At 73.4% G+C, this 55054-nt stretch carries 62 protein-coding genes (1 of these 62 cut by a window edge); 40 read left to right on the forward strand and 22 right to left on the reverse strand.

Features of this window, described 5'->3' with window-relative positions:
* The 5 genes from BLS43_RS19235 to BLS43_RS19255 all read right to left on the reverse strand — a co-directional run.
* Positions 1 to 257 (reverse strand): transposase (locus BLS43_RS19235; protein ID WP_143030133.1); only part of this gene is annotated, 257 nt, incomplete at its 3' end.
* A gap of 75 nt (positions 258 to 332) precedes the next feature.
* The gene (locus BLS43_RS19240) at positions 333 to 986 is read right to left on the reverse strand and encodes a response regulator (RefSeq protein WP_093086918.1); all 654 of its coding nucleotides are present in this window, start codon (positions 984 to 986) and stop codon (positions 333 to 335) included.
* On the reverse strand, positions 953 to 2050 hold the full coding sequence (locus BLS43_RS19245) for a sensor histidine kinase (RefSeq protein WP_176921427.1): 1098 nt from the start codon (positions 2048 to 2050) through the stop codon (positions 953 to 955). Before BLS43_RS19245 ends, BLS43_RS19240 begins: the two co-directional genes overlap by 34 nt.
* Positions 2047 to 2514 (reverse strand): DUF1453 family protein, encoded by a 468-nt coding sequence (locus BLS43_RS19250; protein ID WP_093086925.1) that lies wholly within the window; start codon positions 2512 to 2514, stop codon positions 2047 to 2049. Before BLS43_RS19250 ends, BLS43_RS19245 begins: the two co-directional genes overlap by 4 nt.
* 96 nt (positions 2515 to 2610) lie before the next feature.
* Positions 2611 to 4329 (reverse strand): hydrogenase maturation protein, encoded by a 1719-nt coding sequence (locus tag BLS43_RS19255; RefSeq protein WP_093086928.1) that lies wholly within the window; start codon positions 4327 to 4329, stop codon positions 2611 to 2613.
* A gap of 762 nt (positions 4330 to 5091) precedes the next feature.
* On the opposite strand from BLS43_RS19255, the gene BLS43_RS19260 reads away from it, so the two are divergent.
* From BLS43_RS19260 to BLS43_RS19275, 4 genes are read left to right on the forward strand one after another with little or no spacing between them, the layout of a single operon-like run.
* Entirely contained in the window at positions 5092 to 7476 is a 2385-nt protein-coding gene (locus tag BLS43_RS19260; protein ID WP_093086931.1) for an ATP-binding protein, read from the forward strand.
* Positions 7473 to 7874 (forward strand): roadblock/LC7 domain-containing protein, encoded by a 402-nt coding sequence (locus tag BLS43_RS19265; RefSeq protein ID WP_093086934.1) that lies wholly within the window; start codon positions 7473 to 7475, stop codon positions 7872 to 7874. Before BLS43_RS19260 ends, BLS43_RS19265 begins: the two co-directional genes overlap by 4 nt.
* A 3-nt stretch (positions 7875 to 7877) precedes the next feature.
* Positions 7878 to 8267 carry a DUF742 domain-containing protein gene (locus tag BLS43_RS19270; protein ID WP_093086936.1) on the forward strand — a complete coding sequence of 130 codons (390 nt, stop codon included), beginning with the start codon at positions 7878 to 7880 and terminating at the stop codon, positions 8265 to 8267.
* Positions 8251 to 8817, forward strand: a complete 567-nt coding sequence (locus BLS43_RS19275; protein ID WP_093086939.1) for a GTP-binding protein — start codon at positions 8251 to 8253, stop codon at positions 8815 to 8817. Before BLS43_RS19270 ends, BLS43_RS19275 begins: the two co-directional genes overlap by 17 nt.
* A gap of 118 nt (positions 8818 to 8935) precedes the next feature.
* Here the strand turns inward: BLS43_RS19275 and BLS43_RS19280 are convergent, their stop codons facing one another.
* Together BLS43_RS19280 and BLS43_RS19285 are read right to left on the reverse strand one after the other, a co-directional pair.
* Positions 8936 to 9166 carry an acyl-CoA carboxylase subunit epsilon gene (locus BLS43_RS19280; protein ID WP_093086942.1) on the reverse strand — a complete coding sequence of 77 codons (231 nt, stop codon included), beginning with the start codon at positions 9164 to 9166 and terminating at the stop codon, positions 8936 to 8938.
* Positions 9167 to 9221: 55 nt separating this feature from the next.
* Complete coding sequence (locus BLS43_RS19285) at positions 9222 to 10859, reverse strand: acyl-CoA carboxylase subunit beta (RefSeq protein ID WP_093086945.1); 1638 nt, start codon at positions 10857 to 10859, stop codon at positions 9222 to 9224.
* Between the two features lie 184 nt (positions 10860 to 11043).
* Here BLS43_RS19285 and BLS43_RS19290 point away from each other — a divergent pair, with 184 nt between their 5' ends.
* From BLS43_RS19290 to BLS43_RS19300, 3 genes are all read left to right on the forward strand, one after another.
* On the forward strand, positions 11044 to 11868 hold the full coding sequence (locus tag BLS43_RS19290; protein ID WP_245707602.1) for a biotin--[acetyl-CoA-carboxylase] ligase: 825 nt from the start codon (positions 11044 to 11046) through the stop codon (positions 11866 to 11868).
* 70 nt (positions 11869 to 11938) lie between these two features.
* Positions 11939 to 12424: a PH domain-containing protein gene (locus BLS43_RS19295; protein ID WP_093086951.1), complete on the forward strand. Its 486-nt coding sequence runs from the start codon at positions 11939 to 11941 to the stop codon at positions 12422 to 12424.
* Positions 12417 to 13352, forward strand: coding sequence for a hydroxymethylglutaryl-CoA lyase (locus BLS43_RS19300; protein WP_093086953.1), 936 nt, complete (start codon positions 12417 to 12419; stop codon positions 13350 to 13352). The genes BLS43_RS19295 and BLS43_RS19300 overlap by 8 nt, the downstream gene beginning before the upstream one ends.
* On the opposite strand, the gene BLS43_RS19305 is transcribed toward BLS43_RS19300, so the two are convergent.
* Both BLS43_RS19305 and hisN read right to left on the reverse strand, forming a co-directional pair.
* Positions 13349 to 13810, reverse strand: coding sequence for a MaoC family dehydratase (locus BLS43_RS19305; RefSeq protein ID WP_093086955.1), 462 nt, complete (start codon positions 13808 to 13810; stop codon positions 13349 to 13351). The genes BLS43_RS19300 and BLS43_RS19305 overlap by 4 nt on opposite strands.
* Positions 13807 to 14613, reverse strand: coding sequence for a histidinol-phosphatase (hisN, locus tag BLS43_RS19310; protein WP_093086958.1), 807 nt, complete (start codon positions 14611 to 14613; stop codon positions 13807 to 13809). The genes BLS43_RS19305 and hisN overlap by 4 nt, the downstream gene beginning before the upstream one ends.
* 42 nt (positions 14614 to 14655) lie before the next feature.
* On the opposite strand from hisN, the gene BLS43_RS19315 reads away from it, so the two are divergent.
* Both BLS43_RS19315 and BLS43_RS19320 read left to right on the forward strand, forming a co-directional pair.
* A complete protein-coding gene (locus BLS43_RS19315) occupies positions 14656 to 15312 on the forward strand; it encodes a response regulator transcription factor (protein ID WP_093086961.1) in 657 nt (218 codons plus the stop codon).
* A complete protein-coding gene (locus BLS43_RS19320; protein WP_093086964.1) occupies positions 15309 to 16580 on the forward strand; it encodes an ATP-binding protein in 1272 nt (423 codons plus the stop codon). Before BLS43_RS19315 ends, BLS43_RS19320 begins: the two co-directional genes overlap by 4 nt.
* Before the next feature lie 971 nt (positions 16581 to 17551).
* Here the strand turns inward: BLS43_RS19320 and BLS43_RS19325 are convergent.
* Positions 17552 to 19087, reverse strand: coding sequence for a 4-hydroxyphenylacetate 3-hydroxylase N-terminal domain-containing protein (locus BLS43_RS19325; protein ID WP_093086967.1), 1536 nt, complete (start codon positions 19085 to 19087; stop codon positions 17552 to 17554).
* Between the two features lie 28 nt (positions 19088 to 19115).
* Positions 19116 to 19610 carry a flavin reductase family protein gene (locus BLS43_RS19330; protein ID WP_176921428.1) on the reverse strand — a complete coding sequence of 165 codons (495 nt, stop codon included), beginning with the start codon at positions 19608 to 19610 and terminating at the stop codon, positions 19116 to 19118.
* A gap of 139 nt (positions 19611 to 19749) precedes the next feature.
* Between BLS43_RS19330 and BLS43_RS19335 the strand changes: the two genes are divergently transcribed.
* Positions 19750 to 20664, forward strand: a complete 915-nt coding sequence (locus BLS43_RS19335) for a LysR family transcriptional regulator (protein ID WP_176921429.1) — start codon at positions 19750 to 19752, stop codon at positions 20662 to 20664.
* Between the two features lie 32 nt (positions 20665 to 20696).
* A complete protein-coding gene (locus BLS43_RS19340) occupies positions 20697 to 21632 on the forward strand; it encodes an alpha/beta fold hydrolase (RefSeq protein WP_093086973.1) in 936 nt (311 codons plus the stop codon).
* Here the strand turns inward: BLS43_RS19340 and BLS43_RS19345 are convergent.
* Positions 21629 to 22141: a GtrA family protein gene (locus BLS43_RS19345; protein ID WP_093086976.1), complete on the reverse strand. Its 513-nt coding sequence runs from the start codon at positions 22139 to 22141 to the stop codon at positions 21629 to 21631. The two genes, BLS43_RS19340 and BLS43_RS19345, sit on opposite strands and share 4 nt — an antisense overlap.
* Positions 22142 to 22225: 84 nt before the next feature.
* Here BLS43_RS19345 and BLS43_RS19350 point away from each other — a divergent pair, with 84 nt between their 5' ends.
* Both BLS43_RS19350 and purE read left to right on the forward strand, forming a co-directional pair.
* The gene (locus BLS43_RS19350) at positions 22226 to 23434 is read left to right on the forward strand and encodes a 5-(carboxyamino)imidazole ribonucleotide synthase (RefSeq protein ID WP_093086978.1); all 1209 of its coding nucleotides are present in this window, start codon (positions 22226 to 22228) and stop codon (positions 23432 to 23434) included.
* The gene (gene purE, locus BLS43_RS19355) at positions 23431 to 23973 is read left to right on the forward strand and encodes a 5-(carboxyamino)imidazole ribonucleotide mutase (protein ID WP_093086981.1); all 543 of its coding nucleotides are present in this window, start codon (positions 23431 to 23433) and stop codon (positions 23971 to 23973) included. Before BLS43_RS19350 ends, purE begins: the two co-directional genes overlap by 4 nt.
* Positions 23974 to 24268: 295 nt before the next feature.
* On the opposite strand, the gene BLS43_RS19360 is transcribed toward purE, so the two are convergent.
* The gene (locus BLS43_RS19360; RefSeq protein ID WP_093086984.1) at positions 24269 to 24985 is read right to left on the reverse strand and encodes a TetR family transcriptional regulator; all 717 of its coding nucleotides are present in this window, start codon (positions 24983 to 24985) and stop codon (positions 24269 to 24271) included.
* A gap of 87 nt (positions 24986 to 25072) precedes the next feature.
* On the opposite strand from BLS43_RS19360, the gene BLS43_RS19365 reads away from it, so the two are divergent.
* Positions 25073 to 26230 carry an acyl-CoA dehydrogenase gene (locus BLS43_RS19365; protein WP_093086987.1) on the forward strand — a complete coding sequence of 386 codons (1158 nt, stop codon included), beginning with the start codon at positions 25073 to 25075 and terminating at the stop codon, positions 26228 to 26230.
* Positions 26231 to 26283: 53 nt separating this feature from the next.
* Here BLS43_RS19365 and ilvA read toward each other — a convergent pair whose 3' ends face one another.
* The 3 genes from ilvA to BLS43_RS19380 all read right to left on the reverse strand — a co-directional run bounded on the left by ilvA (position 26284) and on the right by BLS43_RS19380 (position 30071).
* Positions 26284 to 27519, reverse strand: a complete 1236-nt coding sequence (gene ilvA / locus BLS43_RS19370; protein WP_093087360.1) for a threonine ammonia-lyase IlvA — start codon at positions 27517 to 27519, stop codon at positions 26284 to 26286.
* A gap of 77 nt (positions 27520 to 27596) precedes the next feature.
* A complete protein-coding gene (locus tag BLS43_RS19375; protein ID WP_218129902.1) occupies positions 27597 to 28313 on the reverse strand; it encodes a TIGR03089 family protein in 717 nt (238 codons plus the stop codon).
* A gap of 24 nt (positions 28314 to 28337) precedes the next feature.
* Positions 28338 to 30071: an LCP family protein gene (locus BLS43_RS19380; protein WP_093086991.1), complete on the reverse strand. Its 1734-nt coding sequence runs from the start codon at positions 30069 to 30071 to the stop codon at positions 28338 to 28340.
* A 221-nt stretch (positions 30072 to 30292) separates the two neighbouring features.
* Here BLS43_RS19380 and BLS43_RS19385 point away from each other — a divergent pair, with 221 nt between their 5' ends.
* The 8 genes from BLS43_RS19385 to BLS43_RS19420 all read left to right on the forward strand — a co-directional run bounded on the left by BLS43_RS19385 (position 30293) and on the right by BLS43_RS19420 (position 37659).
* Complete coding sequence (locus BLS43_RS19385; RefSeq protein WP_093086993.1) at positions 30293 to 31279, forward strand: tetratricopeptide repeat protein; 987 nt, start codon at positions 30293 to 30295, stop codon at positions 31277 to 31279.
* An 81-nt stretch (positions 31280 to 31360) separates the two neighbouring features.
* Positions 31361 to 32248 (forward strand): glycosyltransferase family 2 protein, encoded by an 888-nt coding sequence (locus BLS43_RS19390; RefSeq protein ID WP_093086996.1) that lies wholly within the window; start codon positions 31361 to 31363, stop codon positions 32246 to 32248.
* Positions 32249 to 32266: 18 nt separating this feature from the next.
* Positions 32267 to 33337, forward strand: coding sequence for a mannose-1-phosphate guanylyltransferase (manB, locus tag BLS43_RS19395; protein ID WP_093087362.1), 1071 nt, complete (start codon positions 32267 to 32269; stop codon positions 33335 to 33337).
* Positions 33338 to 33399: 62 nt separating this feature from the next.
* On the forward strand, positions 33400 to 34302 hold the full coding sequence (locus BLS43_RS19400; protein ID WP_093086998.1) for a DNA-3-methyladenine glycosylase family protein: 903 nt from the start codon (positions 33400 to 33402) through the stop codon (positions 34300 to 34302).
* A gap of 10 nt (positions 34303 to 34312) precedes the next feature.
* Positions 34313 to 34792, forward strand: a complete 480-nt coding sequence (locus tag BLS43_RS19405) for a glutathione peroxidase (RefSeq protein ID WP_093087001.1) — start codon at positions 34313 to 34315, stop codon at positions 34790 to 34792.
* A 4-nt stretch (positions 34793 to 34796) separates the two neighbouring features.
* Positions 34797 to 35780, forward strand: coding sequence for a 2-phospho-L-lactate transferase (gene cofD, locus BLS43_RS19410; RefSeq protein WP_093087004.1), 984 nt, complete (start codon positions 34797 to 34799; stop codon positions 35778 to 35780).
* Positions 35777 to 37123: a coenzyme F420-0:L-glutamate ligase gene (locus BLS43_RS19415; protein ID WP_093087007.1), complete on the forward strand. Its 1347-nt coding sequence runs from the start codon at positions 35777 to 35779 to the stop codon at positions 37121 to 37123. The genes cofD and BLS43_RS19415 overlap by 4 nt, the downstream gene beginning before the upstream one ends.
* Positions 37117 to 37659, forward strand: a complete 543-nt coding sequence (locus tag BLS43_RS19420; protein WP_093087010.1) for an NUDIX hydrolase — start codon at positions 37117 to 37119, stop codon at positions 37657 to 37659. Before BLS43_RS19415 ends, BLS43_RS19420 begins: the two co-directional genes overlap by 7 nt.
* A 43-nt stretch (positions 37660 to 37702) precedes the next feature.
* Here BLS43_RS19420 and BLS43_RS19425 read toward each other — a convergent pair whose 3' ends face one another.
* Entirely contained in the window at positions 37703 to 38482 is a 780-nt protein-coding gene (locus BLS43_RS19425; RefSeq protein WP_093087013.1) for a site-2 protease family protein, read from the reverse strand.
* A 246-nt stretch (positions 38483 to 38728) separates the two neighbouring features.
* On the opposite strand from BLS43_RS19425, the gene BLS43_RS19430 reads away from it, so the two are divergent.
* Positions 38729 to 39001 carry a WhiB family transcriptional regulator gene (locus tag BLS43_RS19430; RefSeq protein WP_374205014.1) on the forward strand — a complete coding sequence of 91 codons (273 nt, stop codon included), beginning with the start codon at positions 38729 to 38731 and terminating at the stop codon, positions 38999 to 39001.
* Between the two features lie 68 nt (positions 39002 to 39069).
* Here the strand turns inward: BLS43_RS19430 and BLS43_RS19435 are convergent, their stop codons facing one another.
* Positions 39070 to 39561 (reverse strand): metallopeptidase family protein, encoded by a 492-nt coding sequence (locus BLS43_RS19435; protein ID WP_237196916.1) that lies wholly within the window; start codon positions 39559 to 39561, stop codon positions 39070 to 39072.
* Positions 39562 to 39651: 90 nt separating this feature from the next.
* On the opposite strand from BLS43_RS19435, the gene BLS43_RS19440 reads away from it, so the two are divergent.
* From BLS43_RS19440 to BLS43_RS19465, 6 genes are all read left to right on the forward strand, one after another.
* Positions 39652 to 40029 (forward strand): DUF3499 domain-containing protein, encoded by a 378-nt coding sequence (locus BLS43_RS19440; RefSeq protein ID WP_093087018.1) that lies wholly within the window; start codon positions 39652 to 39654, stop codon positions 40027 to 40029.
* Positions 40030 to 40068: 39 nt separating this feature from the next.
* A complete protein-coding gene (locus tag BLS43_RS19445; RefSeq protein ID WP_245707605.1) occupies positions 40069 to 41430 on the forward strand; it encodes a phosphomannomutase/phosphoglucomutase in 1362 nt (453 codons plus the stop codon).
* Positions 41431 to 41522: 92 nt separating this feature from the next.
* On the forward strand, positions 41523 to 41714 hold the full coding sequence (locus BLS43_RS19450; protein WP_093087021.1) for a Trm112 family protein: 192 nt from the start codon (positions 41523 to 41525) through the stop codon (positions 41712 to 41714).
* A 5-nt stretch (positions 41715 to 41719) separates the two neighbouring features.
* Complete coding sequence (locus tag BLS43_RS19455; protein WP_093087368.1) at positions 41720 to 42805, forward strand: SIS domain-containing protein; 1086 nt, start codon at positions 41720 to 41722, stop codon at positions 42803 to 42805.
* 11 nt (positions 42806 to 42816) lie between these two features.
* Positions 42817 to 44025, forward strand: coding sequence for a mannose-6-phosphate isomerase, class I (manA, locus tag BLS43_RS19460; RefSeq protein WP_093087023.1), 1209 nt, complete (start codon positions 42817 to 42819; stop codon positions 44023 to 44025).
* 270 nt (positions 44026 to 44295) lie between these two features.
* On the forward strand, positions 44296 to 45219 hold the full coding sequence (locus BLS43_RS19465; RefSeq protein ID WP_093087026.1) for a cation diffusion facilitator family transporter: 924 nt from the start codon (positions 44296 to 44298) through the stop codon (positions 45217 to 45219).
* Here the strand turns inward: BLS43_RS19465 and BLS43_RS19470 are convergent.
* Entirely contained in the window at positions 45173 to 45700 is a 528-nt protein-coding gene (locus BLS43_RS19470) for an Lrp/AsnC family transcriptional regulator (protein ID WP_093087029.1), read from the reverse strand. The genes BLS43_RS19465 and BLS43_RS19470 overlap by 47 nt on opposite strands.
* Before the next feature lie 98 nt (positions 45701 to 45798).
* Here BLS43_RS19470 and ald point away from each other — a divergent pair, with 98 nt between their 5' ends.
* Complete coding sequence (ald, locus tag BLS43_RS19475; protein WP_093087031.1) at positions 45799 to 46917, forward strand: alanine dehydrogenase; 1119 nt, start codon at positions 45799 to 45801, stop codon at positions 46915 to 46917.
* 51 nt (positions 46918 to 46968) lie between these two features.
* On the opposite strand, the gene BLS43_RS19480 is transcribed toward ald, so the two are convergent.
* Both BLS43_RS19480 and BLS43_RS19485 read right to left on the reverse strand, forming a co-directional pair.
* Positions 46969 to 47520, reverse strand: a complete 552-nt coding sequence (locus tag BLS43_RS19480) for an isochorismatase family protein (RefSeq protein WP_093087370.1) — start codon at positions 47518 to 47520, stop codon at positions 46969 to 46971.
* Entirely contained in the window at positions 47517 to 48806 is a 1290-nt protein-coding gene (locus BLS43_RS19485; protein ID WP_093087034.1) for a nicotinate phosphoribosyltransferase, read from the reverse strand. The genes BLS43_RS19480 and BLS43_RS19485 overlap by 4 nt, the downstream gene beginning before the upstream one ends.
* A gap of 55 nt (positions 48807 to 48861) precedes the next feature.
* On the opposite strand from BLS43_RS19485, the gene clpS reads away from it, so the two are divergent.
* From clpS to BLS43_RS19535, 10 genes are all read left to right on the forward strand, one after another.
* Complete coding sequence (gene clpS / locus BLS43_RS19490) at positions 48862 to 49158, forward strand: ATP-dependent Clp protease adapter ClpS (protein WP_093087037.1); 297 nt, start codon at positions 48862 to 48864, stop codon at positions 49156 to 49158.
* Positions 49155 to 49706, forward strand: a complete 552-nt coding sequence (locus BLS43_RS19495; RefSeq protein ID WP_093087040.1) for a DUF2017 domain-containing protein — start codon at positions 49155 to 49157, stop codon at positions 49704 to 49706. Before clpS ends, BLS43_RS19495 begins: the two co-directional genes overlap by 4 nt.
* Before the next feature lie 67 nt (positions 49707 to 49773).
* The gene (locus BLS43_RS19500; protein ID WP_143030125.1) at positions 49774 to 50136 is read left to right on the forward strand and encodes a hypothetical protein; all 363 of its coding nucleotides are present in this window, start codon (positions 49774 to 49776) and stop codon (positions 50134 to 50136) included.
* Complete coding sequence (locus BLS43_RS19505; RefSeq protein WP_093087045.1) at positions 50133 to 50693, forward strand: DUF3558 family protein; 561 nt, start codon at positions 50133 to 50135, stop codon at positions 50691 to 50693. The genes BLS43_RS19500 and BLS43_RS19505 overlap by 4 nt, the downstream gene beginning before the upstream one ends.
* Before the next feature lie 159 nt (positions 50694 to 50852).
* Positions 50853 to 51215 carry a PE domain-containing protein gene (locus BLS43_RS19510; protein WP_143030126.1) on the forward strand — a complete coding sequence of 121 codons (363 nt, stop codon included), beginning with the start codon at positions 50853 to 50855 and terminating at the stop codon, positions 51213 to 51215.
* Between the two features lie 29 nt (positions 51216 to 51244).
* Entirely contained in the window at positions 51245 to 51751 is a 507-nt protein-coding gene (locus tag BLS43_RS19515) for a DUF3558 family protein (protein WP_176921431.1), read from the forward strand.
* A gap of 56 nt (positions 51752 to 51807) precedes the next feature.
* Entirely contained in the window at positions 51808 to 53112 is a 1305-nt protein-coding gene (locus BLS43_RS19520) for a hypothetical protein (RefSeq protein ID WP_143030127.1), read from the forward strand.
* 51 nt (positions 53113 to 53163) lie between these two features.
* Positions 53164 to 53634, forward strand: coding sequence for a M67 family metallopeptidase (locus tag BLS43_RS19525; protein ID WP_093087056.1), 471 nt, complete (start codon positions 53164 to 53166; stop codon positions 53632 to 53634).
* 50 nt (positions 53635 to 53684) lie between these two features.
* Positions 53685 to 53963: a MoaD/ThiS family protein gene (locus BLS43_RS19530; protein WP_093087059.1), complete on the forward strand. Its 279-nt coding sequence runs from the start codon at positions 53685 to 53687 to the stop codon at positions 53961 to 53963.
* Positions 53964 to 54018: 55 nt separating this feature from the next.
* Positions 54019 to 54969 carry a PLP-dependent cysteine synthase family protein gene (locus BLS43_RS19535; protein WP_093087062.1) on the forward strand — a complete coding sequence of 317 codons (951 nt, stop codon included), beginning with the start codon at positions 54019 to 54021 and terminating at the stop codon, positions 54967 to 54969.
* Positions 54970 to 54999: 30 nt separating this feature from the next.
* On the opposite strand, the gene BLS43_RS19540 is transcribed toward BLS43_RS19535, so the two are convergent.
* Positions 55000 to 55054, reverse strand: partial view of an MFS transporter gene (locus tag BLS43_RS19540; RefSeq protein WP_218129903.1) — the end only. 1397 nt of this gene lie beyond the right edge of the window; 55 of the gene's 1452 nt are visible here — the last part of the coding sequence; its start codon lies beyond the right edge, outside the window; it ends in the stop codon at positions 55000 to 55002.

Below are 55054 nucleotides of genomic sequence, written 5' to 3' on the forward strand. Positions count from 1 at the left end.
TCGAACGTGAGTGCCTCGACCGCCTCACGGTCCGAAAGACCGTGCAGGGTCTGCAACACCAGCACCGAGGCCACCACCTCGACCGGCACCGACGGCCGACCCCGACCCGCGGCGAACAGGTCGGCGAACAACTCGTCCGCAAACAACTCCCGGCGGTGCGCGGCCAGGAACGCGAACATCCCACCCGAAGGGAGCAGATGCCCAGCCACGGACTCGACATCGAGCAACTCACGCTGCGGATCAGACCGTCCCTGCACCCCGACAGCCTCCCAGCCGGGCGAGATCAACACCCGATCCCACGCCAGCGGATTTTCAGCAGTCTCCTAGGGGGCTCAGGCCAGCCCGTGGCGGTAGGCGTAGCGCACGGCCTGGGCCCGGTCGCGCAGGCCCGCCTTGGCGAAGAGGTGGTTGACGTGGGTCTTGACCGTGGCCTCGCCGACCACGAGCCGGCGCGCGATCTGCCGGTTCGACAGGCCCTCCGCGATCAGGGCGAGCACCTCGACCTCGCGCGGGGTCAACCCGTCCGGCGGGGTCTCCGGCGCGCTCTCCGCTGGGGCGGGGGTCATCAGCCGCGACAGCGCGGCCGGGTCCAGGGTGGTCTGCCCGTCGGCCGCCGAGCGGAGGGCGCGGCCGATCGCCTCGGCGTCGGCGTCCTTGGACAGCCAGCCCGCGGCCCCCGCCCGCAACGCCGGGACGACGGCCTCGTCGTCGACGTAGGTCGTCAGCACGACGACGGCGGTGCCGGGGTGCTCCGCCCGCACCCGCCGGGTGGCCTCGACGCCGTCCGTGCCGGGCATCCGCAGATCGGTGAGCAGCACGTCCGGGGCGTGCTCGGCGACCAGCGCGAGCGCCGCCGCCCCGTCCGCGGCGGCGCCGACGACCGTGATCCCCGGCAGCAGCCCGAGCAGCGTGACCAGCCCGTCCCGCACGATCCGCTGGTCGTCCGCGAGCACTACCGTGAGGGGAGCGTCAGGCTGACCCGCCATCCGTCCTCCGTCGGTCCCGCGTCGAGGCGCGCGCCGATCAGCGCCGCGCGTTCGGCCATGCCGCGCAGACCGTATCCCCCGGATCCGCCCGGGCCCCCCGCGCCGGGCTCCGGGCGGCTCCCGGTCACGTCCGTCACCTCCAGCCCGGTGCGGCTCAGCCGCACGACGACCGGGGCGCCCGGGGCGTGTTTGCGCACGTTGGACAGTGCCTCCTGGGCGATCCGGGCCACCGTCTCCGCGGCCTCGGGCCCCGGCGTCCCGTCGACGACCAGGGTGGCGCCGGGGTGGTCGTCGACCAGGGCCTGCAGTGCCTCGCGCAGGTCCGTCGGCCCGCTGCGCAGCGCGTGCACCGCCCGTCGGGCCTCGGCCAGCCCCTCCACGGCGAGCCGGTGGGCTCGCTCCACCTGGGCGATCGTGTCGGGCGGCGCGCCGTCTCGCTGCAGCATCAGGCGGGCGCCCTGCAGCTGCACGGCCAGCGCGGACAACGAGTGGGCGAGGACGTCGTGGACGTCTCGGGCGAGGCGGGCCCGCTCGGCCAGCGCCGCCGCGCGGGCGTGCTCCTCGGTGGCCCGGGTGGCGGCGGCCAGCGCCAGCTCGCGCTCCTCGGCGCGGCGGTAGCGCTCGCGGCGGGAGAACCCGAGCAGCAGCACGGAGGCCATGCCCAGGACCAGCAGCAACGCGTCGGTGAGCCCACCCGTCGCGACCACCGGGGCGAGCGCGGCGACCGTCAGGACGAGCAGCCCCACCGCGTAGGGCCTGCGCAGCCGGGTGCCCGCCGCGGCGACCGCGACGAAACAGAACGCGACGGGGGTGGCCCAGCCGCCCGCCCCCGCCGTCATGAGGACACCGCCCGCCGCGAGCACCACCAGACCGGCCGGGAGCAGCCGCTCCGGGCGCCACGCCAGCGCCACCCAGCCCGCCGACGCGAGCACCGCGCCCCCGATCACCAGGGGGGTGATCGGGAGGCGCGGCTGGGAGAGGAAGGACCCGGCGAGGATGACCGGCAGCCAGGCCAGCGTCGCCGCCGCCCGGGTCGGGCTCGGCGGCCCGGGGTCGACGATCACCCGTCGATCCTGGCCCATCCGGCCACCCGCTGCTGCACCACCAGGGCCTGCACGGCCAGGCTGATCCCGAGGGAGAGCAGCAGCGTCGCCTCGGTGAGGGCGCCCGCACCGAGGGCCGCCGCCAGCACGCCCAGCCCGATCCGGACGCCGACGGTGAGCACCCAGAGCGCCACCGTCCGTGCGCTCCCGCGCTGGTAGGGCACGCCGTCCTTCACGAACAGCTGCACCGAGCGGCCGCGCAGCACGCCGAACCCGGCGACCACGGCGAGCTCGACCGCCGCCAGCCCGACGCCGAGCGCCGTGACCGGCGGGTGCGCCTGCACGAGCGTGAGGAACCCGAGCGCCGACAGCACGAGCGGCAGCGTGAAGCCGCGGCCTGCGACCGGGCGCTCCCGCAGCTGGCGGGTGAGGACGAGGGCGAGGACTGCGACCGCCACGAGGGCGGCGACCAGGGGGTTCTCCATGTCGAGAAGCCTGGTCCGGGCGGGGCCCCGGCGCGTCGGCTCGCGGGTCGATCCGGGGTGGAGACGGGATCTCCACCCCGGGGTGGAGGTGGGCCCTCAGCCCACCAGCTCCTCGACCTGCCCCGCCTCCCGCACGCTGCGCGCGATCGTCGGGTCGTCGAAGGAGGTGTCCTTGGCCTTGGCCACGAAGTCGTGGCGCAGCGCGGCGTAGCGGTACCGGTCGTCGAACATGTCCCGGCTCATCTCGGCCAGCTCCTGGACCCGGTAGGTCTCGAGCGGGCGGCGCAGCTCGTCCGCCTCCCGCGCGGCCTGCTTCGCCGCCAGCGCCGCGGCATAGGAGTCCGCGGTGGCCAGCTCCACCGCCCGTTCCAGGACGGCGGCGTCGAACGCGGCCCGGTCGCCCGCGACGACCGCGTCGACCAGCCCGATGCGCAGCGCCTCCGCGTGCCCGACCGGCAGGCAGTCGCCGGTCAGCCGCAGGGACTCGGCGAGGCCGACCCGGCGGGGCAGGGCGTAGGTCCAGTACTCCGACCCGGTCAGGCCCATGTTGCGGTAGTGCGGGTTCAGCACCGCGCCCTCGCGCAGCAGCACGGTGTCCGCACCGAGCGCCAGCATCACCCCGCCCGCGCCCGCGGGTCCGCCGACGGCGGTGACGACCAGCTGCGAGGTGCAGGTGAGCAGCTCGCGGCAGACGTCGTTGATCGCGTTGATGTTCCGCCAGCTCTCGACGGTCGGGTCCGGGCGGCCCTCGGCGACGTTGAGGTGGATGCCGTTGGAGAACACCTCCCCGGCCTCGAGCACGACGACCCGGGTGTCCTGCGCCGCGGCGTGGCGCAGGGCGGCGGCGACCCGGTGGCCCTGGCTCGCCGACATCGCGCCGTTGTAGAGGTCCATCCGCACGACGCCGACGCACCCGTCCGGCCCGACGCGGCGGTAGCTGATCTCCCGGTAGCCGTCCGACGGGCCGGTGGGCCGCTCCAGGGACTCCGGCACGTCGTCCAGGTGCCCGGCCAGCACGGTGGCGGCCGGCAGCTTGATCCCCTTCGGGACCCGCGCGTGGCCGATCCAGACCGCTCCGTCTCCGGTGCGGACCAGGACCGCCCCGTGCCTGCGCAGCGCGATCGAGCCCGGCGCGCCCGGCGTGGCCGAGCCGCGGTGGGCGTCGAACACCGACAGCTCCACCCCGGCGATCTGCGTGCGCACCCCCGGCGAGCCGTCCGCCGCGCGGATCCGGCGCAGGACGTGGTCGGTGGGGTCCTCCCAGGTGAAGACCCGGTCGGACTGCTTCATGGTGGGCCGCAGGCGCCCGATGACCGCGTCGCCGAAGCTCTCGACGGGCGCGGGCTCGAACGCCGGGTCCTGTGCCTTCGCGACCACCTCGCGCGCCAGCTCGATGGCGGCGTCCGCGACCGGTCCGTTGTAGACGGCGGACTTGCGCGGCGGCTCGCTCGGCATCGGGAAGGTGCGGTGCCCCCAGATCGGGCCGGCGTCCATCTCCTCGACGGCCTGCAGCGCCGTGACCCCCCAGACCGGCTCCGCGTCGGTGATCGCCCAGTCGATCGACGACGGTCCGCGGTCCCCCAGCGGACCCGGATGCAGCACGACGACCCGGTGCGCCTGCCAGACGTCCGCCGGCACGCGGTCCTTGAGGAACGGGCACAACACCAGTTCCGGACGGGTGTCGGCCACCGCGCGGCGGATGGCGTCCTCATCGTGGGAGAGGCGCACCTCGACGTGGTGACCGTCCTCGCGAAGCTCCGTCCAGGCGCGCTGGGTCAGTCCGTTGTACGACGAACAGAGCAACAGGATTCTCAACTACGTCTCCGGGTATCGATCAGTGGGGGAGCACTGCCGGGCGGGCACGCCATCGAGCCCAGACGTCCACGACCGCGCGCGGGTCGCCGCCCGGTGCCGCACGTGGAACGGCAGGGACGTTACCTCTCCCGTGCACGCTCTCCACTGAGCCGATCAGAGCAGTGATCCACTGCCGAGTGGAGGTGTCGGCCGGCGGTTCGTCGCTGTCGGTGCAGCTCAGGGCCGTGTCAGTGATCGGGCTCGAGGTTGCTTCCGATCCAGAACTGAGGACGCTGAGTCGCCGAACGGTGACGACATGTGGCCCAATGGCTGGTCCGGAGGGGGGAGTGCGGGGTTCGTCCGCCCCTGTCGATCACTGTGGGTCGCGCAGCCGAAGGGCGCAACGGACGCGTCCGAGGTCTCTCAGAGAGGGGTCCAACGACCCTGGCGAACGTTTCACTCGGCCGGCGAGTGTTTTAGGCGGTGAATGGTCGGAAGTCTGAGCCCGGCGGTCGCAACATCCGCCGGATGCGCATCGTCATCGGCCGGACGGGCGTGTCGCCTCCGGCGCTCGACTGGTCGAGTGGTCAGAGACTCGCGCCGATCGGCCTTCACGGAGGCCCTGTGGAGGCGTGGGTCACCCGATCGAGTCACCCCTGACGCACCCTCCGTGTACCTTCCGCCGTCGATGCATTCCGAACCCGAACGGTCACCTTCCGTTCGGATGATCACCTGTCGAGGGTGCGTCACGGAACGCATGACGAGGATTCGACCGAGGGGTGGGTGGCCGAGGAGATGACGAGGCTGCTGGAGTGGTTGCCGCGGGGCAACACGCTCGACGACGCGGCGTGGCACCGACGGCACCGGCTGCTGCAGGTGGTGCTGGCGATTCACATCCCGGTGCTGCTGGCGCTGGGGCTGTTCCTGGGCAACCCGCCGGGGCTGCTGCTGGGAGCCGGGATCGCGCCCGTGGTGGCGGCGCTGCTGGCGGGGCACTTCGTCACGCACAAGCGCACCGCCGCCTCGCTGATCACGGCGGGCCTGGTGTGGTGCTCGATCACCCTGGTGGCGATCACCGGGGGCACGATCGAGGCGCACTTCCACTTCTTCATCATCATCGGGTTCATCGCGCTCTACCAGGACTGGGTCCCGTTCCTGTGGAACGTCCTGTTCACCGGTGTCTCGCACGCCGTCGGCACGATCTTCTTCCCGACGCTGATCTTCAACCACCCCGCCGCGCAGCAGAACCCGGTGCTGTGGTCCTGCATCCACGCGTTCGGCGTGCTCCTCGCCTGCGTGGGCCTGGTGATCTTCTGGCGGATCACGGAGGACGAGCAGAGCGAGAAGCAGGAGCTGGGTCGCGAGCTCGTCCGGGCGGACGCGGAGATCGGCCGCAAGCAGTTCACCTCGGACATGCTGGTGAACCTCGCGCGCCGCAACCAGTCGATGCTCTACCGCCAGCTGGACATCATCAACCAGCTGGAGGAGAAGGAGCAGGACCCCGACCAGCTGGCCGAGCTGTTCAAGCTCGACCACCTCGCCACCCGCGTCCGGCGCAACGCGGAGAGCCTGCTGGTGCTCTCCGGTGAGCAGCCGCCGCGCGTCTGGTCGGCCCCGGTCTCGATGCGGGACGTCGTGCGGGCCGCCATCGCCGAGACCGAGGACCTCGACCGAGTCGAGTTCTCCGTGGACGACCGCGTCGCGGTCGCCGGGCACAGCGTCGCCGACCTCACCCACCTGCTGGCCGAGCTGACCGAGAACGCCGTGCGCTTCTCCCCGCCGGACACCTCGGTGACCATCCGGTCCCGCCCGCACCGCGCGGACGTCGGCGGACAGGTCCTGACGGTCGAGGACTGGGGCGTCGGCATGCCCGCGGACGAGCTCGCCGCCGCCAACGAGATGCTGCTCCGGCCCCGTGAGGTCGACCTGTCGGTGTCGCAGCGGCTCGGCTTCCACGTCGTCGCGCGGCTCGCGGCGCGGCACCGCATCGAGGTGTCGCTGTCCACCACCCCCGGCTCCGGGCTCACCGCCGTCGTGATCCTGCCCGCCGAGCTGTTCGTCTCCGACCCGCAGGCGGGTCCGCACGCGGGCATCGGCAGCGGTCCGGAGCAGACCCGGCGGGCCACCGCGGTGCACGAGATGGCCCCGGCCGAGCACGGTGTCGTGCCGGGGGCCGCCACGGCCACCGCCGTCGTCGACCGGCCGTCGCTGCCGGGGATCGCCGCGGCCCCGGCGTGGACCCCGCCCCCGTCGCCCGCGCGCCCGCAGGGGGCGCCCGGCGGGCAGGGCCCGGCCCCGCGCCCCGCCGCCGACTTCCCGTCGGTCCCGTCGCTGTCCGCCGCGCCGCCCGTGCCGTCCCTGCCGCCCCTGCACTCGGGGCCCTCCGGGCCGCTGCAGCAGGGCGGGAACTGGTCGGGATGGTGGGACCCGGCACCCGCCGACCGGGCGGGCGGCAACTTCGGCGTGTGGACCGGTCCCGGTCCCGACGGCGCCGAGCAGGCGAAGCGGGCGAGCGGGTCCGGCCCGAACGGCCACGGCGACAACGGCGCCAACGGCGCCAACGGCCACGAGAACGGCCACGCCGACAACGGCTTCGGCCACCGGAACGGTGCCGGGGTGAACGGTGCCGGGGTGAACGGCGCCGGCGCGAACGGCGCCGGACGCACCGGCGCGAACGGGCTCGCCCCGAACGGTCGGACAGGCGCCCCGCAGCCCGGGTCTCGCCCCGGCCGGAACGGACACGACGGGAACGGACACGTGACCCCGGGTCGGGATCCGCGCGCCGACGCCCCCTCCTCGAGCCGCACGGAGGACCGTGCCCTCGACGGGGCCGCGGAGCCCGCCACCGACCAGTCCGCCCCCACCAACGGTGTCGCCGCGGAGCAGCACGAGGCCCGGGAACGCCTGCCGATCCCCAGCCCGCGCAGCTCGCCCGCGGAGCCGAGCACGGGTGCGAGCGGTCTGCGCCGCCGCGTGCCGCAGGCCTCCCTGGCCCCCGAGCTCAAGGCCGCCGCCGCGTCCGCGCCGGCCCCGAGCCCGGCCCGCTCCGCGAGCCCGAACGCGGTCGCCGCCTCTGCCCTGTCGCGCTACCAGGCGAGCAGGCAGGCCGCCCAGGTGGTCGCCGACCAGCAGGACCACCACCACACCGACGAGAGGACCCACCCGTGAGCGCGACGACCGGCCGGCTTGACTGGCTGCTGGTGGAGTTCACCCGGGAGGTCCCGGGGGTCGTCAACGCCGTCGTCGTCTCCGGTGACGGGCTTCGGCTCGCCGCGTCCCCCGGCGTCGGGGAGGCCCTGGGCGACCAGCTGTCCGCCGCGGCGTCCGGGCTGGTCAGCCTGGCCAACGGCACCGCGCAGCTGCTCGGGTCGGGCGCCGTCAGCCAGACCATCCTGGAGATGGAGGGCGGCTACCTGTTCGTCACCGCGGTCAGCCGCGGCGCGACGCTGGCGGTGCACGCCGAGCGGGCCTGCGACATCGGCATGATCGGCTACGAGATGACGCTGCTGGCGTCGCGGGTCGGCCATGCGCTGACCCCGGCGCCGCGCACACCGGCCGGGCGGTAGTCGATGGCACCCACGACGTCGGACGGGGACATCCCCGCACCGAGACGGGCCGGCCGGGTCGTACCCGTCTACGCCGTGACCGGCGGACGGACCCGGTCGGCGGGCAAGGAGCTGCCGGTCGAGGCGCTCGTGACCGTCACCCACTCGGGGCGGCACGCCGCGGACCTGCAGCTGGAGTACCGCACCATCCTCGGGCTGGCCGCCGCGCCGGTGTCGCTGGTCGAGATCGGCGCGCACCTGTCGGTGCCGGTCGGTGTCGCACGGGTGCTGGTGGGAGACCTGGCGGACGCCGGCTACGTGGCGGTGCACCTGCCCCAGGTCGGGGGGGACGGCACTCCCGGCCCCGAGATCCTGGAACGACTGTTGGAGGGACTCCGTGCGCGATCGGCGTGAGCTCTACCCGCTCAAGATCCTCGTCGCGGGCGGCTTCGGGGTCGGCAAGACCACCTTCGTCCGCTCGCTGTCGGAGATCCCGCCCCTGCTCACCGAGCAGGCGATGACGTCGGCGTCGATCGGCGTCGACGAGACGTCGGCGGTGCCGGACAAGGTCACCACCACGGTGGCCATGGACTTCGGCCGGATCACCGTGGACGACTCGCTGATCCTGTACCTGTTCGGCACGCCCGGGCAGTCTCGGTTCTGGTTCATGTGGGACGAGCTGGCGCGCGGCTGCGTCGGCGCCGTCGTCCTGGTGGACCTGCGCCGGGTGGACGAGTGCTTCCCGGCGATCGACTACTTCGAGAACCGGCGGATCCCGTACGTCATCGGGCTCAACCGGTTCCCGGGCTCCGAGGGGCACACGGAGGACGACGTCCGGGACGCCCTCGCCGTCGCCGCGGAGACCCCGGTGCTGTGGATGGACGCCCGCGAGGCCGACTCGAGCCTGAAGTCGCTGGTGGCGCTGGTCGAGCACGCGCTGTCGCGCACGGCCGTCGCGGGCTGACGCGGCGGGATCACCGCCGCGGATCTGTGGTGTCGTCCGCTCCCGACTGAGCGACGCTTGGGCCGCCCAAGCGTCGCTCAGTGGCGCTTGGGCCGCCCAAGCGCCACGAGGGGTCGACTCAGCGGGGCAGGACCGAGGCGCGCCAGGCGCCCGGCCCGACCTCCAAGGGCCTGCGGACGCCCGCGCTCGGGTGGCCCCACAGGCTGCGCGGCTTCGGCGCGGGCTCGCCGCCGCCGCTCGCCGCCGCGGCCAGCACGACGGTGAGCGCGGCCAGCTCCTCGGGGGTCGGGTCGCCGGAGACGACCCGGAAGAGCGCCCGGCGCTCCTCCGGGGTCTGCTCCTCGCTCATGCCCCCACCTCCCCACCTCGTGCGTGGCGATAGTCGCCAGGGCGACGATCGCCGCTCACAGCGGGATGTTCCCGTGCTTGCGGGCCGGGCCCTGCTCCCGCTTGGTCGCGAGCATGCGCAGCGACCGGCCGACGTAGCCCCGGGTGTGCGAGGGCGGCACGACCGCGTCGATGTACCCGCGGTCCGCGGCGATGTAGGGGTTGCAGAGGGTGTCCTCGTAGTCCTGCTGGAGCTCGGCGCGCTTGGCGGCGAGCTCGTCGCCCTCCAGGCCCTTGAGCTCCTTGCGGTAGAGGATGTTCACCGCGCCCTGCGCGCCGGTGACGGCGATCTGGGCGGTCGGCCAGGCGATGTTGACGTCCGCGCCGAGGTGCTTGGAGCCCATGACGTCGTACGCGCCGCCGTAGGCCTTGCGGGTGATCACGGTGACCTTCGGGACGGTCGCCTCGGCGTAGGCGTAGATCAGCTTGGCGCCGCGGCGGATGATGCCGTTCCACTCCTGGTCGGTGCCCGGCAGGAAGCCCGGGACGTCGACGAAGGTGAGGATCGGGATGTTGAACGCGTCGCAGGTGCGCACGAAGCGTGCGGCCTTCTCGGAGGCGTCGATGTCCAGGCAGCCCGCGAGCTGCGTCGGCTGGTTCGCGACGATCCCGACCGAGCGGCCCTCCACGCGGGCGTAGCCGGTGACCATGTTGGCCGCCCACAGCTCCTGGACCTCGAGGAACTCACCCTCGTCGACCACGCGGGTGATGACCTCGCGGATGTCGTACGGGGTGTTCACCGAGTCCGGGATGAGCGTGTCGAGCTCGCGGTCGGTGTCGGTGATCCCGTCCTCGATGGACCCCGCGACGGGCTCCGGCGCCGGGTAGGTCGGCGGCTCGGACAGGTTGTTCGACGGGAGGAAGGAGAGCAGCTCCTTCACGTAGTCGATCGCGTCCTGCTCGTCGGAGCCGAGGTAGTGCGCCACCCCGGACTTGGAGTTGTGGGCGCGGCCGCCGCCGAGCTCCTCCATGCCGACGTCCTCACCGGTGACCGTCTTGATGACGTCCGGCCCGGTGATGAACATGTGCGAGGTCTCGTCGACCATGACGGTGAAGTCGGTGAGCGCGGGGGAGTACACCGCGCCGCCCGCCGAGGGGCCCATGATGAGCGAGATCTGCGGGACCACGCCGGAGGCCCGGACGTTCCGCACGAAGATCTCGCCGTAGAGCCCCAGCGCGACGACGCCCTCCTGGATGCGCGCGCCGCCGCCGTCGTTGATCCCGACCACGGGGCAGCCGATCTTGGCCGCGACGTCCATGACCTTGACGATCTTCTCGCCGTAGACCTCGCCGAGCGAGCCGCCGAAGACCGTCGCGTCCTGGGAGAACACGGCGACCGGGCGGCCGTCGATCGTGCCGGTGCCGGTGACCACGCCGTCGCCGAAGGGCCGCTTGGCCTCCATGCCGAAGTTCGTGGAGCGGTGTCGCACCAGCGCGTCCAGCTCGACGAACGAGCCCGGGTCCAGCAGCATGTCGATCCGCTCGCGGGCGGTCTTGCGGCCCTTGGCGTGCTGGCGCTCGGCGGCCGCCTCCGAGGGCAGCGCCTCGGCGAACCGCTGGTACAGGTCGGCGAGCTTGCCCGCCGTGGTGTGCACGTCCGGCTCGACGTCCGGGGCGTTCGACGGGTCCCCCATCGGCTCCGTTGCAGCGCTCATGACCACGGACCTTAACCTGAGACAGTCACCCGTGACCGGTTCGTCGGAGCGGTCTGCATCACGTACCGTCCGTCGCTCGTTCGGCGCAACGCAGGGTGCACCGGTCGCGTGCGCCGCACCGTCGGGCGCCTTCACCGTCGGAAACGTCCGAACAGCTGGACCGGCGGGGGATAGGTTGCCGGCCGTGAGCTCCACCGACCCGGTCGACGCGGTCCCGTTCGACGTCCATGACCTGCGGCACCGCCTGCTCGGCCCGGCGGGTCGCTGGACGCGCGTCGACGTCGTCGACGAGACCGGCTCCACGAACGCGGACCTGGTCGCCGCCGCGACCGCGGGTGCGCCGGACGGGTCCGTGCTGGTCACCGAGCACCAGGTCCGTGGCCGCGGCAGGCTGGACCGGACCTGGGAGGCGCCGCGCGGGTCCGGGATCGCGGTCAGCGTGCTGTGGCGGCCCGAGGGCATCCCCGCCGAGCGGCTGGGCTGGATCCCGATGCTGGCGGGCGTCGCCCTGCTGGACGCGGTCCGCGCGCTGGCCCCCGGCGTGCCCGCGGGCCTGAAGTGGCCGAACGACCTGCTCCTCGACGGGCGCAAGGGCGCGGGCATCCTCGCCGAGATGACCGCGGTGTCCGGCGGCGGGCCCGGCGTGGTGCTCGGCATGGGGGTCAACGTGGCCTCGGCCCCGGAGACGGGGACCTCGCTGGCGGACCAGGGCGCCGTCGTCGACCGCACCGAGCTGCTGGTCACCCTGCTGCGCAACCTGGGTGAGCGCGAGGCCGCCTGGCGCGCCGCGGGCGGGGACGCCGACGAGTCCGGCCTGCGCGGCGACTACCGCGCGGGCTGCCTGTCCCTCGGCTCCGAGGTGCGGGTGGAGATGCCCGGCGGCTCCGCGATCGTCGGGATAGCCGAGGACGTGGACACCAGCGGCCACCTGCTGGTCCTGGAACCGGACGGCACCAGACGCCCCATCGCGGCCGGCGACATCGTCCACCTGCGCCCGGCCCAGCCGTAAGGGCGCAGTGCCCCTGTCGTGTCGGGCGTCGAAACGACGGTGGTGGCTCCACACTGCTTAGGCTCGTGGCGTGGCCTATCCCGATGAGTTGCTGGTTGCCGGGGAGCGGGTCGTGCTCCACACCCACCCGCACTGGAAGATGCTGATCGGGCCGGTGCTGGTGTTCCTGGTGACCGTGGGGGCGGCGGCGTTCCTCGCCGCGCTGGTGAGCGCGCAGAGCTGGGCCCTCGTCGCGTGGATCGCGCTCGCCGTGGTGGCCGTGGGGCTCGTCGGCCGGTTCACGGTGCTGCCGTTCGTGCGGTGGCGCACCACCCACTTCGTGGTGACGACCCGACGGGTGCTGGTGCGCGAGGGCGTCTTCTCCCGCAGCGGCATGGACATCCCGATGTCGCGGATCAACACGGTGCAGTTCCGTCACACCGTGCTCGAACGGGTGCTCGGCTGCGGCACACTCGTCGTGGAGTCCGCGTCGGACGATCCGTTGGAGTTCACGGACATCCCGGCCGTCGAGCGGGTCCACGCGCTGCTCTACCAGGAGGTCGCCGACGATGCCTGACTTGCCCATGACGCTGCCGAGCGAGGGGCTCCCCGCCCACGTCACGATCTACGAGGTCGGTGCGCGGGACGGGCTGCAGAACGAGAAGGCGGTCGTGCCGGTCGAGGTGAAGGCCGAGTTCCTGAACCGCCTCGCGGACGCGGGACTGACCACCCTCGAAGCCACCAGCTTCGTGCACCCGAAATGGGTGCCCCAGCTCGCCGACGCCGCGGACCTGCTGGCGATGCTCGAGCGGCGGCCGGGCGTCGACTACCCCGTGCTGGTGCCGAACGAGCGCGGGCTCGACCGGGCCGTCGAGGCGGGCGTGGACCACATCGCGGTCTTCGCGAGCGCCACGGAGACCTTCGCGGAGAAGAACCTCAACCGCGCGCTGGACTCGCAGTTCGCGATGTTCGAGCCCACGGTGAAGCGCGCCCTCGCGGAGGGGCTGCGGGTCCGGGCGTACGTCTCCATGGCGTTCGGGGACCCGTGGGAGGGGGCCGTCGACCCGGCGCAGGTCGCCGCCGTCGGACGTCGGCTGGTCGAGATGGGCTGCCGGCAGCTGTCCCTGGGGGACACCATCGGCACCGGCACCCCCGGGCACGCCGAGGCCGTGATCGACGCCTGCGTGGCGGGCGGGGTCCCCATCGACCAGATCGCCGTGCACTTCCACGACACCTACGGGCAGGCCCTCGCCAACACCCTCGCCGCGCTGCGCCGCGGGGTCACCACGGTGGACGCGTCCACGGGCGGCCTCGGCGGCTGCCCCTACGCCAAGTCCGCGACGGGCAACCTCGCCACCGAGGACCTCGTCTGGATGCTCGACGGGCTGGGCGTCAGCCACGGCGCCCGGCTCGCCGACCTCGTCGAGACGAGTGTGTGGATGGCGGACAAGCTCGGCCGCCCGTCACCCTCCCGCGTGGTCAAGGCGCTGGCCGGGGCCGATTAGGGCCGGGGGTGCTCCCGGGAGCCGAACATGCCGGTGAAGCGGGCGCGGTAGACCACGTCGTCGGAGTCCGCGGCGCCGCGGCGCATCCAGGCCCGCAGCGTGACCAGCCCCATCCACGGCTTGGACGACGAGCGCCGCGCCGCGACGATCTCCATGGACGCGAAGAGGTGGTCGCCCGCGAAGACCGGGGCGGGCCAGGCGATCTCGTCCCCGCCCGGCGAGCCCAGCCCGTCGGCCTTCGAGACCAGCTCGTCGATGTAGAGCCGCATCCACAGCCCCGCCGTGAACCAGCCCGAGGCCGCCAGCCCCCCGAACACCGACGCCTGGCCCGCCTCCTCGTCCAGGTGGAAGGGCTGCGGGTCGAACCGGCGGGCGAACGCGATCATCTCGTCGCGGTCCACGGTGACGGACCCCAGCTCGAACACCCGTCCGGGCGTCAGGTCCTCGAAGGCGATCATTCCGCCGACTGTAGGACGCGCAACGCGGCCTCGTGCAGGTGGCCGTTGGACGCCAGGCCGTCGCCGCCCGCGAAGCCGGGGACGCCGCGCAGGTCGGTGAGCCGCCCGCCCGCCTCCTCGAGCAGGACCTGCACCGCGGCCAGGTCCCAGGGGTTCGCCGCGGGCTCCACGGCCAGGTCGATCGCCCCCTCCGCGACCAGGCAGTGCTGCCAGAAGTCGCCGAAGGCCCTGGTCTCCCAGCAGGCCTGGGACAGCGCCAGCCAGCGGTCCATGCCGTCGAACTCCCGGAAGGTCTCCTGGTTCGTCGTGGACAGGTAGGCGTCCTCGAGCGCCGTCACCCCGGTCACCGAGATCCGCCGCGCCTCCCCACCCCGCTCGGAGGTCCAGGCGCCGTGCCGGGCCGCGGCCCACCACCGCCTGCCCAGCGCGGGCGCGGAGACCACCCCGACCACGGGGACACCGCCCGAGCACAGCGCGATCAGCGACGCCCACACCGGCATGCCGCGGGAGAAGTTCTTGGTGCCGTCGATCGGGTCGAGCACCCAGCCGCGGCCCTCCCCGACGGACCCGCCGCCCTCCTCGCCGAGGATCGCGTCCCCCGGCCGCTGCCCGCCGATCGCCGCCCGCAGCGCCTCCTCGGCGGCGGTGTCCGCGTCGGTGACCGGGGTGCGGTCCGGCTTGCGCGTGACCCGCAGGTCGGCGGCGCGGAAGCGCGGCAGGGTGATCGCGTCCGCCAGGTCGGCGAGCTCCAGGGCGAGGGCGAGATCGGCACGGGTGTCCGGTTCGGTAACGGCGCTGCTCACGGCGGGTCAGCATGCCATCCCGGGCGGGCATACTCTCGACCCGTGACCACCGTCCTGTTGGCGGAGGACGACGCCGCGATCGCGGAGCCGCTCTCCCGGGCCCTGCAACGCGAGGGCTACGAGGTCGACGTCGCGTCCGACGGCACCACGGCGCTCGACGTCGTCCGCCAGGGCCACGTCGACCTCCTCGTGCTGGACCTCGGCCTGCCGGGGATGGACGGGCTGGAGGTCTGCAGGCGCCTGCGCCCCGACTTCCCCGACCTCCCCGTCCTGATGCTGACGGCCCGCACCGACGAGGTCGACTTCGTCGTGGGGCTGGACGCCGGCGCGGACGACTACGTCGGCAAGCCCTTCCGCCTCGCCGAGCTGCTGGCCCGGGTCCGGGCGCTGCTGCGCAGGCTCACCCCGGAGACCGTCGAGGTCGGCGGCGTGCGGATGGAGCTCTCCGGCCGCCGCGTCCTGGTCGACGGCGAGGAGGTCGGGCTCGCGAACAAGGAGTTCGAGCTGCTGCGCGTGCTCCTGCTGCGGGCCGGGCAGGTCGTGACCCGCGAGGAGATCCTCCGCGAGGTCTGGAACGACCCGGACATGAAGACCTCGAAGACGCTGGACATGCACATGTCCTGGCTGCGCCGCAAGATCGGCGGCGAGCGCCGGATCGCCACGGTCCGCGGGGTCGGGTTCCGCTTCAACCACACATGAGGCGCCGCATCCTGCTCTCGACGCTGTTCGTCGTCGCCGTGACGGCGCTCGTCCTGGGCGGGCCGCTGGCGTTCACCACCTGGCGCCTGGTCGACGACTTCACCCGCGCCGAGCTGATCCAGCGGCTCGAGCGGATCGCCGACCGGCTCGACGACGAGCCGCCGGGCACCCCGATCAACCGGGCCGAGATCGCGCTCGCCGTGCCCGCGGACGGTCAGCTCGTGGTGAGCGTGCCGGACACGCCGGTGCAGACCGTCGGCGACCCGCCGGAGGACGGCACGATCGCGGAGTCGCTGCCGTTCGGCCAGGGCGGCTCGATCACGCTGTCCGAGCCGATCTCGGTCATGCGGACCCAGCAGGTGCAGGTCACGGTCGTCGTCATCCTGCTGGTGGTGCTGTCGGTCGGCACCGGCGCGGTGGTCGCCACGGTCACCGCGCGCCGGCTCGCCGAACCCCTGCTGGACGTCGCCGACCGCGCCGCCCGGCTCGGCGCGGGGGACTTCCGCCGCGCCCCGCACCGCCACGGCATCCCCGAGCTGGACCGGGTGTCGGACGTCCTCGACACCTCGGCCACCGCGCTGGCGGACCTCGTCCAACGCGAACGCGCCCTGGTCGGAGACGTCTCCCACCAGCTGCGCAGCCGGATCACCGCGCTCGTCCTGCGGCTCGACGAGCTCTCCACCCACCCCGACCCCGGCGCCCGGCGCGAGGCCCTCGCCGCCCTGGAGCAGACCGAGCGGCTCTCCGAGGTGCTCGACGAGCTCCTGGAGGCTGCCCGCGCCGCCCGGGCGGCGGGCGCGGAACCCGTGGACCTGCGCACGGGCCTCACCGAGGTGGCCGACGAGTGGCGGCCCGCCCTGGAGTCCGTCGGGCGGCGGCTCAAGCTGCGGGTGCCCGACGGGCTGCTCGCCCGCGTCACCCCCGCCCGGATCCGCGAGGCCGTGGGCGCGCTGGTGGACAACGCCATCCAGCACGGTGACGGCACCGTCACGATCTCCGCTCGCGAGGGGACGAACGCACTGGTCGTCGAGGTGTCCGACACCGGACCCGGGGTCCCCGAGGAGCTGGTGCCGCACGTGTTCGACCGCGGGGTGTCCGTGCAGTCCTCGACCGGCCTGGGCCTCGCGCTGGCCCGGGCGCTGGTCGAGGCGGACGGGGGGCGGCTGGAGCTCTCCCGTGCCCGCCCACCCACCTTCGCCCTCTTCCTCCCGCCCGCCCGCGCCGATGACGTCGTCGCCACACCGAGGCCCGCCACCACCCCCCGCTGACCACGCCGCCGCCTGATCCCCGCTCCGGGCGGGAGACGGCCGGAACCCGACCGCTCCGCTCCCGAACGCTGGATCGAGCCCTTGGGCCGGGCGGGCCCGCCGACCCGGACCCCGCGGTGCGCTCCGGCCCGCTCCCCGGTGCATGATCCACACTTCGGGCGTGAGGCGGTCGGAATCCGACCGCCCCGCTCCCGGATCGTGGATCAAGCCCCTCCGACGGCCGGGTGGGTCGACAGGCCCGCCCCGCGCCCCGCAGTGCAATCCGCACCGCCCAACCCGCCCGCCCGCCCATGATCCACACACCGGGCGTGAGGCGGTTGGGATCCGACTGCTTCGCTCCCAGACTGTGGATCAGCCCACTCGACGGCCGGGCGCGGGGGGCCGGGCCGCCCCCGGCCCCCGCGGTGCGTCCCGGCCCGCCCACTCCGATCAAGCCCTTCCGACGGCCGGGTGGGTCGGCCGCCCCGCCCCGCGCCCCGCAGTGCGCTCCGCACCGCCCCAACCCGCCCGCCCCCGTACATGATCCACGTTTCGGGAGTGAGGTGGTCGGGATCCGACGCTCCGCTTTCGGGCAGTGGATCAAGCTCGTGGATCGGGCGGGCCCGCCCGCCGTCGCCCCGCGTTGCGCCCCGATCCGCCCGCCCCGTGCATGATCCATACACCGGGCGTGAGGCGGTCGGGATCCGACTGCCTCGCTCCCGGATCGTGGATCAAGCCCGCTCGACGGTCGGGCACGGGGCCGGGCCGCCCCCGGCCCCCGCGGTGCGTCCCGGCCCGCTCGCTCTGTGCATGATCCACGTTTCGGGCGCGGAGCGGTCGGGATTCGACCGCCTCGCTCCCCGGGTGGTGGATCAAGCCCTCTCCGACGGTCGGGTGGGCCGGCCGGCCCGCGCCCCGCCGCGTCCCGGCCCGCTCGCAGTCCACTCGCCCCACGCATGATCCGCACTTCGGGCGTGGGGCCGGGCCGACTCTCAGGCCGCCCGCTCGACCGCCCCGGGTGCCCCCGGTGCCCCCGCTGCCTCGGTGCCCTCGGCCGCCTCGGCGGTCGGGAGGGCCGGGTCGCGACCGGCGACGACGTCTCGGGCCAGACGGGCGAGGGGGCCGTCCGGGCGGTAGTCCGCCCGCTGCATCGTCAGCATCTTGATCACGTGCAGCGGTGTCCCGTTGAACTTCTCGAACATCGTGTGCCGCGTGCCCCACTCGGTGAGGAACCGCTCGTGGATCACCTTGAAGATCCGCAGCCGCTCGCGGGCCCCGATGTCTCGACCGCGCAGGGCCTCCTCCAGGCGCGGGCCGAGGTACGGGTCGGCCAGCTCGGCCTCGGTGGGGAACAGCACGACCCCGCGACCGCACAGCTCCAGGAGCAGGTCGATCATGGCGGAGGCCTTCTCCAGGTAGTGCGCGCGGCCGAAGTTCACGTAGAGCGGGTTGGGCTTGTACATCCCGTGCTCGGTGTGGAACCCGGTCTCCTCGGCGGCGAGCGTCAGGGCGTGGCAGGTCTCCCGGAACCGTACGAGATCGGCCAGCTGGGAGGCGACGACCGGCGCCGCCGCGGTGCCCAGGGCCTCGGTGACCAGCAGCGCGAGGCCCGCGAGGAGCTCGGCGTTCACGGTCTGCCGGATCTGGGTCTCCACGTGGATCCAGTCGAACTGCCGCTGCGGGAAGTGCTTGGCGTGGTCCGGGTTCCCCACGTGCAGCACCCGGTCCCAGGGGACGAGGACGTGGTCGAAGAAGGCCATCGAGTCCAGCTCGTCGCCGATCCCCGCGAACGGCCGGTCGAAGGTCGAGGCGCCCTCGGCGGCGGTGGACGGCCGCGCCACGTGCACCAGTCCGGGCGTGTTGGCGGGGATCACGCCGTACACGGTCTGCTCCTCGGTGGTGCCCGGTCGCCAGAACACGCCGAAGACCACCTCGTTGCCGAACACCGGCGGGGTCCCGACGGACTTCCACCCGTGGACGACGATCCCCTCCTCGGTGCGGTCGACGATCTCCAGGGCGGGCGACTCGGCCACCGAGTCCGGCCGGGAGCGGTCGTACTGGACGTCGACGAACATGGGCGTGAGGAACGAGTCCTCGGCCCGCACCCGCGCCCAGAGGTCCCGGATGTGCTGCGCGAGCGGGCGACCCCCGTGGCCGACCGAGTTGTCCTCCCACGGCTGCGGGTCGTCCACGACCCCGAACAGCACGCAGTTGGTGGAGGCGGGCGGCCTGCAGAACATCCCGCCCGCGAAGTGGCGCCACCAGAACTCGTGGTATCGGCGGCGACGCTGCACGTCCTGCTTGTCCCGCGGGATCATCCAGTGCAGCGCGCGCCGCTCGCCGTCCTCGTCGACGAACGTGAGCTCGTCGCGCAGGCGCGGGTCATGGTGGAGGTCGTAGTACTCGGCGATCACGCGGGCGTAGCCCGCCGTCGCCGGGTGGGTGGTGAGGTCGTCGATGCGCTCGCCGCCGCAGTAGACGACGCGGCCGTCGCGCAGGGACTCGAGGTACTCGGCTCCGGTCTTCATGGACACGCCTCTCTCTGGGGGGTCGGGGTCACGCGGCGGTGCGCGGCGGCAGCGACAGGTAGTCGCCGTCGGTGTAGAGCAGCGGGTGGGCTCCGGGGGTCGGGCCTGCGACGACGGCGGCGACCTCGCCGAACAGCGCGACGTGGTCGCCGAGCTCGGCGGAGCGGACCAGGACGCAGTCGAACCCCACCACCGCGCCGTCGACGACCGGGCTGTGCGTCGGTGCCGCACCGCAGACGTCGTCGAGGAACTTCGGCGCGCCGGGGGCGGCGCAGCGCCGGGAGATCTCGCCCTGGTCCTCGGCGAGCAGGCTCACGCCGAACCGGCCGGTGCGCAGGATCTCCGCGGCGGCCGCCGTCGTGCGGCGCAGGCAGGCGAGGACGGTCGGCGGTTCGAGGCAGACCGAGGTGAAGGCGCTCACCGTCATGCCCCACGCCCGCCCGTCCAGCCGGGTCGTGACCACGGTGACGCCGGTGACGTGGCGTCGCATCGCGGCGCGGAACGTGTCGGTCGGGTTCTCCATGGCCGACGACGCTAGGTCCGGATCCGTGCAGGTGGGAAACAGTTCTGCGCGCTGGCGGGCATCGCCGTGAGCGATGTGCCAGGGCGGTAACGGACGCGAAACCGAGACGAGACGGTGGAGCCCGCACACTCCGGACGCCATGAAGCTCAGCTCGCTGGACCTCAACCTCCTGGTCGCGCTCGACGCGCTGCTGCAGGAGGCCAACGTCACGCGCGCGGGGCGGCGGCTGGACCTGTCCCAGTCGGCGATGAGCGGCGCGCTCGCGCGGCTGCGCAAGCTCTTCGGCGACCCGTTGTTGGTGCGGACCGGAAACGACCTGCGGCTGACCCCGCTCGCGGTCCGCCTGCGCGGCGAGGTGGCGGAGCTCCTCGTCGGCGTGCGCGGGCTCTTCGAGGTCGGGCCCGGCGAGCCGGGCCGCCGCGTCTTCACGGTGGCGGGATCGGACTACACCATGCTGGTGCTGCTGCCCTCGTTGTTGGAGCGGCTGCGCCGGCGAGCCCCGGAGGTGCGCATCGACGCCCGCCCGCTCAGCCGGACCGCGGCGGCGCTGGTGGACGAAGGCATCGACGTGATCGTGCAACCGCGCGAGCTCGAGCACGTGACGATGCCCTCGCGCGATCTCTTCGTCGACCGCTGGCTGTGCGCGGTCTGGGCGGACCACCCGACGGTCGGTGACCGCCTCACCCTCGCCGAGTTCCGGGGGCTGCCCCAGGTCGTCTACAGCCTGGGGCGCGCCGGTCCCAGCATCGCGGACGCCCACCTGGCGCGGATGGCGCCGGACCGGACGGTCGCCGCGAGCGTCGAGAGCTTCCTCATGGTGCCGGTGCTGCTCGAGGGCACCTCGGCGGTGAGCCTGCTGCTGGAACGCGGTGCCTGGGCGACCCGGGTGGGCCCGGCCGTGCGCCTGCTCGCACCCCCGGTCCCGCTCCCGGACATCCACCAGGCGATGTACTGGGACGCGCGCTTCGACGCCGATCCGGGCCACACCTTCCTGCGCGAGCAGATCAGCGAGGTCGCCGCCGAGGTGGCCGCCCCGGTTCGGGCGGCGGGCTGACACTCCGAACGCCCGGTCAATAGGGTGCGGGCATGCAGCGGACGGTCACCCTCCCCGACGGGGTCGAGTTGCGGGTCACCGAGGAGGGCTCCGGCCCAGCGGTGGTCCTGGTCCACGGGTTCCCCGAGCTCGGCTACTCCTGGCGGCACCAGGTGACCGCACTGGCGGCCGCGGGCCACCGGGTGATCGTGCCGGACATGCGGGGCTACGGCGGCTCGTCGCGCCCGGCGGCCGTCGAGGACTACGACATCCACCACCTGACCGGGGACGTCGTCGGTCTGCTCGACGCGTTGGGCGAGGAGCAGTCCGTCGTCGTGGGGCACGACTGGGGCGCGATCGTGGCCTGGCAGACGGCGCTGCTGCACCCGGAGCGGGTGGCGGCGGTGTGCGGGATGAGCGTGCCGTTCACCCCGCGGGCGAAGCGCCCACCGACCGAGATCTGGCGCGCGGCGCTCGCCGGCCGCTTCTTCTACATCCTGCACTTCCAGGAGCCCGGGATCGCGGACGCGGACATGGCCGCGGACCCCGCGCGAACCATGCGCGGCATGCTGTGCGGTCTCCGGGCGGGCGACGGCACGGCGCTGGTCGGGCCGGACGACGGCCGCGGCATCGTCGAGCGGCTGCCGCAGCCCGAGACCCTCCCGGACTGGCTGACCCGGGACGAGCTGGACCACTACGTCGCCGAGTTCACCCGGACCGGCTTCACCGGCGCGATCAACTGGTACCGCAACTTCGACCGCAACTGGGAGACGACCCCGCAGCTCGCGGAGGCCCACGTCACGATGCCCAGCCTGTTCGTGGCGGGGTCGGCGGACCCGGTGCTGCGGATGACGCCGCCGGACCGCCAGGCCGCGTACCTGGACGACCTGCGCGGTGAGGTGGTCGTCGAGGGCGCGGGCCACTGGGTGCAGCAGGAACGGCCGGACGAGGTGAACGCGGCCCTGCTGACCTTCCTGGGGAGCCTCTAGACCTGCTCGGCCACCTGGCGGCGGACGTCCTTCTCCGGGAAGACGAACCGGCGGAAGGCCCACCAGCGGAAGGCCATGCCGACCAGGGTGCCCAGGATCTGCCCGCTGACGAAGTCCGCGACCTCCTGGGTGAGCAGCGAGACCTCGGGGACCTGCAGGTGGAACAGGTAGCGCGAGGCGGCGAGCGGCGCCGAGTACACGGCCACGCCGACCCCGCTGATCAGGAAGAACAGCAGCGCCTCGTGGTGGCGTTCGCGGCCGCCGCGGGTCCGGAAGGACCACTCGCGGTTGAGCACGTAGGACACGATGGTCGCCACCAGCACCGCGATGATCTTCGCCGTGAGCGGCTTCTCGGCCAGCACCGTGCCCTTGAGGATGAGGAACACGGCGGTGTCGATGACCCAGGTCGACCCGCCGACCATGGCGAACTTCAGCAGCTCACGGTGCCGGAAGGCCATGTCGCGGTACGGCTGCGGGATGCGCGCGAGCGTCGCTTCGACCAGGGACACGCTCTCGATCGTCCCAGAGGGAGGAACCGGACACCCGATCGGGGCCGCAGGTCACACCGAGGGCGCAGGTAGTGTTCCCTCTCCGTGGAGACCCCCTCACGTGACTTCCCGGTCGTCGGGATGGTCGGCGGCGGCCAGCTCGCGCGGATGACCCACCAGGCCGCCATCGGCCTCGGGCAGTCCCTGCGGGTGCTCGCCGTCTCGCCGGACGAGCCCGCCCCGCTCGTCACTCCGGACGTGGTGGCGGGTGGGCCGGACCTCGCTTCGCTGCGCGCGCTCGCCGTCGGCTGCGACGCGGTGACCTTCGACCACGAGGGCGTGCCGCAGGAGCACCTGCGCGCGCTCGTCGCCGACGGGGTCGCCGTGCGGCCGCACCCGGACGCGCTGCTCCACGCGCAGGACAAGCTCGTCATGCGGCGGCGCCTCGCGGAGATGGGCCTCCCGGTCCCGGCGTTCGCCGAGATCACCGCGCCCGACCAGGTCGCCGACTTCGCCGCCGAGCACGGCTGGCCGGTGGTGCTCAAGGCCGCCCGCGGCGGGTACGACGGCCGCGGGGTCTGGTTCCTGCGCGCGGCCGACCCCGAGCTCGTCCGGGAGTTGCTCGACGCCGGGACCCCGCTGCTGGTGGAGGAGGCCGTCGAGATGTTCCGGGAGCTGGCCGCGCAGGTCGCCCGGTCGCCGTTCGGGCAGGCCGCGGCGTGGCCGGTCGTCGAGACGGTGCAGGAGGAGGGGCAGTGCGTGGAGGTCCTCGCGCCCGCCCCGGGGCTGTCGGAGGAGCGCGCGCTGGAGGCGCAGGGCATCGCGCTGCGGATCGCGCACGAGCTGGACGTGACGGGGCTGCTCGCCGTCGAGCTGTTCGAGACCGCGGGCGGGCTGGTGATCAACGAGCTCGCGATGCGGCCGCACAACTCCGGGCACTGGACGATCGAGGGCGCCCGGACCTCGCAGTTCGAGCAGCACCTGCGGGCCGTGCTCGACTACCCGCTGGGGACCACGACGATGACGGCGCCGGTCGTCGTCATGGCCAACGTCCTGGGCGCCGAGAAGACACCGGAGATGACGGTGGACGAGCGGATCCACCATCTGTTCGCGCGGTTCCCGCAGGTCAAGGTGCACCTGTACGGCAAGGGGGAGCGGCCCCTGCGCAAGGTCGGGCACGTGACCGTGCTCGGGTCGGACCTCGGTGAGGTCCGCCGGACCGCGGTGCTGGCGGCGCACTGGCTGTCCACCGCGGAGTGGGAGGACGGGTGGTCCGTCCACACCGGGACGCAGGGACTGGGGGACCGGGCATGAGCGAGCGTGCGAGCGAGTCGTCGGGCAGGCCGAAGGTCGGCGTGATCATGGGGAGCGACTCGGACTGGCCGGTCATGGAGGCCGCCGGGACCGCCCTCGCCGAGTTCGACGTGGAGTACGAGGTCGGCGTCTACTCCGCCCACCGCACCCCGCAGCGGATGCTCGACTACGCGACGTCCGCCGCGGACCGCGGGATCGGCGTGATCATCGCGGGCGCGGGCGGCGCGGCGCACCTGCCGGGGATGGTCGCCGCGGCGACCCCGCTGCCGGTGATCGGCGTGCCCGTCCCGCTGAAGGTGCTCGACGGCCTCGACTCGCTGCTGTCGATCGTCCAGATGCCCGCCGGGGTGCCGGTGGCCACGGTCGCGGTCGGCAACGCCCGCAACGCGGGCCTGCTGGCCGTGCGGATCCTCGCGGCCTCGGACGCGGGCCTGCGGGCGCGCATGGTCGAGTTCCAGGAGTCGTTGTCGGACATGGTCCTCGAGAAGGATCGGCTGCTGCGCGAAAAACTCGTGGCGCGCCCTCCCGCCGATACGTAGGCTGGTCGTACACAAGAAGGGAGGTGGTCCGACGTTGATTTCCACGAGGACTTGTGAGGTGGCTGCCCGCTGAGGCACCACAGGACGAACTCCTGACGGTCGTGGAAGCCGAGAGCCTCGGCGAATCCCCGGCAGTCACCGATGATCCCCGGGCCCGAGCCCAGTCCAGCTCGGTTCGCGTCTCACCCGAGACGGCCCGGGGATCACCCATGTCCAGGCCACGTCTCGCCCCGGGTGATCCACGCTCGGGGAGCGCGGCGGTCGGGATTCGACCTCCTCGCTCCCGGACGGTGGATCACCGCCCTTCGAGCGCCGCCGCGACGTGCTCGAGGCGCCGGGTGACCTGTTCCAGGTCCGACCCCACGCCCGAGCCGAGCGGGATCATGTCGGCCACCTTGCGGAAATGGGCGAGGCAGCTCTCCACCGTGCCGCTCTCGGCGAGCCAGCGGCGCAGCGCCTGGTTGTGCGCGGCGACCACCGCCGCCGCGGTGACGGCGGCCCGCAGGTCGCCGTCCTCGACGCCGTGCAGGCGCGCCGTGAGCTCGCGGGTGAACAGCCGCCGGTAGCGGTGGACCATCGCCGCCTCCCGGTCCCGCAGCGCCGAGACGCCGTGGACCAGGGCGAACCGCTTGCGCGCGGTGTCCTGGTCGGTCAGGTACAGGTCGAAGACGGTCTCGCCCGCGCGCAGGGTCAGCGACAGCAGGGGCTCGTCCGGGTGGGCGGACGCGAAGACCTCGGCGATCCGGGCGAGGCCCAGCTCGTGGTCGGGGGAGACCGCGTCCTCCTTGCCCGCGAAGTAGCGGAAGAACGTCCGCCGCCCGACGCCCGCCGCGGCGGCGATGTCGTCCACGGTCGTGTCGTCGTAGCCCTGTGCGGTGAAGAGCTCGACGGCGGCGCGCACGAGGTCCCGGCGCACCTCGGCCCGGCCCTCGGCGGACCGGCCGCTGCGTCTACCCACCCCGACGGCTCCGCCACCGTCCACCCCCCGGCGCGAGACTGTGCCCTCCGTCATGGCACGGAGGGTAGCAACGTCGTTGTCTCATGGCACGCAGTGCCGTTAGGGTGGGTCCACCCCCGGACATCGACGTGTGGAGACGAGATGCTTGACGGCGACTTCGAGGCCTACCGGCTCAGCGAGGAGCACGAGGCCCTGCGCGACGCGGTGCGCGCCCTGGTGGAGAAGGAGATCGCGCCGCACGCCGCGGAGGTCGACGAGCAGGCCCGCTACCCCGTGGAGGCGCAGAACGCGCTGACCAGGGCCGGGTTCCACGCCGTCCACATCCCCGAGGAGTACGGCGGCCAGGGTGCGGACGAGCTGGCCGCCTGCATCGTCATCGAGGAGGTCGCGCGGGCCTGCGTGTCGTCCTCGCTGATCCCGGCCGTGAACGGCCTGGGCTCGGTGCCGATCCTGCTCTCGGGGTCCGAGGAGCTCAAGAAGCAGGTCCTGCCCTCGATCGCCGCGGGCGACGCCATGATCAGCTACGCGCTGTCGGAGCGCGAGGCCGGTTCGGACGCCGCGTCGATGCGGACCCGGGCCCGCCGGGACGGGGACGACTGGGTGCTCAACGGCACCAAGTGCTGGATCACGAACGCCGGCGTGTCCAGCTGGTACACGGTCATGGCGGTGACCGACCCGGAGAAGAAGGCCAACGGCATCTCCGCGTTCGTGGTGCACAAGGACGACCCCGGCTTCGAGGTCGGCACCAAGGAGCGCAAGCTCGGCATCACCGGCTCGCCCACCCGCGAGATCCACTTCACCGACTGCCGCATCCCCGGCGACCGGATCATCGGCGCGGAGGGCACCGGCTTCAAGACGGCCCTGGCCACGCTCGACCACACCCGCCCGACGATCGGGGCGCAGGCCGTCGGCGTCGCGCAGGGGGCGCTCGACCAGGCCATCGCCTACGTCAAGGAGCGCAAGCAGTTCGGCAAGGCCATCGGGGACTTCCAGGGCGTGCAGTTCATGCTCGCCGACATGGCGATGAAGGTGGAGGCGGCGCGCCAGCTCGTGTACGTCGCGACCTCGCGCGCGGAGCGGGGCGAGAAGAACCTCGGCTTCATCTCCGCCGCCGCCAAGTGCTTCGCCTCCGACACCGCGATGTCGGTGACCACCGACGCCGTCCAGCTGTTCGGTGGCGCGGGCTTCACCAAGGACTTCCCGGTCGAGCGCATGATGCGGGACGCGAAGATCACCCAGATCTACGAGGGCACCAACCAGGTCCAGCGCATGGTGATGGCGCGGGCGCTGCTGAAGTGAGCTGAGCCTCCCGCCGGGGTCGGTGTCACCGCGGACCCGATCCCGGCGCGGTCTCAGAGCAGGAAGCGGAAGAGCGGCGAGTCCGGCGGGATCCGCTCGATCTGCGGCGGCGCGGCCGCCATCCGCTCCAGCAGGGCGGGCAGGTCGTCGGGGTCGCCGAGCTCGATGCCGACGAGCGCGGGGCCGGTCTCGCGGTTGCTGCGCTTCGTGTACTCGAAGAGCGTGATGTCGTCGTCCGGGCCGAGGGTCTCGTCGAGGAAGCGGCGCAGCGCACCGGGCTCCTGCGGGAACTCGACGAGGAAGTAGTGCTTGCGGCCCTCCCAGACCAGGGCGCGCTCGACGATGTCCGCGTACCGGCTCACGTCGTTGTTGCCGCCGGAGAGCAGGCACACCGTGGTGGACCCGCGGGGGATGTCCAGCATGCCGAGCGCGGCGGAGGCGAGCGCGCCCGCGGGCTCGGCGATGATCCCGTCGCTCTGGTAGAGCGCGAGCATCTCGACGCAGATGCGCCCCTCGTCCACCTGGTGCAGCTCGACGCCTGCGGCCTGCGCGATGGGGAACGTCACGTCGCCGACGCGGCGGACCGCGGCACCGTCGACGAAGGGCTCGATGGTGTCCAGCGTGGTCGGCGCGCCGGCCGCCAGGGCCGCGGCGAGACTCGCCGCCCCCGCGGGCTCGACGGCGATCACACGCACGTCCGGGTGGCGTTCGCGCAGGTAGGTGAGCGTGCCGCCGAGCAGGCCGCCCCCGCCGACCGGGACCACGATCTGGTCCGGCGGGTCGGCGAGCTGGCCGAGGACCTCCCGCACGACCGTGCCCTGGCCCGCGACCGTGCGCGGGTCGTCGAACGCCGGGACGAGGGTGGCGCCGGTGTCGGTCGCGTCCTTGGCGGCCGCGGCCGCGGCGTCGTCGTAGGTGTTGCCGACGACGATCGTGCTGACCACCTTCCCGCCCAGCCGCGCCACCCGGTCCCGCTTCTGGCGCGGGGTGGTGCGGGGCAGGTAGATGCGGGCCGTGACACCGAGCCGCGCGCACGCGAACGCCACGCCCTGGGCGTGGTTGCCCGCGCTGGCGCACACCACCCCGCGCGCCCGTTCCTCGTCGCTGAGCTGGGCGATCAGGTTGTAGGCGCCGCGGATCTTGTAGGACCGGACCGGCTGCAGGTCCTCGCGCTTGAGCCAGACCTCGCCGCCGACGGAGTCCGACAGCCGCGCCGAGATCTGCAGCGGGCTCGGCCCGATCACCGCGCGCAGTCGCCCGGCGGCATCGTCGACGTCGGCGGCGGTCACGGTCACGGAGGGGGCGCTGGTCACGGTGACACCGTAATCGGCGGGCCCGGCCGGAGTCGCGCAGGTTGCGCGAGGCGCTACAGGCGCGTGGTGCACCTCTCGGACTCGTACTTCCGCTCCAGCCGCGTCTGGTCGGGATGCGCGACCTGCACCAGTGAGCCGCCCGCGGCGAGGACCGCCAGCAGGCCGTCGACGAGGTCCTCCCGGGCGGACCAGTCCTTCACCGAGAGCACCCGGGAGCCCGCGTCGAGGCCCAGGTCCGCGGCACGGGACCGGGCGCGGGCGAGCAGGTCGTCCGCGGAGAGCCCGCCGAGCGCGGGGTCGGACAGCGGGACCGGGGACCACGGCGCGAACTCGTCGCCGTGCAGCCGTACCTCGGTGGCGAAGTCGATCACTCCGTCGGGCAGGCCGTCGATCCCGCGGCCGAACGCGTCGAGCGAGAGCGCGAGCAGCCCGCCCGAGGGTGCGGCGGCCAGCGCCAGGTCCAGGCGGTCGCGGTCGCACAGGACCCAGTCGGCGTCCGCGGGCTCGCCCACCACCTCCGCGCCGCAGGACCACGCCGCCAGCAGCACCGACGCGGTCTGCCAGTGCGCGGGCAGCAGCACGGCGACCCGCCCGCCCGGCTCGACGTCGCACTCGTCACGCAGCAGGTTCGCCGCCTTGGCCACCCAGTTCGCGGTGGTGACGGCGGAGAGCTCGATCCGCTCGCCGGTGGCGTCGTCGTAGAAGGTGATCAGGGGTCGGGCGGGGGCGGCGCGCAGGATCGGGTCGAGCAGCGCGGAGGTCAGGGACACCAGGTGGTTCTACCCGAGTGCCGGTCAGTCGATGCAGGGGACGCCGCCCGCGTTCACCGCGGGCGGCTGCGTCGGCGCCGCCGCGGCCTCCGGGGTGGCCGGGGCCGCGCCCGCGTAGTCCGTGCCGAGCAGGACCTGCAGGTGGTTCGGCTGCACGTCGCCGGACTGCTCCACGCCGAGCCCGCCGAGCTGCGCGGCGACGTTCTGGGCCGCGGCCTGCCCGTCGCCGGAGTAGCGCACGACGCTGGTGGTGCGGCTCGCGGCGTTCTCGACGACCCCGCGTCGGAACCCGGCCGCGCCGAGCTGGTCCGCCACCTGGGCGGCGAGGCCGGTGCCGCCGGAGCCGTTCCCGACGTCCAGGGTGTACGCCTTCGCGTCGAAGGCGGGCGCGGGCGGCGGGGCGGGCGCCGCGCTCTCCTCGACGGGGGTGGTCTTCTCCTCGACGAAGGCGTGCACCTGCGTGGGGTCGACCAGCACGACGTCCCCGCGCTCGTTGTGCGTGCCCCCCTGTGTGGGGATGGTCATGAAGTCGATGTTGCCCGCCGCGATGTCGCTCGCCTGCCGGGCGAACCCGAGCAGGTCCCAGCCCTGGTCGATGACCAGGGACTGCTCCGCCGAGTCGATCAGGGCGGAGAGGGTGGAGGGGTTCGTCAGGGTCCCCGTCGAGAGGATCTTGTCCGCGACGGCGGCGAGGAACACCTGCTGGCGGCGGATCCGGGACAGGTCGCCTTCGGGGAGGCCGTGCCGCTGCCGGACGAACGCCAGCGCGTCCGCTCCGGAGATCGTCTGCGGGCCCGCGGGGAAGTCGGCGCCGGAGAAGTCGTCGTTCACCGGGTTCTTGAGGCAGACGTCGACACCGCCGACGGCCTGGGTGAGGTTGTAGAAGCCGAGCAGGTTGATCTCGGCGTAGTGGTCGATCTGCAGCCCGGTCAGGTTCTGCACGGTCTCGATCAGCGTGGACCGCCCGGTGGCCGACGACTGGGTGTCGGCCTCCTTCTGGCTCATCCCGCCCGCGACGAGCTCGTCGGCCTTGAGCGCCTTCGTCGCCGGGTACGCCGCGTTGATCTTGTCCTTGCGGTAGCCGGGGATGTCGACGTAGCTGTCGCGGGGGATGGAGAAGGCCGTCGCGCCGCCGCCGTCCGCCGGGAGGTGCAGCACGATGATCGTGTCGGAGTTGAGGACGCCGGACTCGGCGCCGGAGCGCAGGGTGGCCAGGACGTCGTCCGGCAGCGGGTTGCCCTGCGCGTCCGTGCGGCTGTCGACGCCCACCAGCAGGATGTTCTGCTCGCCGCCGGACGAGCCGCCGGTGATGACGTTCGTGGTGGTGATCCCGCCGGTGACGTCCCGGTAGAAGGTCCACGCCGTGCCCGTCAGGACCAGGACCAGCGCGGACAGCACGCAGACGGTGAGCCGGGTGCGCCGGACGAGCGTGGCGCGGCCGGTGGGCGGCGCGGCGGGGGCGGCCGGACGGGGGCGGGCGGACGGCCGCGGGCGAGCCGGCGGGCGAGCCGGCGTCCCGCGGCCGAGGTCGCGCGCGGAGGCGCTGCCGGCAGCCGGGGTGCGGCGAGCGCTGGGCGGGGGCCCCGAGACCCGCGCGGAGGTGGAGCGGGCGGTGGAGGTGCGGGCGGTGGAGGTCCGCGAGGTGGAGGTGCGCGCCGCCGAGGAGGACAGCGCCCCACCCTCACCGAACAGCGCGGACGCGCCTGCCCGGCGGTCCCGCGAGGCGCGGGCGCCTGCGGGCGGGTCTGCCGCGTCCATGCCGTCTCCACTCGTTCAGGACACAACCGTCGGAAAGAGGGTGCATCATCCGGGGCGATCATCGCGCCGCGTCGCCCGGCGTGTCGGCGGCTCGTGTGCGCGGGCGGCCCGGGTCCACCCCGGAGGGTGAGCGGTCGGTGGCCGCGGGTGATCATGGTGTCGCGCTGCCGGATCCCCGATCGGGTGAGACCCTGAGCACCTTCCGGACGAGGGGAACGGCGATGACCGCGCAGCTGGAGCCCGAGACCCCCGGTCCGACCCTGCCCGTGACCCTGCCCGATCCCCGGAGCCCGATCCTCCCCGAGCCGGACCGGCCCGCCACGATCGCCGAGGCGGTCACCGAGGCCGTCGCCGAGGTGGTGGAGACCGGCGCCGCGCCGCAGGCGACCCCGCTGTGCGACGAGGGACGGGCGCTGCTCGACCGGGGCCGTGCGGGCGAGGCCGTCGAGGTCCTGCGCCGCGCGGTCGCCTCCGCCGAGCCCGGGGCGGCGGACCTGCTGGTCGGCGCCTACCTCGACACGGGGGCCTGGTCCGCGGTGATCGACTGGTTGACGCCGCTGGTCGCGGACGGGCACGTCGCGTTCGCGGGCAGGCTGGGGGTGGCGCTCGCCGAGTTCGGCGACCACGTCCGCGCCGAGGAGATGCTGCGCACCGCGGTCGCGGCGGGCGAGACCGCCGCCGCGAACGACCTGGCGCTGCTGCTGGTGGCCGACCGCAGGCTGCGCGAGGCGGTGCAGGTCCTCACGCACGCCGCCGACCGCGGCGACCCGAGCACGCCGGACAACCTGGTCGCCCTGCACCTGGAGGACGGGGACCTCGCGGGGGCCGCCGTCGTCGCCGAGCGGTACGCGGCCGAGGACCGCCCGGACACCCTCGTCGCCCTGGCGGACGTGCGGGCCGCGCAGGGTCGAGACGACGAGGCGGACGCCCTCTACCGCCGCGCGGGCGGGCTCGGCGCCGTCCGCGCCCACACCGCGTACGGCGGGTTCCTAGTCGCCCAGGGGGACGTCACCGCCGCCGAGCACGAGTTCCGGGAGGCGGAGCGGCACAACGAACCCCGGTGGGCGGTCACGATCGGCCGCTTCCTGCTCGACGTCGGCCGCCCCGAGGTCGCCCGCTGGTACCTCGAGATCGGGTCGGGCCAGGGGGACCGGGAGGCCGCGGCCCTGCTCGCCGAGCTGAACGGTGAGGATCCCTCGGACGACTGAACCACGGCCGGAGTGTGTCCGGGCGCCGCTACGCTGACGCGGGCGCGAGCCGCCGCCGCGTCCCCGATACCCTCGTGCCCCATGGAACCGGAGGGACCGACCGGCGGGACCGCGGTGCGGACGTACGGCGACGAGCTCGCCGTCGTGACCGTGACCTACTCGCCGGGCGAGACGTTGGCCGCGTTCCTCGACTCGATCCCCGCCGCCACCACCCGCCCGCTGCGGGTCGTGCTGGCGGACAACGGCTCCGTGGACGGTGCGCCCGAGGCGGCCGCCGAGCGCCCGGGCGTGGAGCTGCTGCGGATCGGGGAGAACGTCGGCTACGGCACGGCCGCCAACCGCGCCGTCGCGGGCCTGGGGCCCGAGGTGGGCTGGGTCGTCGTCGCGAACCCGGACCTGGTGTTCGGGCCCGGCTCGATCGACGTCCTGCTCGAGGCGGCGCGCCGGCACCCGCGGGCGGGCTCGCTCGGGCCGCTGATCCGCGACCCCGAGGGGCACGTCTACCCGAGCGCGCGGCGGGTACCGGATCTCGCGACCGGTGCGGGGCACGCGGTGCTCGGCCGGATCTGGCCGCAGAACCCCTGGTCCACGACCTACCGGCAGGAGTCCGCGGCCATCGAGGAGCGGCCCGCGGGCTGGCTCTCCGGCTCCTGCCTGCTGGTGCGGCGCAGCGCGTTCGACTCCGTCGACGGCTTCGACCCGCGCTACTTCATGTACTTCGAGGACGTCGACCTCGGGGACCGGCTCGGTCGGGCGGGCTGGCTGAACGTGTACGTGCCGACCGCCGAGGTCGTGCACACCGGCGGGGTGTCCACCAGCAAGGCCGACGTGTCGGCCCGGATGCTCGCCGAGCACCACCGCAGTGCCTACCGCTATCTCGCCGACCGCCATCCGGGACCGGTCAACGCCCCGCTGCGGGCCGCCGTCAGGGCGGGCCTCGCGGTGCGGTCGCGAGTGTCGAGCCGTTAAGAGGAGACCGAAACTGTGCTGGACGACGTCGAGGCCGTGGTGCTGGTGGGGGGCAAGGGAACCCGCCTGCGACCCCTGACCCTGTCCGCGCCCAAGCCCATGCTGCCGACGGCCGGGGTGCCGTTCCTCGCGCACCTGCTGTCCCGGATCCGGGCCGCGGGGGTCCGGCGGGTCGTGCTCGGCACGTCCTACCTCGCCTCCACCTTCGAGGAGCACTTCGGGGACGGCGAGTCCCTGGGGCTCGAGCTGACCTACGTCGTCGAGGAGGCCCCGCTGGGCACCGGCGGCGGCATCGCGAACGTCGCCGAGCACCTGACCAGCGAGAACGTGATGGTGTTCAACGGTGACGTGCTGTGCGGCACCGACCTCGGCGCCGTGGTCAACACGCACCGGCACACGGACGCGGACGTCACGCTGCACCTGGTGCGCGTGCAGGACCCGCGCGCCTACGGCTGCGTCCCCACCGACGACGACGGCCGCGTGCTCGCCTTCCTGGAGAAGACCGAGGACCCGCCGACCGACCAGATCAACGCGGGCTGCTACGTCTTCAAGCGCTCGGTCCTCGAGGAGATCCCGCGCGGGCGGGTCGTGTCCGTGGAGCGCGAGACGTTCCCCGGGCTGCTGGAGCGCGGCGCCCGGGTGAGCGGGCACGTCGACAACGCCTACTGGCGCGACATGGGCACCCCGGGCGACCTCGTGCACGGCTCGGCGGACCTGGTCCGCGGCGTGGCGCCCTCGGCGGCGCTGCCCGGCCCCGTCGGCGAGTCGATCGTGCTCGAGGGCGCCGACGTGGCGAAGGACGCGTTCGTGTTCGGTGGCACCGCCGTGGGGCGGGACGTGGTCGTCGGGGAGGGCGCCAAGGTCGAGGGCTCCATGCTCTTCGACGGCGCCGTCATCGCCGCCGGGGCGATCGTCGAGTCCTCGGTGATCGGTGCGGGGGCGCGGATCGAGGCGGGCGCCCACGTGCGGGACGCGGTGATCGGGGACCGCGCGGTCGTCGGCGCGCACTGCGAGCTCAAGGGCGGCATGCGCATCTGGCCCGACGTGCAACTGCCCCCGCACGGCATCCGCTTCTCCGCCGACGTCTAGCCGTGCGTGGTAAGTGGTGCTCTGGCACCACTTACCACGCACGAGCGCCGGAGGCGCAGACCATGATCGAACGGGAGTGGACGCCGGGCTTCGTGCTCGACGTGCACGGAGTGCTGGTCCCGCTGCGGCGGGGCCGGGGCGATCCCTCGTGGCGACAGGACGAGGGCGGGATCTGGCGCACCTCCACCACCCCGGACGGGCCCGCGACCGTCCGGATCGCCCGGCGCACCGACGGCACCGTCGTCGCGCAGGGGTGGGGGCCGGGGGCGGCCTGGGAGCTCGACGGGCTGCCCGCGCTGCTCGGCGCGAACGACACCCCCGAGACGTTCACCGCCCACCACCCGCTGATCGAGGACTCCGCGCGACGCCGCCCCGGCCTGCGGTTCGGCGCCACGCGGCGGGTCTGGGACCAGCTCGTCCCCGCGATCCTGGAGCAGAAGGTCACCGGCACCGAGGCGCGCCGGTCGTGGCGGGAGCTCGCCCGGCGGTTCGCGGACCCCGCCCCGGGCCCGGCTCCGCAGGGGATGCGGGTCCCGCCCACCCCCGCGCAGCTCCGGTCGGTGCCGGACTGGGAGTGGCACAAGGCAGGCGTCGACTCCGCGCGGCGCCGCGCGATCCTGGCCGCCGCGGCCGTGGCGCACCGGTTGGAGGCCGCCGTGGAGCTGGGTGGCGAGGACGGGCGGATCCTGCTCCGCAAGGTCCCCGGGATCGGCGTCTGGACCGCGGCGGAGGTGGCGCAGCGGGCGTGGGGCGACCCCGACGCCGTCAGCTTCGGCGACTTCCACATCCCGACGGTCGTCGGCTGGGCGCTGGTCGGTCGCCCGCTGGACGACGCCGGGATGCTCGAGGTCCTCGAGCCCTACCGCCCGCAGCGCCAGCGGGCGGTGCGGCTGGTGGAGGTGTCCGGCTTCCAGCGTCCCCGGTTCGGGCCACGTTTCAGCCCGCGCGACTACCGCGCGATGTAGTTTCGACGGCGTGGACCTCGGCTCCCTCACCGCTCTCCGTGCTCTCGACGGCTCCGCCCTCCCGGATCTCTCCGGGAAGGCCGTGCTCGTCGTCAACGTCGCCAGCAAGTGCGGCCTGACCCCGCAGTACGCGGGCCTGGAGCGGCTCCAGGAGCGCTTCGGGGGCGGGGGCTTCACCGTGCTCGGCGTGCCCTGCAACCAGTTCGGCGGGCAGGAGCCCGGCTCGCCCGAGGAGATCGCCACCTTCTGCTCGGCGACCTACGGGGTGAGCTTCCCGCTCACCGAGAAGATCGACGTCAACGGCCCGGACAGGCACCCGCTCTACGCCGAGCTCACCGACACCGCGGACGCCACGGGCGCCGCGGGCGACGTGCAGTGGAACTTCGAGAAGTTCCTCGTGGCGCCGGACGGCGCCGTCACCCGCTTCCGGCCGCGCACCGAGCCGGAGTCGGACGAGATCGTGGCCGCGATCGGCCGGGTCGTAGCCTGACACCGTGAAGGTCACGGTCCTGGTCGGAGGCGTCGGCGGCGCGCGGTTCCTGCTCGGTGTCAAGGCGGCGTTGCAGGCGGCGCGCGGAGACGACCACGAGATCACCGCGGTGGTCAACGTCGGGGACGACGTCTGGATGCACGGGCTGCGGATCTGCCCGGACCTGGACACCTGCATGTACACCCTCGGCGGCGGCATCGACACCGAGCGCGGGTGGGGGCACGCGGGCGAGACCTGGACGGTCAAGGAGGAGCTCGCCGCGTACGGCGCCGAGCCGAGCTGGTTCGGGCTGGGGGACAAGGACATCGCCACCCACCTGGTCCGCTCGCGGATGCTGCGCGCCGGCTACCCGCTGTCCCAGGTGACCGAGGCGCTGTGTGACCGGTGGCGGCCCGGCGTGCGGCTGCTCCCCGCGTCCGACGACCGGGTCGAGACCCACGTGGTGATCGACAACCCGGAGCGGACCGAGGACGGCCCGCCGCAGATCGCGATCCACTTCCAGGAGTGGTGGGTGCGCTACCAGGCCAAGTACCCGGCGCACCGCTTCGCGTCCGTGGGTGCGGAGGAGGCCACGGTGCTGCCCGCCGCCGCCGAGGCGATCCGGGACGCGGACGTCGTGCTGGTCGCCCCGTCGAACCCCGTCGTGAGCATCGGCACCATGATCCAGATCCCGGGCATGCCCCAGGCCCTGGTCGGCGCGCGCGGCCGGATCGTCGGGGTGTCGCCGATCATCGACGGCGCCCCGCTGCGCGGCATGGCGGACCAGTGCCTGTCCGCGATCGGCGTCGAGACCAGCGCCGAGGGCGTCGGACGGCACTACGGGGCCCGGTCCACGGGCGGCCTGCTCGACGGTTGGCTGGTCCACACGGGAGACTCCGCCGAGATCGACGGCGCGGAGGTCCGGGCCGTGCCGCTGCTCATGAGCTCGCCCGAGGTCACCGCGGACATGGTGCGGGCCGCGTTCGACCTGGCCGGGGTGACGCCGTGAGCTCGCCCGGGTTCGCGGACCACCGCGCGGCCGAGGGGCTCGAGATCCTGCCGGTCCACGGCCTGCCGGAGTTCCGCCCCGGGGACGACGTGACCGCCGCGATCGCCGCGGCCGCCCCGTGGCTGGCGGACGGCGACGTCGTCGTGGTGACCAGCAAGATCTTCTCCAAGGCCGAGGGGCGGCTGGTGCCCGCACCCACCGACCCCGAGGAGCGGGACGCGCTGCGGCGCAGGCTGATCGACGGGGAGACCGAGCGGGTGCTGGCCCGCAAGGGCCGGACGTTGATCGTCGCGTCGAAGCTCGGGATCGTGCAGGCCGCGGCGGGCGTCGACGGCTCGAACGTGCGCACCGACGAGCTCGCCCTGCTGCCGGTCGATCCGGACGGCAGCGCGGCCCGGCTGCGCACCGGCCTGCGGGAGGCGCTCGGCGTGGACGTCGCCGTGGTGGTCACCGACACCATGGGGCGTTCCTGGCGGGTCGGTCAGACGGACGTCGCGATCGGCTCCGCCGGGCTCACCGTGATCCACCGCTACGCCGGCGCGCACGACGCCGAGGGCAACGAGCTGCTGGTCACCGAGGTGGCCGTGGCGGACGAGGTGGCCGGGGCGGCGGACCTGGTGAAGGGCAAGCTCGGCGCGCTTCCGGTCGCGGTGGTCCGCGGGCTCGGCAGCCGGGACGACGGCTCGACCGCCCGCGACCTCGTCCGGCCGGTCGAGGACGACCTGTTCCGGCTCGGCGCGGACGAGGCGATCGCGCAGGGCCGGTCCGAGGCGGTCCTGTTGCGCCGCAGCACCCGCGAGTTCGGGCCGGAGCCGGTCGACCCGGCTGCGCTGCGTCGGGCGGTCGGAGTCGCGCTGACCGCTCCCGCGCCGCACCACAGCACCCCGTTCCGGTTCGTGTGGGTGCGCTCCCGGGACGCGCTGCTCGACGCGATGCGGGTCCGCTGGGAGGCGGACCTGGCGCGGGACGGCCGTCCCGCCGAGGAGATCGCGCGGCGCCTCGCCCGCGGCGACCTGCTGCGCCGGGCCCCCGAGCTGGTGCTGGCGTTCGTGACCGGCGAGGGCGCGCACACCTACCCGGACGCGGCGCGCAACGCCGCGGAGCGGGACATGTTCACCGTCGCGGGCGGGGCCGCCGTGCAGTCCCTGCTGGTGGCGCTGGCCGCCGAGGGTCTGGCGTCCTGCTGGGTGGGCTCCACGATCTTCGCCCCGGACACGGTGCGCGAGGTGCTGGACCTGCCCGCGGACTGGCAGCCGCTCGGCGCGGTCGCGGTGGGGGCGCCGGTGGAGCCGCAGGCCCCGCGCGCCCCGAAGGACCCGGCGGACGGGCTCCTGGAGTGGTGAAGCCCGCCGTCGCGATCGAGGAGCTGCGCGCCTGGTCGCCGCCGAACGAGGCCCAGGCGGCGCTGCGCGAGGCGCTGGTCGCCTTCTGCCTCGCCCGGCCGGACGACGCCTGCCTGCGCGAGTGCGAGCCCGGGCACCTCACGGCCTCTGCGCTGGTCCTGGACCACACCGGGGAGCGGACGCTGCTGACCCTGCACCCGCGCGTCGGGCGGTGGATCCAGCTCGGCGGTCACTGCGAACCCGGGGACGCGAGCCTGCGGGAGGCCGCGCTGCGCGAGGCGACCGAGGAGTCCGGGATCCCCGGCCTGGAGATCGCCGCGCACCCGCTGCACATCGACGTCCATCCCGTCACGTGCTCGCTGGGCCTCCCGACCCGGCACCTGGACGTCCGGTATCTGGTGCGCGCACCCGCCGGCGCCGTCCCGGTGATCTCCGACGAGTCCACCGATCTCGCCTGGTGGCCGCTCGACGGCCTTCCGGCCGACAGTGACACCGTTTCGACGATGGTCGAGTCGGCCCGTCTCAGCGCCGGATGACCGTATCCCCCATTCGGCGCAACGGGTCGACCGTTGGGGAGAGTCAGCGCCAGAACAGCAGCAGGGAGTAGCCGGTGGCGGCGTAGTCGGCGTCCCCGCCGATGGCCGAGAACAGGACCTGGCCCACCCCGAAGAGGGCCTGAGCGACCCCCGGCACGCCGATGACCAGCACGAACAGCACGAGCGGGGCCCACGGCCGGACCTTGGCGCCGAGCCGCTGGGCCGACGGTGAGAGCCACGGCTCAACGACCCCGTACCCGTCCAGCCCGGGCACCGGCAGGATGTTCAGCACGAAGGCCAGGATCTGGATCAGGGCCAGGCAGGACAGCCCCACCGCGAGCCCCAGCGACATCGGGACGAAGATCACCGCGAGGCTCAGCAGCACCCCGATGACCAGGTTCATCGCCGGTCCGGCCAGCGAGACGAGCGAGCGGATCCGCTTGCTGCGCAGCGCCCACTGGTTGATCCACACCGCGCCGCCGGGCAGCGGGATGCCCCCGAGCAGCAGGAACACCACGGGCAACACGAACGACAGGCCGACGTTCGCGTAGCGCCGGATGTCCAGCGTGAGGTACCCGCGGTTCTCGATCCCGTCGTCCCCGCCGCGGTGGGCGGTGTACGCGTGGCCCCACTCGTGCAGGCACAGCGAGACGCACCAGCCGCCCAGGACGAGGAGCACCACACCCGCCGTGAGCAGCGCCAACGACCCTTCCCGCGCCTGCGCGGTACCCAGCACGCAGAGCACCGCGCCGACGGCGGTCACCGCCACCAGCAGCAGGAACCACGGACTTATTCGGGTCGGAGCAGCACGCACTTGACCCATTGTGCCGAACGGGGGACCGAAGGGGTGGAGCCCGTCACCCGGTCGGCAGCGCCGGGTTGCGTGAAGGGTGCCTTCACCGCTGTACTTACGTCGGTGTCATTCGCCGGGGCGCGGGGAGGTGGGCGAGTGGACGTATTCACGGACACCGTGTTCGTCGCAGGGACGGGCGCGATCGAGGACGCGGAGCCGTTCGGCGGCGTAGCGGAGATCGGCGAGCGGAGCGGCCCCCACGAGGGGCTGCGGCTCATCGACACACTGGTCGAGCGGGGGACCCTCCTGGACGGCCAGGAGGACGGCGAGCTCGAGGACTGGCAGGAGCGCGCGCTGTGCGCGCAGACGGACCCGGAGGCGTTCTTCCCCGAGAAGGGCGGCTCCACCCGCGAGGCCAAGCGCATCTGCGCGGGCTGCGAGGTCCGCGCCGAGTGCCTCGAGTACGCCCTGGCGCAGGACGAGCGGTTCGGCATCTGGGGTGGGCTCTCGGAGCGCGAGCGGCGTCGGCTGCGCCGCGCGGCGGTCTAGGACCGCCCTTCCCGGGGGGCTGCAGGCCCCTCGGGACGTTCCCCGCTCCGCGCCGCTGGTCCGCGCCGCTAGTCCGCGCCGCCCTCGACGGCGTCGGGCTCGATGTTGAGGTACTCGGCGACCTGCTCCACCAGCACCTCGTGGAGCAGTTCGCCCAGGTCCGCGCCCCCGCGCGCCCGCGCCTCGAGCGGCCGCCGGTAGAGCACGATCCGGGCCCGGGACGGCAGCCCCGCCGGGTCCACGCCCGCGGGCACCAGCTGCGCGAGCGGCACCCCCGCGTCGGCCAGCACGCCCGCCCCCCAGACGACCTCCTCGGGCGAGGTCTGCCGCACCTCGGGCACCTCGTCGACGGCGAGGTCCAGGTCCACCAGCTCCGGCCCCCAGCGCAGCTCGATCGGTTCCAGGGCCTCGAGCACGCGCGCGTCGAACCGCTCCGCCCGCGTCTTGAACGAGGGCGTGGTCACCGGGTAGAGCAGGCCGCGCAGGCTCCGGCCCCGCCGGTCGCGGCGGCGGGGGGAGCGACGCGACCGGTGGGTCGAACGCGGACTCGGGTCGGGCACGGACGGAATGGTACGGCGCTCCGGTGCGGCGGACATGCACCCGCGCGTCGCAGCGGGGTGCGGCGGGTCCCGCGGGTTATCGTCTCGGACGTGCTGAGTGTCCGGAGGTGTTCGCGGAGCGGCTGCACCGAGCTCGCGGTGGCCACTCTCACCTACGTCTACGCCGACTCGACCGCCGTGGTCGGTCCGCTGGCGACGCAGGCCGAGCCGCACACCTACGACCTGTGCACCGCCCACGCCCACCGGCTCACCGCCCCCCGGGGCTGGGAGGTCGTGCGGTTCGAGGGCGAGTTCGCGCCCCCGCAACACACGGGGGACGACCTCACCGCGCTGGCCGAGGCGGTCCGCGAGGCGGGTCGGATGGATCGCCCGATCGAGATCGCCAGCGTGGACGTCACGGCCGGACCGGGCGGCCCCACCGGCCGCCGCGGCCACCTGCGGGTGCTGCCCACTCCGCCGGAGGACTGAGGCGATCACCCGGGGTGACATGCCCTAGGGTTGCTCATCGTGCCCGAGGTGGACCTGAGCCAGATCGTCAAGGCGTACGACATCCGCGGTGTCGTGGGCGAGCAGCTGCACGCCTCCACGGTGCGCGAGATCGGTGCGGCGCTCGCCCGACTGGTCGGGGCCGAGGGGGCGCGCACCGTCGCGGTCGGCTACGACATGCGGGACTCCAGTCCCGGGCTCGCCGAGGCCTTCGCCGAGGGGGTCACCGGCCAGGGGCTCGACGTGGTGGACATCGGCCTGGCCAGCACGGACATGCTCTACTTCGCGGCGGGCACGCTGGACGTCCCGGGTGCGATGTTCACCGCGAGCCACAACCCGGCCGAGTACAACGGCATCAAGCTCTGTCGCGCGGGGGCGACCCCGATCGGGCAGGACACCGGCCTGAGCGCGATCCGCGAGGCCGTCGAGCAGGGTGTCCCCGCGGGCCCCGGCGGCGGGTCGGTGCGGCGCCAGGCGATGGTCGAGGGCTACGCGGAGTACCTGCGCGGCCTGGTCGACCTCACCGGCATCCGGCCGCTGAAGGTCGTGGTGGACGCGGGGAACGGCATGGGCGGGTTCACCGTGCCCGAGGTGCTCGGCGGGCTGCCGTGCGACGTCGTGCCCCTGTACTTCGAGCTGGACGGCTCCTTCCCGAACCACGAGGCCAACCCCCTCGACCCGGCGAACCTCGTCGACCTGCAGAAGGCGGTCGTCGCCGCGGGCGCCGACCTGGGTCTGGCGTTCGACGGCGACGCGGACCGCTGCTTCGTCGTCGACGAGCGGGGGGAGCCGGTCAGCCCCAGCGCCATCACCGGCCTGGTCGCCGTGCGCGAGCTGGCCAAGGCCCCCGGCGCCCCGATCATCCACAACCTGATCACCTCCCAGGCCGTGCCGGAGCTCGTGCGCGAGCACGGCGGACAGCCGGTGCGCACCCGCGTCGGCCACTCGTTCATCAAGCAGACGATGGCCGAGACCGGCGCGGTGTTCGGCGGCGAGCACTCCGCGCACTACTACTTCAAGGACTTCTGGAAGGCCGACTCCGGGATGCTCGCGGCGCTGCACGTGCTCGCGGCGCTGGGGGAGCAGGCGGGCCCGCTGTCGGAGCTGATGGGCGTCTACGAGCGCTACTCGGCCAGCGGCGAGATCAACTCGACGGTCGCGGACCAGGCGGACCGGGTCGCGGCGGTCAAGGAGGTCTGGGGCGCGCGCCCCGGCGTCACCGTCGACGAGCTCGACGGGCTGACGGTCTTCCAGCCGGACGGGGCGTGGTTCAACCTGCGCGCCTCGAACACCGAGCCGCTGCTGCGGCTGAACGTGGAGGCGGCCGACGAGGCGGCCGTCGCCGCCCTGCGGGACGAGGTCCTGGCGATCGTCCGCGCCTGAGGACTCTCGACCCGCCCGCTCAGTACCCGTACGGACCCGGCGCTCTGCCGCCTGCCCTGGCAGCATTGTGGACAGGTCACGTGAGGAGAAGCATGCACGCGCTCGACGACCGGCTGATGGAGATCCTGGCCTGCCCCGCGGAGGATCACGCTCCGCTCCGCCAGGAGGCGGCCGAGCTGGTGTGTACGGCGTGCGCGCGTCGCTACCCGATCGTGGACGGCATCCCGGTGCTGCTGCTGTCGGAGGCGCAGCCTGCAGGCACGGCCGACGAATCCACCGGGTGATCCCGGTGCTCGACGACACGCTGCTCGCCGACCCCGCCGCGCTGGCCACCGCCGACGGAGCGGGTGTGCTGCGCGCGGTCGCCACCGCGGGCGCGCAGGTCCGCTCGGCGGCGCAGTCCGCCGCCGACGCGGGACTGGCGGACCTGGCCGGGCACCGCCCTCGCGCCCTGGTGGTGCTGCGCAGGCCGGGTGCCTCTGGTGCGGCGGGGGAGCTGCTGGGCGCCCTGCTCGGGGCGCAGAGCCCCGTGCCCTTCGTGCTCACCGACGTGGTGCCGTCCTGGGTCGGCCCGCTCGACGTCGTGCTGGCCCAGTCGGCCGACCCCACCGACACCGAGCTCGCCGAGTCCGTGGCCCGCGCCGTGTCGCGCGGCGCCGAGGTCGTCCTCTCCGCGCCCGCCGAGGGCCCGGTCGCCGGCGCGGGGGCGGGCCGCGCCCGGTTCGTGGAGCCGCGGATCCCGGTGCCGCCGGGTCTGGACCTGCCGCGCGCCCTCGCCGTCGGACTGTCCGTGGCGTCCGCGCTGCAGCTGTGGCCGGGCGGCCTGGACGCACACCTGGACCCCCTGGCCGACGCGCTGGACGCGGAGGCCGAGCGCAACCAGCCGGGCCACGAGCCGTTCATGAACCCGGCCAAGTCCCTGGCCCTGCGGATCGCCGAGCACACCCCGCTGCTGTGGGGGACCGACCCCGCCGCGACCGCCGTCGCCGGCCACGGCGCCACCGCGCTGGCCACGCACGCCGGCGTGGTCGCCCACTCCGCGGACATCGCCCAGGCCGCGACCGCGACCGGGCTGCGCCGGGCCGTCGACCTCGCCGAGCAGGGCACGGACGTCTTCCGGGACCCGTTCGACGACCCGGGCCCGGACGCGCCGCCGGTCCGCCTGGTCCTGCTCGCCACCGGCGAGGACGACCCGGGCCAGGTCGCCGTGCGCCGCACCGGTCGCGGCTGGCCCGCCGACCTGCACCATCCCGTCGACGAGATCGCCCGGGGCACCCGGGACGCGGGGCTGCTGCGCGCCGCCGTGCTCGCCTCGCGACTCGACGCGGCCGCCGTCTACCTGGGTCTGGCGACCCGCACGATCGAGCCCGCCTGAGGGGAAGTCCGTTGGAGTCTCTGGAGAACCCGGTGCGGCCGTACGCGTGGGGCTCGCGCACGGTCATCGCCGAGCTGCTGGGCGAACCCGTCCCGAGCCCGCACCCGCAGGCCGAGATGTGGTTGGGCGCCCACCCGGGCGACCCGTCGCGGCTCGCCCACGGGGCCAGCCTGCTCGAGCTGCTCGCCGCCGACCCCGAGACCCACCTCGGGACCGAGCGGGCGGCGCGCTGGTCGGGCACCCTGCCGTTCCTGTTGAAGGTCCTCGCGGCGGACGAGCCGCTGAGCCTGCAGGCCCACCCGAGCCTCGACCAGGCAAAGGAGGGCTTCGCGCGGGAGAACGCGGCGGGCATCCCGCTCGACGCGTCGCACCGCAACTACAAGGATCCCAACCACAAGCCCGAGCTGATCTGCGCGCTCACCGAGTTCCACGCCCTCGTCGGGTTCCGGGACCCGGTGGAGACCCTGGGCCTGCTGCGGGCGCTCGACGTGCCCGAGCTCGCCGCCCACGTCGACCTGCTCGCCGCCCAGCCGGACGCCGACGGCCTGCGCGCCCTGTTCACCACCTGGATCACCCTGCCGCAGGGGATGCTCGACGAGCTGGTCCCCGCCCTGCAGAAGGCCGCGGTCCGCCTCGCCGGGGCCGCGGACGGCTGGGCGCTCGAGGCCCGCACCGCCCTGGAGCTCTCCGAGCGCTACCCCGGTGACGCCGGCGTGCTCGCCGCCCTGCTGCTCAACCGGGTCGTGCTGCAGCCGGGACAGGCCGCCTACCTGCCCGCCGGGAACCTGCACGCCTACCTGCAGGGCGCGGGCGTCGAGCTGATGGCGAACTCCGACAACGTGCTGCGCGGCGGGCTGACCAGCAAGCACGTGGACGTCCCGGAGCTGTTGCGGGTCCTGGACTTCGCGGCGGGCCCGCCCCCGATCCACGCCGGCACTCCGGAGGGGGAGTGGCTGCGCTACGACACCCCGGCCGAGGAGTTCCTGCTGCGCGCCTGGCACGGCGCGGACGGGCTGACGGCCCGGCTGCCGGTGCCCGCGGGCGGCCCGCGGATCCTCCTGTGCACCGCGGGCAAGGCCTGCGTGCGCTCGGGGGAGGCGGTGCTGGGACTGACGAAGGGCCGCGCCCTGTTCCTCGGCGCGGCCGAGCACGGTGTGGAGATCGAGAGTGCCGAGCCGGGCACGCAGCTGTACCTCGCGGGCGACGCGCTGTCGTCGTAGCGCTCCCGGCGGGCTGACGCTTGGGACGCCCAAGCGTCGCTCAGGGGTGCTTGGGCGTCCCAGGCGTCACGGCGGTGCCGGCGCGCGTGGTGCTTGGGCGTCCCAAGCGTCGCTGCGTGGTGCTTGGGCGTCCCAAGCGTCACGGCGGGCGGTGCTGACGCTTGGGCGTCCCAAGCGTCGCTGCATGGCGCTTGGGCGTCCCAAGCGTCACCGGGCCGCCCGCTAGTCTGCGTTCGACCACGAAACGGTGCGTGGCGGAACGGGGGAGCCGTGTCGGCTGGTGGTGGGACCCGGGCGATTCTCGCGGCCCTGGGGGCCAACGCGGGCATCGCGTTGGCGAAGTTCGTCGGGTACCTGGTCACCGGGTCGTCGTCCATGCTCGCGGAGGCCGTGCACTCGGTGGCGGACACCGCCAACCAGGGTCTGCTGCTGCTCGGCGGGCGAACCGCCCGGCGTCGCGCCAACCCGGAGCACCCCTTCGGCTACGGCCGGGACCGGTACTTCTACTCGTTCGTCGTCGCGTTGTTGCTCTTCACCCTCGGCTCGGTCTTCGCGATCTACGAGGGCATCCACAAGCTGCAGGAGCCCGAGCCGCTGACCTCGCCGCTGGTCGCGGTGATCATCCTGCTGGTCGCGGTGTGCCTGGAGGGCTACTCGTTCCGCACGGCGATGCGGGAGTCGGCGCCGCTCAAGGGCGACCTGACCTGGTGGCAGTTCATCCGGCAGGCGAAGGTGCCCGAGCTGCCCGTGGTGCTGCTGGAGGACACCGGCGCGCTGATCGGCCTGGTGTTCGCGCTGGCGGGCGTCGGCCTGACCGTGCTGACCGGCGACCCGGTCTGGGACGCCGTCGGCACGCTCTGCATCGGCACCCTGCTCGGCGTCATCGCGATCATCCTGATCGTCGAGATGAAGAGCCTGCTGATCGGCGAGGGTGCCGCCGCCCCGCTGCTCTCGACGATCGTCCGCGAGCTCGAGGCGGGCGCCGCGGTGGAGCGGGTCATCCACATCAAGACCCTCTACCTGGGCCCCGAGGAGCTCATGGTCGCAGCGAAGCTCGGGTTCACGTCGGGCCTGCCGGTCGACGCCGTCGCCGCGGCGATCGACGAGGCCGAGGCCCGGGTCCGTGGTGCCGTGCCCGAGGCCCGGGTCATCTACCTCGAACCGGACCTGGATCGTTCGCGGGTCGCCTCCTGACCTGCTCGAAGATCAGGCTCGTCTGGGTGTTCGCGACCTCCTCGCGGGAGTTCAGCGCCACCACGAAGTCCCGCAGCGCCGCGGAGTCCGCCGCGGCCACGTTCAGCAGGTAGTCGTCGACGCCGGCGAGGAACCAGCAGGCCCGCACCTCGGGCAGCCGGGTCAGGACGTCCTCGAACTCGCGCATCCGCCGCCGCGCCGCGGCCTGCAGCCGCACCGACACCATGGCCTGCAGCGGCCGTCCGGTCGCCGCCGGGTCGACGTCCGCGTGGAAGCCGCGGATCACGCCGCGCTCGCGCAGCGACCGCACCCGGGTCAGGCAGGTCGAGGGGGCCACCCCGACCCGCTCGGCCAGCGCGTTGTTCGGAATGCGTGCGTCGAGCTCCAGCTCGCGCAGGATCGCCCGGTCCACGGGGTCGAGCCGCACATCGTTCGGTGAGGCGGCCCGTCGCACCGTGCTCGCTGACGATTCTTCCGACATGCTGTCAGGCTACAGAATCTTCCACCGTTCAGTTCTCGTCCTGGCGACTTTTCTTCGATACTGGTGTCCGGCATCGACGGATCGGGAAGGACATGGGCATGCGGATCGGCGTACCGGCAGAGGTCAAGGACAACGAGTTCCGGGTGGCCCTGACCCCCGCGGGCGTGCACGAGCTGACCCGCCGCGGCCACGAGGTGGTCGTCGAGCAGAGCGCGGGCCTGGGGTCCTCGATCACCGACGACGAGTTCAAGACCGCGGGCGCCGAGCTGCGCGCGAGCGCGGACGAGGTGTGGGAGGCCGCGGAGCTGCTGCTCAAGGTCAAGGAGCCGGTCGAGTCCGAGTACCACCGGCTGCGCCCCGACCTCACCCTGTTCACCTACCTGCACCTGGCCGCCTCCCGCGCCTGCACCGACGCGCTGCTGGCGGCGGGCACCACGGCGGTCGCCTACGAGACCGTGCGCACCGCCGACGGCCGCCTCCCGCTGCTCGCCCCGATGAGCGAGGTCGCCGGGCGGCTCGCCCCGCAGGTCGGCGCCTACCACCTGATGAGCGCGCAGGGCGGTCGCGGCGTGCTGATGGGCGGCGTCCCCGGGGCGCCGCGCGCGCACGTCGTCGTCCTCGGGGCCGGGGTCTCCGGCTCGCACGCCGTGCAGATCGCCGTCGGGATGGGCGCCCGGGTCACCGTGCTGGACCTGAACGTCGACGCCCTGCGCCGGATCGACGCGCAGTACCAGGGCCGGGTCGAGACCGTGCACTCCACCGCGTACGCGGTCGAGAAGGCGGTGCTGGACGCGGACCTCGTCATCGGCGCCGTGCTCGTGCCCGGGGCGAAGGCCCCGACCCTGGTGTCGAACGAGCTCGTCGGGCGGATGAAGCCCGGCGCGGTGCTCGTCGACATCGCGGTGGACCAGGGCGGCTGCTTCGCCGACACCCGCCCCACCACCCACGCCGAGCCCACGTTCCGGGTGCACGACACGGTCTTCTACTGCGTCGCCAACATGCCCGGCGCCGTCCCGCACACCTCCACCCACGCGCTGGCCGCGGTCACGCTGCCGTACGCGATCGCGTTGGCGGACAAGGGGTGGAAGCAGGCCCTGCGCGACGACGCGGCGGTGGCGGGCGGGCTCAACACCTGGGCGGGCGTGCTGACGAACGCCGAGGTCGCGGCCGCGCACGGACTGGAGTCCCGGACCGTCGAGTCCGTCCTGACCGCCTGACCCGTGAGCGGCGATCGTCGCCAGGGCGACGATCGCCGCTCACGACGGCGGTCAGGCCAGGACGACGCCGACCTCGCGCATCTCCTTGAGCGTGCGTTCGGTGGACTCGGGGGCCACGCCCGCGCACAGGTCCGGCAGGAGCCGGGTGCGCAGGCCGGCGCCGAGGGCGTCGAGCGCGGTGGCGCGCACGCAGTAGTCGGTGGCGATACCGACGACGTCCACGGCGTCGATCCCCTTGTGCTGCAGCCACTCCCGCAGTGCGACGTGCCCCGGCTCCGCGCCCTGGAACCCCGAGTACGCCGCGGTGAACTGCCCCTTGTCGAACACCGCCTCGATGCGCGCGACGTCCAGCGCCGGGTGGAAGCTCGCCCCCGGGGTGTCCGCGACGCAGTGCACCGGCCAGCTGTGGACGAAGTCCGGGGTGTCGCTGAAGTGGTCGCCCGGGTCGATGTGGAAGTCCCGGGTCGCGACGACGGCGGCGTACTCGCCGCTGCGCGCCTGCTCCGACGCGGCGGCGGCCACCGCGGCGCCCCCGGCGACGGCGAGCGAGCCGCCCTCGCAGAAGTCGTTCTGCACGTCGACGATGATCAGCGCGCGCATCAGGCCTCCGTCGGGAAGACGGTCGGGATCGCGGGCTCGCCCCGGGAGAGCTTGAGGCCCTCCCACGGCACCGACACCAGCGCCTGGCGCAGCCGCTCGCGGCCCTGGGCCAGCGTGGGGACGTCCGGCACGACGTCACCGCCGCGGACCAGCGGGATCGGGAGCACCCGGTCGTGCGGGCCGACCTGCGGCGCGATCGTCACCGGGTGCACCACCTCCTCGACGGCGGTCCCGGTGGGCTTGTGCCTGCGCAGCGCCGACTTGCGCCCGCCGCGGGACTCCTTGCTCGACGACCGCTTCGCCACCGGGCGCCCGTCCACCTCGACGAGCTTGTAGACCATCCCCGCGGTCGGGGCGCCGGACCCGGTGACCACGCTCGTGCCCACGCCGTAGGAGTCCACCGGCTCGGCCCGCAGGCTCGCGATCGCGTACTCGTCCAGGTCGCCGGACAGGACGATCCGCGTGTTCGTCGCGCCGAGGGAGTCCAGCTGCTCGCGGGCCTGGTGGGCCATCACCCCGAGGTCGCCGGAGTCGATCCGGATCGCGCCCAGCTCCGGGCCCGCCGCCTCGACGGCCAACTCGATGCCGCGGTGGATGTCGTAGGTGTCGACGAGCAGCGTCGTGTCCGTGCCCAGGGCCTCGACCTGGGCTCGGAAGGCGCCCAGCTCGTCGTCGTGCAGGAGGATCCAGGCGTGCGCGGCGGTGCCCGCGGCCGGGACGCCGTAGCGGCGGGCGGCCTCGAGGTTCGACGTCGTCGCGAAGCCCGCCAGGTAGGACGCGCGGGCGCTCGCGACGGCCGCCTGCTCGTGGGTGCGGCGGCTGCCCATCTCGATGATGGGTCGGCTGCCCGCGGCGGTGACCATCCGCGCGGCGGCGCTCGCGATGGCGCTGTCGTGGTTGAGGATGCTCAGGAAGAGCGTCTCCAGCACGCAGGCGTCGGCGAACGTGCCGGTGACGGTCAGGATCGGGGAGCCGGGGAAGTAGAGCTCGCCCTCCGGGTAGCCGTCGATGTCGCCGGAGAACCGGTAGCCGGAGAGCCACTTCAGCATCCGCTCGTCGAGCCCGCCCTCGAGACTCGCCAGCTCCGCGTCCCCGAACCGGAAGTCCTGCAAGGACTCCAGCACCCGGCCGGTCCCGGCGACGACGCCGTACCGGCGCCCGTCGGGCAGCCTGCGGGCGAAGAGCTCGAAGGTGCACCGGCGGTCCGCGGTGCCGTCCGCGAGCGCTGCCGCGACCATGGTCAGCTCGTACATGTCGGTGAGGAGCGCGGTGCTCCCGTTGCCGCTCATGCCGGGAGCCTATGCGGCGTTCTGGGCGGATGGGTGAGCGTGTCACCATGGAGACATGTCCGCGCCGTTGAGCTCGCCCACCACCCAGGTGGACCCCGACCTGGACGAGGACGTCGCCGGAGACACGCCGTGGCAGGCGGTCGTGTGGAACGACCCGGTGAACCTCATGTCGTACGTCACCTACGTGCTGCAGAAGGTGTTCGGGTACCCGGAGCCGAAGGCCACCGCGCTGATGCTCGATGTGCATCACAAGGGCAAGGCCGCCGTCTCCGCCGGGGACAAGGACAAGATCGAGACCGACGTCGCCAAGCTCCACGCCGCGGGGCTCTGGGCGACCATGCAGCGCACGTGAACGGCTGGAAGAAGGCTGGACGCGGAGCGCGCGTGCGGCTCGTCGCCACGATGGAGGAGCAGGAGGCGTCCGTCCTGCGCGGGCTGGTCGGCGAGGTCGTCCAGATGCTCGACGGGCGCGAGGCCGAGTCCCCCGCGGACGAGCTGGCCGAGCTCACCGGCATGCGCACCGGGCCGTCGAAGCGCCCCGAGGACCGGGTCCTCGCCCGGCTGCTGCCGGACTTCACGATGGAGGACGCGGACCTCGCCGCCGGCCTGCGTTCGCTGCACGAGCCGTCGCTGATCGAGGCCAAGCGGGACGCGGCCACCACGGTGCTGCGCGGGCTGCCCCCGCGGGGCGGGCGGGTCGAGCTGTCGGTCGAGGAGGCGGACGTCTGGCTCGCCGCCCTCAACGACGTCCGGTTGGCGCTGGGCACGGCCCTCGACGTCTCCGAGGAGACCCCCGACTCCTTCCCCGAGGACGACCCGAGAGGGCCGCACCTGGGCGTCTACCACTGGCTCACCTTCGTGCAGGACTCGCTGGTCCAGGCCCGGCTCTCCCTGCTCTGATTCGCGATCGCGAACGGTGTGGGGCTTTTCCTTCCCCGTTCGCTGGGCCGCTGAGATCATCGGGCGCATGACCGCGCCGAACGTGGGCTACGCCCGCCTGCTGGACCACGCGCAGGAGGGCTATGTCCCGGTACTCACGGGCCGTGCTCTCGCGATCGACGTGGAGCGGGCGCGGGAGGTGGTGGGGAGGTTGGAGGCTGTGGCGGACGAGGTGGGGGAGCTGCACCGTCAGCTCTCGGCAGTGCGGATCGAGCCGCCAGCCAACGACGACGTGAGCCGCAATGCTGCTGTCCAGAGTGCTCGAATGGTGACGGCTGGTCGCTCCTATCTGAGCGCGTGGCACCAGGACATCGTGACATCGATACGGGCGCTCAAACAGCAGATCGACGACTATGTCGCCGCAGACCGCGGAAACGCCGCTCGAGCATGATCGTGCTGGTCAGACATCTCTTGTTGTTCGCTGTTCTCCTCGTCACCATCACTGCATGTTCCCCTGTGGGTGAGCAGAAAGTCGCCTCGTCCGCTGACCCGACTTCGACTCCGTCGCGACAGGTCTCCAATCCGCTTGACGCTCACGGCGTGGCCGCCTGTGATCTCCTTGGTCCTGCGGCACTTCAACAGGCAGGCATGGAGCCGGGCTCGGCAACCGACACCTCGAGTGCATCTGCAACGGGATGTCTATGGCGCTCAAGTGACCACGCGGAGACTCTGGAGTTCGTGCTGAACCTGGGCATGCCGGTAGAGGTCATGGATGCGTCGGTCGGTGTTGTTCCCGACTACGTGGCGGGAGAGCTCCGCGGATTTCCGTCGGTTCGTGAGGGTGCGATCGACTCATCCATCTGCACTATATACGTCGCTATCGCATCGACCCAAGTCTTCTCCACGGAAGTCAGTTCGCGTGCCGAAAGCTCAAGTCTCGCAGCGTGTGATCGAGCCGAGCTGGCTGCCCTCGCAGTGCTCGACGCGCTCGCGGTGCGGTCGCGGTAGCGAACGGCTTCTCTCGCCGTCCGCGGGTGATTGGGCGTGCCTGGCCAGGCACGGGGTGCCTGCAGGCCCGGGCTCGGCTGCCCCTGCTCTGATTCGCGATCGCGAACGGTGTGGGGCTTTTCCTTCCCCGTTCGGTGGGCCGCTGAGATCATCGGGCGCATGACCGCGCCGAACGTGGGCTACGCCCGCCTGCTGGACCACGCGCAGGAGGGGTATGTCCCGGTACTGACGGGTCGCGCTCTCGCGATCGACGTGGAGCGGGCGCGGGAGGTGGTGGGGAGGTTGGAGGCTGTGGCGGACGAGGTGTTTCGTCTTGGGCAGAGCCTCGGCGTGGTCCGCGTTACTCCGCCGGGTGCCGACGAGGTCAGCAAGAACGCTGCCCAGCAGTCTGATCGGATGGTGATGGCAGGGAGGGAGTACTTGCGCTCCTGGTATGAGAGCCTCGTTGCTGCGTCGAACGCGCTGCGTCAGCAAATCGACGACTACGCGCGCGTGGACGAGCAGAACGATTCGCGAGCGTGAGGAATGCTTCGGTCGCGATTCTCGCGCTGGTGATCACCGTGTCCGGCTGCTCAGCTAGCTCTGGCGCGTCGGCTGTTCCGGAGTCGACGGATACTGCGATTCAGAGCGGCCCGCCGCTGGATGTCAGCGGGCAGGCTGCGTGCACGCTTTTGAGTGTCGAGTTTCTGGAGGGTGTATCAGTCGATCCGACGACAGCGATCGATGACAGCAATGAGAACGCCAGTTCGTGCGTGTGGCGCTCACAGGATGGCGCAGACAACTTGGCTATTGCCATCAGTCAGAACTATTCGCTGGAGCGGATCACTGCAGCCCTCGAGGAGACGCCCGGGTCGGAACGGATGACCGTGAAGGGATACCAAGCGGCACGCGAGGGCCCGCCGGATTCATTGATCTGCACGATTTACACGGCAGTGAGCGAACGCCATCTCTTCTCGGTCGAGTTCGGGTCGAGGGCAGCTCGTCCCGAGACGCCGTGCACGACTACCGAACGCGTGGCCTCAGCCGTGATCGACGCTCTCGCGGCGCGTTCGCGATAGCGAACGACTTCGCGGGTTCGTGCCTGGCTCGTCGTCGGGTGGGGGATCGTCCGCGCATGGCCAGGTATGAGGGGACCAGTACGCCGTTCGAGTCGATGTCGTTGAAGGACATTCGTGAGCCCGTCGTCGCGGGGGCGGGGGCCGGATCGATCCGGGTCGCGGCGGACGCGCTGGAGGACGTCGGGCGCAGGCTCGACGCGCTCAACGGCGAGATGGCGAGCATCGAGCGGGCCTATGCCGAGGCCCACCAGGGCGACACCGCCGAGCGGACCCGCAGCTTCCTGCGCATGCTCGGCGAACCGGGCCGCCTCGGCGCGCTCACCTTCCCGAGCGCCGTGCGGGCCCTGCGGGAGCAGGCCGAGCACTACGAACTCGCCCGCACCAGCATGGAGGCCGTCGAGCCGGCCGCCACCCCGTCGACGGCGCGGACCGCCGCGGAACTCGGTCGGCGACACCGCGACCAGGCGGCGTCGGTGGCGCGACGCTACGAGAACGCGTCGAACCAGAACCTGGTGCAGGCCTTCGAGCCCTTCACCCCGGTCGGCATCCAACCCCCGAACGGGGAACCGGTGGATCTCGGCCCGGCGCCGCAGTTCCCGCAGGCCGGGTCGGTCGGCGCGGGGTCGATGCCGCTCGCCCCCGCCCAGGTGACGGGCGTGCCCGTCGCCCCGGTCGACAGCGGGGCACGGGCTCCCGAGGTCGCTCCGTCGCAGGCCGGTGCCGTCGGGGGTGCGCAGCCCGGCGCTTCCGGCGGCGGATCGGGGGGATCGTCCGGCGGCCCGCGCTTCGACGGGCTCGGATCGACGGGGCTCGGTACGGCCCCGTCGGGGGCGCCGGCGGGACGCGGTCCCGGTGCTCCCGGCGCCGCCGGCCCCGGAGGGCGGGCCGGTTCGGCCCCGGATCCCGGCCCGATCGGCTCCACGGATCTGGGGCGCGGCCCGTCGGGAGCCGGGGCCACCGGACGGACCGGGCGAGGTCGGTCGGGGACCGGTGGCGAGCCGGGCGGGCGCGGGGCGGGAACCGTCGGGGGGCGTGGGGCGAACGGGGCGGGGGTCGGCCGGGTAGGCGGCGGGGTCGCGGAGGGCGCGGGTCGCGGCATCTCGGGGCGCGGCGTGCTCGAACCGGCCCCGCGGGGCGCGGTCGGGGAGCGGGCGGGGGTGCTCGGGGCGGAGGAGGCGCGGCAGAACCCGCGGTCGACGTCGTCGTCCCACCCGCCGTTGGTCCCCGGTGTGGGGGCCGGGGCGCGGCCGGGGGAGAGCCGGGGGCGGCCCGGCTGGTTGGTCGAGGAGGACCCGGAGGGGGCGTGGGCGGCGGACGTGCCGGACCACTGTCCGCCGGTGCTCGGCCGCCGGGACGTGTGAGTCTCGCCGGGGGTGTGTGCTCTTGTCCGGGGTGTTACGTAGGCTGGATGCGTGCTGGTCATCCGGAGGGATCTCCTCGACGAGATCGTCGCGCATGCCCGCCGGGACCACCCGGACGAGGCGTGCGGCGTCGTCGCGGGCCCGGAGGGGTCGGACCGGCCGGAGCGCTTCATCCCGATGCTGAACGCGGCGCGGTCGCCCACCTTCTACGAGTTCGACTCGGGTGACCTGTTCCAGCTGTACAAGCAGATGAACGCCAACGACGAGGTGCCCGTGGTGATCTACCACTCGCACACCGCGACCGAGGCGTACCCGTCGCGCACCGACATCTCCTACGCCTCCGAGCCCGAGGCGCACTACGTGCTGGTCTCCACCCGCGACTCGGCGGAGACGAACCACACGGGCCACGAGTTCCGGTCGTTCCGGATCGTCGACGGTGTGGTGACCGAGGAAGAAGTTCAGGTCGTGGAGACTTATATGTTCGCGCACACCGGCGCGGACGACGTCCCCGACCTCGGCTGACCCGCCCTCGCCACCGCACGTCTCGACACGATCAGGAGTACCGAAGAACCATGGCCGTCACCGTCTCCATCCCGACCATCCTCCGCACCCACACCGGGGGCGAGAAGGCCGTCGAGGCGAAGGGCAGCACCGTCGCCGAGGTGATCGAGGACCTCGAGTCGCGCCACAGCGGCCTGAAGGACCGGCTGCTCAAGGACGGCAAGCTCCACCGCTTCGTCAACATCTACGTCGACGACGAGGACGTGCGCTTCGCCGGCGGCCTGGAGGCTCCGGTCAAGGAGACCTCGACCCTGACCATCCTGCCGGCCGTCGCCGGCGGCATGCGCTGAGCTGACGGCACCGGCGGCGGGTGACCCCCGCCGCCCTGGCCGCCCTGGAGGAGCGATGGCGCGCTACGACTCCCTGCTGCAGGCGGTGGGCGACACCCCACTCGTCGGGCTCCCGTCGCTGTCCCCGGCGGAGAACGTCCGGCTGTGGGCGAAGCTCGAGGACCGCAACCCGACCGGCTCGATCAAGGATCGGCCCGCCCTGGCCATGATCGAGAAGGCCGAGGCGGACGGGCTGCTCACACCGGGCTGCACCATCCTGGAGCCGACCTCGGGCAACACCGGCATCTCGCTCGCCATGGCCGCGAAGCTCAAGGGCTACCGGATCGTGTGCGTGATGCCGGAGAACACCTCCGAGGAGCGTCGCCAGCTGCTGTCCATGTACGGCGCGCAGATCATCTCCTCGCCTGCGGCGGGTGGCTCCAACCAGGCCGTCGCCATGGCCAAGGAGCTGGCCGCCGAGCACCCCGACTGGGTGATGCTCTACCAGTACGGCAACCCGGCGAACGCGGACGCGCACTACCGCACCACCGGGCCCGAGATCCTGCGGGACTGCCCCGAGATCACGCACTTCGTGGCGGGTCTGGGCACCACCGGCACGCTGGTCGGCACCGGCCGCTACCTGCGTGAACAGAAGCCGGACGTGCAGATCATCGCCGCCGAGCCGCGCTACGGCGAGCTGGTGTACGGCCTGCGGAACCTCGACGAGGGCTTCGTCCCGGAGCTCTACGACCCCAGCGTGCTGACCGGCCGCTACTCCGTCGGCAGCTACGACGCGCTGCGTCGCACCCGTGAGCTGGTGGAGAAGGAGGGGATCTTCGCCGGCATCTCCACCGGCGGGATCCTGCACGCCGCCCTCGCCGTCGCCGAGAAGGCCGCAGGCTCCCACGAGTCCGCGGACATCGTGATCGTGGTGTGCGACGGCGGCTGGAAGTACCTCTCCACCGGCGCCTACAGCGGCGCGCTGGACGACGCGGCCGAAGGCATCGAGGGCCACCTCTGGGCCTGAGCCCTCAGCGCCTGGTGATCACCGCGGCGGTCAGCCCAGGTGGGCGACCTGCGGGGTGGCGACCTCCCGCCTGCCGGCGCGGACC

This window comes from Pseudonocardia oroxyli (genome assembly GCF_900102195.1).
Classification (GTDB): domain Bacteria; phylum Actinomycetota; class Actinomycetes; order Mycobacteriales; family Pseudonocardiaceae; genus Pseudonocardia; species Pseudonocardia oroxyli.

What these genes read in the sequence shown, in the direction of transcription:
- BLS43_RS19240 (WP_093086918.1), bottom strand. Translation starts at nt 986, where the DNA reads ATGGCGGGTCAGCCTGACGCTCCCCTCACGGTAGTGCTCGCGGACGAC.
- BLS43_RS19250 (WP_093086925.1), bottom strand. Translation starts at nt 2,514, where the DNA reads ATGGAGAACCCCCTGGTCGCCGCCCTCGTGGCGGTCGCAGTCCTCGCC.
- BLS43_RS19270 (WP_093086936.1), top strand. Translation starts at nt 7,878, where the DNA reads ATGGCACCCACGACGTCGGACGGGGACATCCCCGCACCGAGACGGGCC.
- BLS43_RS19280 (WP_093086942.1), bottom strand. Translation starts at nt 9,166, where the DNA reads ATGAGCGAGGAGCAGACCCCGGAGGAGCGCCGGGCGCTCTTCCGGGTC.
- BLS43_RS19285 (WP_093086945.1), bottom strand. Translation starts at nt 10,859, where the DNA reads ATGAGCGCTGCAACGGAGCCGATGGGGGACCCGTCGAACGCCCCGGAC.
- BLS43_RS19300 (WP_093086953.1), top strand. Translation starts at nt 12,417, where the DNA reads ATGCCTGACTTGCCCATGACGCTGCCGAGCGAGGGGCTCCCCGCCCAC.
- BLS43_RS19305 (WP_093086955.1), bottom strand. Translation starts at nt 13,810, where the DNA reads ATGATCGCCTTCGAGGACCTGACGCCCGGACGGGTGTTCGAGCTGGGG.
- BLS43_RS19320 (WP_093086964.1), top strand. Translation starts at nt 15,309, where the DNA reads ATGAGGCGCCGCATCCTGCTCTCGACGCTGTTCGTCGTCGCCGTGACG.
- BLS43_RS19325 (WP_093086967.1), bottom strand. Translation starts at nt 19,087, where the DNA reads ATGAAGACCGGAGCCGAGTACCTCGAGTCCCTGCGCGACGGCCGCGTC.
- BLS43_RS19330 (WP_176921428.1), bottom strand. Translation starts at nt 19,610, where the DNA reads ATGGAGAACCCGACCGACACGTTCCGCGCCGCGATGCGACGCCACGTC.
- BLS43_RS19335 (WP_176921429.1), top strand. Translation starts at nt 19,750, where the DNA reads ATGAAGCTCAGCTCGCTGGACCTCAACCTCCTGGTCGCGCTCGACGCG.
- BLS43_RS19340 (WP_093086973.1), top strand. Translation starts at nt 20,697, where the DNA reads ATGCAGCGGACGGTCACCCTCCCCGACGGGGTCGAGTTGCGGGTCACC.
- purE (WP_093086981.1), top strand. Translation starts at nt 23,431, where the DNA reads ATGAGCGAGCGTGCGAGCGAGTCGTCGGGCAGGCCGAAGGTCGGCGTG.
- BLS43_RS19360 (WP_093086984.1), bottom strand. Translation starts at nt 24,985, where the DNA reads ATGACGGAGGGCACAGTCTCGCGCCGGGGGGTGGACGGTGGCGGAGCC.
- BLS43_RS19365 (WP_093086987.1), top strand. Translation starts at nt 25,073, where the DNA reads ATGCTTGACGGCGACTTCGAGGCCTACCGGCTCAGCGAGGAGCACGAG.
- BLS43_RS19380 (WP_093086991.1), bottom strand. Translation starts at nt 30,071, where the DNA reads ATGGACGCGGCAGACCCGCCCGCAGGCGCCCGCGCCTCGCGGGACCGC.
- BLS43_RS19385 (WP_093086993.1), top strand. Translation starts at nt 30,293, where the DNA reads ATGACCGCGCAGCTGGAGCCCGAGACCCCCGGTCCGACCCTGCCCGTG.
- BLS43_RS19390 (WP_093086996.1), top strand. Translation starts at nt 31,361, where the DNA reads ATGGAACCGGAGGGACCGACCGGCGGGACCGCGGTGCGGACGTACGGC.
- BLS43_RS19400 (WP_093086998.1), top strand. Translation starts at nt 33,400, where the DNA reads ATGATCGAACGGGAGTGGACGCCGGGCTTCGTGCTCGACGTGCACGGA.
- BLS43_RS19425 (WP_093087013.1), bottom strand. Translation starts at nt 38,482, where the DNA reads ATGGGTCAAGTGCGTGCTGCTCCGACCCGAATAAGTCCGTGGTTCCTG.
- BLS43_RS19450 (WP_093087021.1), top strand. Translation starts at nt 41,523, where the DNA reads ATGCACGCGCTCGACGACCGGCTGATGGAGATCCTGGCCTGCCCCGCG.
- BLS43_RS19470 (WP_093087029.1), bottom strand. Translation starts at nt 45,700, where the DNA reads ATGTCGGAAGAATCGTCAGCGAGCACGGTGCGACGGGCCGCCTCACCG.
- ald (WP_093087031.1), top strand. Translation starts at nt 45,799, where the DNA reads ATGCGGATCGGCGTACCGGCAGAGGTCAAGGACAACGAGTTCCGGGTG.
- BLS43_RS19485 (WP_093087034.1), bottom strand. Translation starts at nt 48,806, where the DNA reads ATGAGCGGCAACGGGAGCACCGCGCTCCTCACCGACATGTACGAGCTG.
- clpS (WP_093087037.1), top strand. Translation starts at nt 48,862, where the DNA reads ATGTCCGCGCCGTTGAGCTCGCCCACCACCCAGGTGGACCCCGACCTG.
- BLS43_RS19500 (WP_143030125.1), top strand. Translation starts at nt 49,774, where the DNA reads ATGACCGCGCCGAACGTGGGCTACGCCCGCCTGCTGGACCACGCGCAG.
- BLS43_RS19505 (WP_093087045.1), top strand. Translation starts at nt 50,133, where the DNA reads ATGATCGTGCTGGTCAGACATCTCTTGTTGTTCGCTGTTCTCCTCGTC.
- BLS43_RS19510 (WP_143030126.1), top strand. Translation starts at nt 50,853, where the DNA reads ATGACCGCGCCGAACGTGGGCTACGCCCGCCTGCTGGACCACGCGCAG.
- BLS43_RS19520 (WP_143030127.1), top strand. Translation starts at nt 51,808, where the DNA reads ATGGCCAGGTATGAGGGGACCAGTACGCCGTTCGAGTCGATGTCGTTG.
- BLS43_RS19530 (WP_093087059.1), top strand. Translation starts at nt 53,685, where the DNA reads ATGGCCGTCACCGTCTCCATCCCGACCATCCTCCGCACCCACACCGGG.
- BLS43_RS19535 (WP_093087062.1), top strand. Translation starts at nt 54,019, where the DNA reads ATGGCGCGCTACGACTCCCTGCTGCAGGCGGTGGGCGACACCCCACTC.